The sequence below is a fragment of the Streptomyces sichuanensis genome, assembly GCF_020328095.1.
In the GTDB taxonomy this organism is placed as follows: domain Bacteria; phylum Actinomycetota; class Actinomycetes; order Streptomycetales; family Streptomycetaceae; genus Streptomyces; species Streptomyces cinnamoneus.
This window is the reverse complement of record NZ_JAIXMK010000086.1, coordinates 1-41301: the sequence shown is the minus strand read 5'-3', so window position 1 is coordinate 41301 and position 41301 is coordinate 1. Positions and strand designations below refer to the sequence as shown.

General features: G+C 71.4%; 31 protein-coding genes, 2 tRNA genes and 1 pseudogene. 23 read left to right on the top strand and 11 right to left on the bottom strand.

The features are described from left to right. The 3 genes from LE181_RS22935 to LE181_RS22925 form a co-directional block, all read left to right on the top strand. A partial coding sequence (locus LE181_RS22935) for a MinD/ParA family ATP-binding protein (protein WP_225663378.1) occupies positions 1–1015 on the top strand: 1015 nt, incomplete at its 5' end. Continuing rightward, positions 1012–5004, top strand: a complete 3993-nt coding sequence (gene eccCb / locus LE181_RS22930) for a type VII secretion protein EccCb (protein WP_225663377.1) — start codon at positions 1012–1014, stop codon at positions 5002–5004. The genes LE181_RS22935 and eccCb, both read left to right, overlap by 4 nt. Beyond that, complete coding sequence (locus tag LE181_RS22925; protein ID WP_225663376.1) at positions 5001–6446, top strand: DUF6177 family protein; 1446 nt, start codon at positions 5001–5003, stop codon at positions 6444–6446. Before eccCb ends, LE181_RS22925 begins: the two co-directional genes overlap by 4 nt. Before the next feature lie 59 nt (positions 6447–6505). Here LE181_RS22925 and LE181_RS22920 read toward each other — a convergent pair whose 3' ends face one another. Then, a complete protein-coding gene (locus LE181_RS22920; protein WP_225663375.1) occupies positions 6506–7591 on the bottom strand; it encodes an acyltransferase family protein in 1086 nt (361 codons plus the stop codon). A 256-nt stretch (positions 7592–7847) separates the two neighbouring features. Between LE181_RS22920 and LE181_RS22915 the strand changes: the two genes are divergently transcribed. Continuing rightward, positions 7848–8042 carry a hypothetical protein gene (locus LE181_RS22915; RefSeq protein ID WP_190110119.1) on the top strand — a complete coding sequence of 65 codons (195 nt, stop codon included), beginning with the start codon at positions 7848–7850 and terminating at the stop codon, positions 8040–8042. A gap of 95 nt (positions 8043–8137) precedes the next feature. On the opposite strand, the gene LE181_RS22910 is transcribed toward LE181_RS22915, so the two are convergent. After that, positions 8138–8208 (bottom strand) — tRNA-Gly (locus LE181_RS22910). A gap of 177 nt (positions 8209–8385) precedes the next feature. Between LE181_RS22910 and LE181_RS22905 the strand changes: the two genes are divergently transcribed. The 5 genes from LE181_RS22905 (at position 8386) to clpX (ending at position 13132) form a co-directional block, all read left to right on the top strand. After that, positions 8386–8462, top strand: a tRNA-Pro gene (locus LE181_RS22905). A gap of 144 nt (positions 8463–8606) precedes the next feature. Further along, positions 8607–9965 (top strand): trigger factor, encoded by a 1359-nt coding sequence (gene tig, locus LE181_RS22900; RefSeq protein WP_225663374.1) that lies wholly within the window; start codon positions 8607–8609, stop codon positions 9963–9965. A 333-nt stretch (positions 9966–10298) separates the two neighbouring features. Beyond that, the gene (locus LE181_RS22895) at positions 10299–10904 is read left to right on the top strand and encodes an ATP-dependent Clp protease proteolytic subunit (RefSeq protein WP_190110348.1); all 606 of its coding nucleotides are present in this window, start codon (positions 10299–10301) and stop codon (positions 10902–10904) included. Positions 10905–10957: 53 nt separating this feature from the next. Then, positions 10958–11626 (top strand): ATP-dependent Clp protease proteolytic subunit, encoded by a 669-nt coding sequence (locus LE181_RS22890; protein WP_184347458.1) that lies wholly within the window; start codon positions 10958–10960, stop codon positions 11624–11626. A gap of 219 nt (positions 11627–11845) precedes the next feature. Further along, on the top strand, positions 11846–13132 hold the full coding sequence (gene clpX, locus LE181_RS22885; RefSeq protein WP_086566545.1) for an ATP-dependent Clp protease ATP-binding subunit ClpX: 1287 nt from the start codon (positions 11846–11848) through the stop codon (positions 13130–13132). A gap of 69 nt (positions 13133–13201) precedes the next feature. Here the strand turns inward: clpX and LE181_RS22880 are convergent, their stop codons facing one another. Next, positions 13202–14104 carry a hypothetical protein gene (locus LE181_RS22880; RefSeq protein ID WP_225663373.1) on the bottom strand — a complete coding sequence of 301 codons (903 nt, stop codon included), beginning with the start codon at positions 14102–14104 and terminating at the stop codon, positions 13202–13204. 237 nt (positions 14105–14341) lie between these two features. Here LE181_RS22880 and LE181_RS22875 point away from each other — a divergent pair, with 237 nt between their 5' ends. Then, positions 14342–14926 carry a Uma2 family endonuclease gene (locus tag LE181_RS22875; protein WP_225663372.1) on the top strand — a complete coding sequence of 195 codons (585 nt, stop codon included), beginning with the start codon at positions 14342–14344 and terminating at the stop codon, positions 14924–14926. Positions 14927–14946: 20 nt separating this feature from the next. On the opposite strand, the gene LE181_RS22870 is transcribed toward LE181_RS22875, so the two are convergent. The 3 genes from LE181_RS22870 to LE181_RS22860 all read right to left on the bottom strand — a co-directional run bounded on the left by LE181_RS22870 (position 14947) and on the right by LE181_RS22860 (position 17849). Beyond that, on the bottom strand, positions 14947–15867 hold the full coding sequence (locus LE181_RS22870) for a hypothetical protein (protein WP_225663371.1): 921 nt from the start codon (positions 15865–15867) through the stop codon (positions 14947–14949). Positions 15868–15957: 90 nt separating this feature from the next. Continuing rightward, positions 15958–16887, bottom strand: coding sequence for a hypothetical protein (locus LE181_RS22865; RefSeq protein WP_225663370.1), 930 nt, complete (start codon positions 16885–16887; stop codon positions 15958–15960). A 2-nt stretch (positions 16888–16889) separates the two neighbouring features. Next, complete coding sequence (locus LE181_RS22860; protein ID WP_225663369.1) at positions 16890–17849, bottom strand: hypothetical protein; 960 nt, start codon at positions 17847–17849, stop codon at positions 16890–16892. 199 nt (positions 17850–18048) lie between these two features. Between LE181_RS22860 and LE181_RS22855 the strand changes: the two genes are divergently transcribed. Continuing rightward, a complete protein-coding gene (locus LE181_RS22855) occupies positions 18049–20682 on the top strand; it encodes a valine--tRNA ligase (RefSeq protein ID WP_225663368.1) in 2634 nt (877 codons plus the stop codon). Here LE181_RS22855 and LE181_RS22850 read toward each other — a convergent pair. The 5 genes from LE181_RS22850 to LE181_RS22830 all read right to left on the bottom strand — a co-directional run bounded on the left by LE181_RS22850 (position 20655) and on the right by LE181_RS22830 (position 26885). Next, positions 20655–21842, bottom strand: coding sequence for a hypothetical protein (locus LE181_RS22850; RefSeq protein ID WP_372458463.1), 1188 nt, complete (start codon positions 21840–21842; stop codon positions 20655–20657). The genes LE181_RS22855 and LE181_RS22850 overlap by 28 nt on opposite strands. 179 nt (positions 21843–22021) lie before the next feature. Then, a complete protein-coding gene (locus LE181_RS22845; RefSeq protein WP_225663367.1) occupies positions 22022–23389 on the bottom strand; it encodes an XrtP-associated glycosyltransferase in 1368 nt (455 codons plus the stop codon). Positions 23390–23531: 142 nt separating this feature from the next. Continuing rightward, on the bottom strand, positions 23532–24662 hold the full coding sequence (wecB, locus tag LE181_RS22840; protein ID WP_225663366.1) for a non-hydrolyzing UDP-N-acetylglucosamine 2-epimerase: 1131 nt from the start codon (positions 24660–24662) through the stop codon (positions 23532–23534). A 127-nt stretch (positions 24663–24789) separates the two neighbouring features. Beyond that, on the bottom strand, positions 24790–25566 hold the full coding sequence (locus tag LE181_RS22835; RefSeq protein ID WP_225663365.1) for a response regulator transcription factor: 777 nt from the start codon (positions 25564–25566) through the stop codon (positions 24790–24792). Then, positions 25563–26885, bottom strand: a complete 1323-nt coding sequence (locus LE181_RS22830; RefSeq protein ID WP_225663364.1) for a PAS domain-containing sensor histidine kinase — start codon at positions 26883–26885, stop codon at positions 25563–25565. The genes LE181_RS22835 and LE181_RS22830 overlap by 4 nt, the downstream gene beginning before the upstream one ends. 154 nt (positions 26886–27039) lie before the next feature. On the opposite strand from LE181_RS22830, the gene folC reads away from it, so the two are divergent. The 12 genes and pseudogenes from folC to LE181_RS22770 form a co-directional block, all read left to right on the top strand. Beyond that, positions 27040–28578, top strand: coding sequence for a bifunctional tetrahydrofolate synthase/dihydrofolate synthase (gene folC, locus LE181_RS22825; RefSeq protein WP_225663363.1), 1539 nt, complete (start codon positions 27040–27042; stop codon positions 28576–28578). A gap of 1 nt (position 28579) precedes the next feature. Continuing rightward, positions 28580–28930, top strand: coding sequence for a DUF4233 domain-containing protein (locus tag LE181_RS22820; RefSeq protein ID WP_225663362.1), 351 nt, complete (start codon positions 28580–28582; stop codon positions 28928–28930). A 95-nt stretch (positions 28931–29025) separates the two neighbouring features. Further along, the gene (ndk, locus tag LE181_RS22815; protein WP_225663361.1) at positions 29026–29439 is read left to right on the top strand and encodes a nucleoside-diphosphate kinase; all 414 of its coding nucleotides are present in this window, start codon (positions 29026–29028) and stop codon (positions 29437–29439) included. A 284-nt stretch (positions 29440–29723) separates the two neighbouring features. After that, positions 29724–30743 carry a rod shape-determining protein gene (locus LE181_RS22810; protein ID WP_004950903.1) on the top strand — a complete coding sequence of 340 codons (1020 nt, stop codon included), beginning with the start codon at positions 29724–29726 and terminating at the stop codon, positions 30741–30743. Positions 30744–30887: 144 nt separating this feature from the next. Then, complete coding sequence (gene mreC, locus LE181_RS22805; RefSeq protein WP_225663360.1) at positions 30888–31820, top strand: rod shape-determining protein MreC; 933 nt, start codon at positions 30888–30890, stop codon at positions 31818–31820. A 3-nt stretch (positions 31821–31823) separates the two neighbouring features. Then, a complete protein-coding gene (gene mreD, locus LE181_RS22800) occupies positions 31824–32525 on the top strand; it encodes a rod shape-determining protein MreD (protein ID WP_225663359.1) in 702 nt (233 codons plus the stop codon). Positions 32526–32586: 61 nt separating this feature from the next. Next, on the top strand, positions 32587–34818 hold the full coding sequence (mrdA, locus tag LE181_RS22795) for a penicillin-binding protein 2 (protein ID WP_225663358.1): 2232 nt from the start codon (positions 32587–32589) through the stop codon (positions 34816–34818). Beyond that, positions 34815–36014 (top strand): rod shape-determining protein RodA, encoded by a 1200-nt coding sequence (rodA, locus tag LE181_RS22790; RefSeq protein ID WP_225663357.1) that lies wholly within the window; start codon positions 34815–34817, stop codon positions 36012–36014. Before mrdA ends, rodA begins: the two co-directional genes overlap by 4 nt. Before the next feature lie 51 nt (positions 36015–36065). After that, positions 36066–37601 carry a CYTH and CHAD domain-containing protein gene (locus LE181_RS22785; RefSeq protein WP_225663356.1) on the top strand — a complete coding sequence of 512 codons (1536 nt, stop codon included), beginning with the start codon at positions 36066–36068 and terminating at the stop codon, positions 37599–37601. 71 nt (positions 37602–37672) lie between these two features. Then, positions 37673–39607 carry a TIGR03960 family B12-binding radical SAM protein gene (locus LE181_RS22780; protein ID WP_225663355.1) on the top strand — a complete coding sequence of 645 codons (1935 nt, stop codon included), beginning with the start codon at positions 37673–37675 and terminating at the stop codon, positions 39605–39607. 156 nt (positions 39608–39763) lie between these two features. Continuing rightward, complete coding sequence (locus LE181_RS22775; RefSeq protein ID WP_225663354.1) at positions 39764–40540, top strand: TIGR03936 family radical SAM-associated protein; 777 nt, start codon at positions 39764–39766, stop codon at positions 40538–40540. Positions 40541–40763: 223 nt separating this feature from the next. Then, positions 40764–41301 (top strand): annotated as a pseudogene (locus tag LE181_RS22770) (hypothetical protein); the annotation flags it as partial.

The window sequence follows — 41301 nt, the reverse complement described above, 5'->3', positions numbered from 1 at the left end:
CGCGGCGCCCGCGCACCCCGTCGCCGACGCGCCCCCGCAGCCCGTCGCGGCCACCCGGCCCGCGCCGCCGCCGCGGCCGCTGCCCACGCCCGTCACCATGGAGCTCCCGCTCCCCGACGAGCTGGTCAAGGGCAAGCCGCTGAGCGGTGACACCGCCGCCAAGCGGACCTCCCGCTCGCTGCGCCGCCTCGTCGGCTCCTCGGCCACCCGCGAGGTGGAGGAGGCGACGCGGGTCGCGCAGGCGCTGCAGCAGCCGCTCACCACGGGGCGTCAGATCGTGGTCACCAGCATCCGCGGCGGCGCGGGCAAGACCACCGTCACCGCGCTGCTCGGCCGCACCTACGCGCACTACCGCCAGGACCCCGTGCTGATGCTGGAGGCCGACGCCGCGCTCGGCACGCTCCCGGCCCGGCTCGGCGTCACCAAGGTGCGCTGGACCACGAGCGACCTCGCCCGGCTCCTCGATCCGTCGATGCAGCTCAACGACGTCGTGGGCTACCTCGTCCAGCTGCCCGACCGGGGCTGGCTGCTGCCCGGCAGCCAGGGCCGGGTCGGCAACCGGCTGGAGCTGGACGAGTACCGCTCCGCGATGGTCGCCCTGCGCCGCTACTTCGGCATCACCGTCGTCGACTGCGACACCCTGCCCAGCGAGCTGTCCCGCACCGCCCTGTCGGCGGCGCAGGCCCGGGTGCTGGTCACCCCCGCCACCGCCGAGGGCATCACCAGCACCCGCGCGGTCCTGGACTGGATGGCGTCCCTGTCGAGGCCGCGGATGCTGGAGGGAACCGTGGTGGTCGTCGCCGCGTCGTCCCCCCACATGACGCTGGACGTGACCGCCGCCCGGGAGCACCTGCAGCTCGACGGTGTGAAGGTCCTGATGCTTCCTTACGACCGGCACCTCGCCACCGGCGGCCGGATCCGCACCGACCTGCTCGGCCAGGTCACCCGCGAGGCCGTCACCGAGCTCGCCGCCGACGTCCTCACCCGAGCCATGAGCAGGCGAAGCACCCGATGAGCATCCGCATAGTCCACCGCCCCGCCCGGACCACCCGGCCCCTGGCGGACCCCGAGGCACGCACCATAGAGCCGCCGCCCAACCTGCCCGAGGGCAAGACGGGCGGCGCCCTGCACACCCTCATGCCCATCGCGGGCGTGATGAGCTCCGTCGTGATGATGACGGTCGTGCGCAACAGCCAGTTCGCCGGCCTCGGGGCGATCGTGCTGGTCATCACCGTCATCGGCTCGGTCGGCATGCTGCTGTCCCAGCGCGGCAAGGCCCAGCGCACCCGCCGCCAGCAGCGCGAGCGCTATCTGGAGTACCTGGAGGAGCTCCGCGAGGAGCTCGGCGCCGAGGAGCGCGCGCGCCGCGAGCGCGCCCGGCTGCTCGACCCGCCGCCCGAGGCGCTCTACGACCTCGTGCGCGACCCGGCCCGGCTCTGGGAACGCCGCCGCCTGGACGGCGACTTCCTCCGCGTGCGCGTGGGCACCGGCCGCATGCCCGCCCACCCCCTGACGGTCGGCCAGCAGACCGGCAACGTCCTCACCCCGCCCGACCGCTTCATGCTCAACGAGGCCGGCGCCCTGAAGAATCGGTTCTCCACGGCTGCCGACCTGCCCCTGACCATTCCCCTCGACCGCGCCGGCAACGTCAGCGTCGTCGGCGACCGCGAGGGCGTCCTGCGCGTCGCCCGCGCCCTGCTCACCCAGGCCGCCGTCACCCACGCCCCCGACGACGTCGCCTTCGCCCTCGCCTGCCCCGGCGAGCGCATGGCGGACTGGGGCTGGTTCAAGTGGCTGCCCCACACCCTCGCCCCCGACGAGCACGACGGGCCCGTCAACGCCCGCCGCATCGCCCCCGCCCTCGCCCCGCTCGCCCGGCTCATGAGCCGCGACCTGCGCGCCCGCGCCTCCTACGCCGCCGAGGTCCGCCGCGGCCTGTCCGGCAAGGACGCCCTGGAGATGGCCGGCCGCCTCCTCGTCGTCAGCGACGAATACGGCGAGGACGCCCCCGAACTGCCCCGCCCCGACGAGGCCGTGGGCCTACGGGAGATGGGCGTCACTGTGCTGCACCTGGTCGCCGAGCGCATCCAGGAGCCCGGCCACGTCTCCCTGCGCATCACCGTCGACGGCGACCGCGTCCACATCGAGGACCTGCGCCCTGCCGAACCCCTCACCTCCGAGGGCACCGCCGACCGCGCCACCGCCGCCGGCGCCGAGGGACTCGCCCGCCTCCTGGCCCCGCTGCGCCTGTCCGCCGAGTCCCTCGTCGACGCGCCGCTGTCCGGCCCCGTCGACTTCGCCGAACTCCTCGGCATCGACGACCCGGCCGCCCTCGACGTCGCCTCCCTGTGGCAGCCGCGCGGCGAACGCGCCTTCCTGCGCGTCCCCATCGGCGTCAGCGACAGCCGCGAACCCGTCCTGCTCGACCTCAAGGAGTCCTCCGAGCTCGGCATGGGCCCGCACGGCCTGTGCGTCGGCGCCACCGGCTCCGGCAAGAGCGAACTCCTGCGCACTTTGGTGCTCGCGCTCGTCGCCTCGCACCCGCCGGAGGACCTCGCCATGGTCCTCGTCGACTACAAGGGCGGCGCCACCTTCGCGCCCTTCGCCGACCTCCCGCACGTCGCCGGCGTCATCACCAACCTGGAGAACCAGGCCGGCCTCGTCGAGCGCGTCCACTCCTCCCTCGCCGGCGAGGTCCAGCGCCGCCAGCAGGTCCTCAAGGACGCCGGGAACATCGCCGACATCGGCCACTACGCCGCCCTGCGCGAGAGCCGCCCCGACCTCGACCCGCTGCCGCACCTCTTCGTCGTCATCGACGAGTTCGGCGAGCTGCTCACCGCCAAGCCCGACTTCATCGACCTGTTCCTGTCCATCGGCCGCATCGGCCGCTCCATCGGCGTGCACCTGCTGCTCTCCAGCCAGCGCATCGAGGGCGGCAAGCTCAAGGGCCTGGACACCTACCTCTCCTACCGGCTCGGCCTGCGCACCTTCTCCGCCGACGAGTCCCGCACCGTCCTCGACACCCCCGACGCCTTCCACCTGCCGCCCATCCCCGGCTTCGGCTACCTCAAGGTCGACACCAGCGCCTACGAGCGGTTCAAGGCCAGCTTCGTCTCCGGCCCCTACCGCGGCCCCGCGCTGCCCACCGAGGACGACGGCGGCCCCGTCGTCCTGCCCTACCCCGACTTCAACACCCTCGGCGAGCCCGAGACGGCCGCCGGCGACGCGGAACCGGCCATGCGCCACCGCAACCCCGGCCCCACCACCATGTCCGTCATCGTCGACCAGCTCCGCGACGCGGCCCGGCCCACCCGCGCCATCTGGCTGCCGCCGCTGCCCAGGGCCATCGCGCTGGACGCCTCCGCCGGCCCCGTGCAGGCGGGCGCCCGCGGCATGCAGCTGGCCGTGCGGCCCGGCCTGCTGAAGGTCCCGCTCGGCATCCTCGACGACCCCGCCAAGCAGTGGCAGGGCCAGTGGATCCTCGACCTCACCGTCGCCGGCGGCCACGCCGCCGTCATCGGCGGCCCCCAGTCCGGCAAGACGACCCTGCTGCGCACCCTCGCCCTGTCGCTGGCCATGACCCACACCCCGCGCGAGGTCGGCATCTACGGCCTCGACCTGGTCGGCGGCGGCCTCGCCGCCCTCTCCGGACTCCCGCACGTCGGCGGCATCGCCGGCCGCGCCGACCGCGAGCGCGCGGCCCGCACCGTCGAAGAGGTGCGCGGCATGCTCGCCGAACGCGAGGAACTCTTCCGCGAGCACGGCATCGACTCCGTCGAGCGGCTGCGCGAACTGCGCGCCGAGGGCCGGCTGCCCGAGCTGTCCTCCACCGAGATCGTGCTCGTCATCGACGGCTTCGGCGCCCTGCGCGACGACTTCGAGGACATCGAGGACGCCGTCACCGACCTCCTCAAGCGCGGCGGCGGCTACGGCATCCACGTCGTGGCGTCGATGCTGCGCTGGAACGACGTCCGCATCGCCACCCAGGCCACCTTCGGCACGCGCGTCGAACTGCGCCTGAACGACCCCGGCGACAGCAGCATCGACCGCAAGCTGGCCGAGACCCTCGCCCCCGACGAGCCGGGCCGCGCCCTGACCGACGGCAAGCTGTTCGCCCAGACCGCACTGCCGCGCATCGACTCCCTGGCCTCCACCTCCGAGCTCGGCCCGGCCGTCGAACAGGCGATCACCGTCATCCGCTCCTGCTGGTCGGGCGACGGCGCCCAGCGCGTCCGCGTCCTGCCCGCCCGCATCCCGGCCGCCTCCCTCGCCTCGCCGACCGCCGAACCCAACCGGGTGCCCATCGGCCTGGACCAGACGGCGCTCGCGCCCGTCCTGCTCGACCTGTTCAAGCGCGACCAGCACCTGATCATCCTGGGCGACAGCGAGTGCGGGAAGACCAACCTGCTGCGCCTGGTCACCCAGGGGCTCATGGACCGCTACTCGGACGAGGAGATCGTCTTCGCGGTCATGGACCCCCGCCGCGGCCTGCGCAAGCTGGTGCCCGAGGAGTACCGCGGCGGCTACGCGCACAACTCCAAGCTCTGCGGCGCCCTGGCCGCCGGCATCGCCACCGAGCTGGAGAAGCGCATGCCCGACGACCTCGCCGCCCAGGACGCCCTCGCGTCGGGCACCTGGTACTCCGGGCCGCGCATCGTCATCCTGATCGACGACTACGACATCCTCACCACCGCCGGCCAGCAGCCGCTCGCGCCCTTCCTGCCCTACATCCCCTCCGCCCAGGACATCGGCCTGCACTTCGTCGTCACCCGCCGGGTCGCCGGATCCTCGCGAGCGCTGTACGAGCCGTTCCTGATGACGCTGCGGGAGAGCGGCACCACCGCGGTCGTCATGACCGGCGACCGGCAGGAGGGCCAGCTCTTCCCGGGCGTCTACGCGGCCGCCCAGCCGCCCGGCCGCGGCACGCTCGTCCGCCGGGGCGAGGCGACACGGCTGATCCAGACGGCTCTGGCCGAGGACGAGGGGGACAAGGACACCCGATGACCAAAGACGTGATCGCGCTCACCGAGCGCATTCCCGACACGGCGGCCATGCTGGCCGGCCTGCTGGCCGGCGGCCCCGACCTGCACGTGCAGACCATCGGCGAGGGGGCCGTGGTCCAGCTGTGCGACGCGCAGGGACGGCCGCTCGTCTCGATCGAGGCACCGCTGCTGCTCCAGGTGCCCGGCGAGGCCGCCCGCCTCCTCGGGCCGGAGGCCGAGCCGCCCTCCGGCGCGGCATGGTGGATCGAGGCCCGCGCCGCCACGTCCGTACCCGAGGCCGAGGCGCTCGCCGGCCTCTTCGCGGCCCGCATGGCCATGATGCTGGGCGGCAGCGTCTGGCCGCCCGACGCCCCGGGCACCGACGACCCCGCCCAGCCGCTCGACACCTCCGGCATCACGGCCGTCCCGGCCCCCGCGGCCGCCCAGCCCGCCGTCGACATGCTCACCGAGCGCGCCGCGATCGTCCTCCAGGACCGCCCGCTCATCGCCCTGACCAGCTGGCTGTCCGAGGCGCTGCGCGCCTGCCTGGAGAGCGACCGCGGCCTGCAGATCGTCACCCCCGGCCACTGCCGCATCTCCCCGGCCCTGCGCTCGGTGCTCGACGCGCCCACGCGCTGGGTCGTCCAGGACGAACGGTGCGGCTACTACGACGGGACGTCCGGCGCGGTGCTGCGCTGGGAGGACGGCGCGTTCGTACCCGACCGCGACGAGAGCGGCGAGACCCCGGTCGCCGAGGCGTTCGCCGACCTGCGGCCCACCGACGACCGCCGGCTCATCGTCTCCTTCCGCACCGTCCACGCGCCCGAGGCCGACCTGGTCCTCGGCGGGGCGCTGGAGACCGCCTGGCAGAAGCTGACCGGCGCCCCGCCGGCCGGCTGGAGCACGGCGGAGCCGGTGAACGTGCCGTGGTCGCGGCGGCAGCTGACCGACCTGGCCTACGAGCGCGCGCCCCGGCCCACCTGGACGGTCGTCGTCGGCACCCCCGACCGCCCGGCCCTGGCCACACTGCGCGTCCTGCGCACGCCCCGCGGCGTCGAGGAGGACGTCACGCTCACCCTGGGCTACGGCCCCGGCGAGGAGCCGCCCCTGGAGGCCCTGCCCGCGCTGGCGGACGAGCTCGTCACCCGGTACGGCCTGAGCACGCTGATGTGCCAGCTGCGCGAGGCCGGCCGGGACCTGAGCGTTCCGCCCCGGCTGGAGCAGCCGCCGGTGCCCGTCGGCTTCGCCCTGGGCGCCGAGGAGGTGCGGGAGACGGGCCGGGCCCACGCGGCCCGTACGCCGCTGCCCCAGGCCCCCGTACGGCTCGGCCCGGCCGCCCGTCCCGGCTACTACTACGCGCTCGGCGACGGGCAGGACGCGCAGGGCGGCTGGGAGGCCCTGCAGACGCTCACCCACTACCTGCGCTCGGGCGGGGAGGACACCGCCGCCGCACCGGCGGGCTGACGACGTACGGGGCGGGGCCGCGACCGGATCACCGGTCGCGGCCCCGCTCCCGTCGGGCCTCACTTCGCGGGGGAGCGGAACGCCCAGTCCATCCGCGGCTCCACGACGCAGCGGAACACCCGCCGCACCGGCGGCGTGCACAGCGCGGTCATCACCGCGATGGCCAGCACCGTCACCAGGACCTCGCCCACCGGGCGGCGGATCCACTCGGCGGCGTCGTACCACTCCCACCAGCGCGAGAGCTTGATCAGGAAGCCGTGCAGCAGGAACCCGTAGAGGGTTCCGCCGCCCAGCGCGGTGAACCACACCGTCCGGCCCGGCACCCAGGCGAAGAAACAGGCGGTGAGCACCGCCGCGAGGGCGAAGAGGGCGAAGGTCATCACGGGTGCGGCCCAGACGGGCTCGTGCAGGTTCTGGACGCTGTCGTTGTGGAAGACCCACTCGTCCCCGTTCTCCAGCCGCGGCGCCAGCCAGTAGACGCCCGCGACGGTGGCCGCGAACACCGGTACGGCCGCGATCCGCACCCAGCGCCGCCGCACCAGCTCGAAGTGCGAGCGCTTCATGTGCAGCCCGATGACGAAGTACGGCAGGAACTGCAGGACGCGCTGGAGGTCGAAGTCGCTGCCGATGTCGGGGGAGCAGGCGGCCAGGACCGCGATCGCGAAGGCGACGGGCACGGGCCGGCGCAGGGACTTCCAGAGCGGAGTGGTCAGCCGCCAGACGAACAGCGCGGCCAGGAACCAGTTCAGGTACCAGGGGTTGGTCAGCGAGATCGGCTCCGGGGGTTCGTCCTCCGCCCAGTGCTGGAAGTAGGTGTAGGCGACTTCGAAAACCACGTACGGCACGGCGACGCCCGTCACGAGCCGTTTGACCTTGGCCGGGCTCATGTCGAAGCCGCGCGAGAAGTAGCCGGATATGAGGATGAAGGCCGGCATGTGGAAGGCGTACACGGTGAGGTAGAGCGCCGTCGCCGCGCGGCTGGTGTAGGTGAGCGGCTGCCACGCGTGGCCGAGGGCGACCAGGACGATCGCCAAGTACTTGGCGTTGTCGAAGAAGGGGTCGCGCCCCGTGGGGGCGGGAGCGCCGGCTGGTGCTGCGGGGCCGGGCGCGGTGACCACCGTGGCAGGGGTGGCGGTGGGGGACATTCGAGGCACCCTAGCGGCGGACGGCGGGGCGTGAAAGCCCTCCCCAAAGGCTGCTTCCGCAGTCCGATTACTGCTCCGTCCGCATGGAATCCGTCCGGAACCCGACGGGAAGAACCCCTGGTAATACCCCGATGAATCGTCACAGCACCTTCCACGGCGCCGAGTTGGTGGCACGATGGGTGCGAGTGGGGGGTGTGCGGAAGGGCACGGCTCCCGGGGCCCGGCCAGGCGTCGTCGAGCGAAGGTGTGATCAGTCGTGGTCGTTTCTCTGTCCGTGGTGCTGCTTCTGGCCATCGTTCTGGTGGTGATGATCCGGAGTAACAACATCAAGACGGGGCCCGCGATCGTTGCCGCCCTCTTCGGCTTCTTCCTCGCGTCCACGGGCATGGCGCCCTCGATCACGAGGTTCCTGAACTCGCTGGCCGAGACGATAAGCAACATCAAGATCTAGCCGGGCCCCCGGCGGCAGAGCCCCGTGACCCGCGGCACCGCAAGGCCCCGGGAACGCAGCGACGCCCCCGGCACGGGGCCGGAGGCGTCGGACGGAGCGGGCGACGGGAATCGAACCCGCGTAGCCAGTTTGGAAGACTGGGGCTCTACCATTGAGCTACGCCCGCGCGCGCCACGGACCGCCCCTCGGGCGACGTGGCACGGTGTGCATCGTAGCGGGTCGAAGCGGTGCGTCGCACATCACCCCGGCGCACGGGCCGGCCCACGGTGATCCGGGGACGGGTTTCCCCTTCGATAGCGGCCTGCAGGACCCTCGCGGCCATGTACCCTACGTCTCGCACCGACGGGGTGTGGCGCAGCTTGGTAGCGCGTCCGCTTTGGGAGCGGAAGGTCGTCGGTTCGAATCCGGCCACCCCGACCAGCAAGATCACATTGTGGGGCCCATCCTGCTTGCGGTTACTATGCAAGCTGCGCGTCTGTGTGTCTCTCTACCGGGCGCGGTCCGCTGAGATCAGCATCCGCTGAACAGCAGAAACCCAGAAGTCAGCCCCAAGGAGACCGAACCGTGAAGAGCGCCGTGGAGACCCTGAACCCGACTCGGGTTCGGCTCACTGTCGAGGTGCCCTTCGAGGAGCTCAAGGCCAGCCTCGACGCGGCGTACAAGAAGATCAACCAGCAGGTCACGGTGAAGGGCTTCCGCGCGGGCAAGATCCCGGCGCGCGTCATCGACCAGCGCTTCGGCCGCGGTGCCGTGCTGGAGGAGGCCGTCAACGACGCGCTTCCGAAGTTCTACACCGAGGCGGTCAACGAGGCCGACCTGAACCCGCTGGGCCAGCCCGAGGTCGACATCACGGAGCTGAAGGACGGCGAGCTGCTGGCCTTCACCGCCGAGGTCGACGTCCGCCCGACCCTGGAGATCCCGGACTACTCCGGCATCGAGGTCACCGTCGACGCCGTCGCCGTCAGCGACGAGGACGTCGAGAAGTCGGTCGAGCAGCTCCGCGAGCGCTTCGCCACGACCTCCCCGGTCGAGCGCGCCGCCGCCGAGGGTGACATCGTCACCGTCGACCTGGAGGCCAAGGTCGACGGCGAGGTGCTGGAGGACGGCGTCGCCGCCGACGTCGACTACACCATCGGCTCCGGCCAGCTGCTGGACGGCATCGACGACGCCGTGAAGGGCCTGGAGGCCGGTGCCTCCGCCACCTTCACCTCCCAGCTCAAGGGCGGCAGCGCCGAGGGCAAGGACGCCGAGATCAAGGTCGACGTCAAGGCCGTCAAGGCCCGCGAACTGCCGGAGCTGGACGACGACTTCGCCCAGATGGCCAGCGAGTTCGACACGCTGGAGGAGCTCAAGGCCGACAGCCGCAAGCGCCTTGAGCGGATGAAGAAGTTCGACCAGGCCACCCAGGCCCAGGAGAAGGTCCTCGACGAGCTCATCAAGCTGGTCGAGGTCCCGATGCCCGAGAAGCTGCTCGCGGACGAGGTCAACACCCGCAAGCACAACCTGGAGCACCACCAGCTCGGCCAGATCGGCATGACGCTCGACAAGTACCTGGAGATGCAGGGCAAGTCGGCCGAGGAGTTCGACGCCGAGCTCAAGGAGCAGGCCGAGAAGGGCATCAAGACCCAGTTCATCCTCGACGAGATCGTCAACAAGGAGAAGGTCTCCGTCGGCCAGGAGGAGCTCACCGAGCACCTCATGCGCCGTGCGCAGTCCTCGGGCATGAGCCCCGACCAGTTCGCGCAGGCCGTCGTCGAGCAGGGCCAGGTCCCGATGCTCGTCGGTGAGGTCGCCCGCGGCAAGGCCCTCGCGACCGTCGTCGAGGCCGCCACGGTCAAGGACTCCGAGGGCCAGGTCGTCGACCTGGAGGACGACGAGGACGAGGCCACCGAGGCCGCCGCCGAGGAGCAGAACGAGGGCTGAGCCCCGCCCCTCTCCTGAGGCACGCCTCATCCGAGGTTCCACGGACGGGCCCGGACACCGAGCCCCCCGCCATCCGGCGGAGGGGCCGGGGTCCGGGCCCGTCCGCGCACCCGGGACCGCTGCGCGGCGGGGCCGAACCTGCGCTCAGAGCGAACAGTTACGGATGCGGGATGGCGGCTGCCGACCAGCGCGTTAGGGTCCGTAGATACGAGGGCAGGGGAGACATGGCAGCACGCCGGAGCAGTGCCGGCGCGCCACCCCCCGGTCCCCAGAGAAGACGCGGAGACGGCCCGTTGCCGTCAGAGACGAGCAGGTGGATACGTGACGAATCTGATGCCTTCCGCCGCCGGTGAGATCGCCATCGGTGGTGGCCTCGGCGACCAGGTCTACAACCGGCTGCTCGGGGAGCGGATCATCTTCCTGGGTCAGCAGGTCGACGACGACATCGCCAACAAGATCACCGCGCAGATGCTCCTCCTGGCCGCGGACCCGACCAAGGACATCTACCTCTACATCAACAGCCCCGGTGGCTCGGTCACGGCCGGCATGGCCGTCTACGACACCATGCAGTACATCCCGAACGACGTGGTCACCATCGGTATGGGCCTCGCCGCCTCCATGGGCCAGTTCCTGCTGACCGGTGGCACCCCCGGCAAGCGCTTCGCGCTGCCCAACACCGACATCCTCATGCACCAGGGCTCCGCGGGCCTGGGCGGTACCGCCTCCGACATCAAGATCCAGGCCGAGCAGCTGCTCCGCACCAAGGACCGCATGGCGAAGATCACCGCCCTGCACACCGGCCAGACCGTCGAGACGATCATCCGCGACGGCGACCGCGACCGCTGGTTCACCGCGGAGGAGGCCAAGGAGTACGGGATCATCGACGAGATCATCACGCACGCCTCCGGCGTTCCGGGCGGCGGCGGCACCGGGGCCTGACCCCCGGCAGCACCCGTCAGCAGCCGTATCCCAGCCCACCGACCGCCATCAGGATGGTGAACACCCGCATGAACATCTCGTCCCCCAGCGGCCTCTACACCGGCCCGCAGGCCGAGGCTCGTTACGTCGTCCCGCGCTTCGTCGAGCGCACGTCGCAGGGCGTCCGTGAGTACGACCCGTACGCGAAGCTCTTCGAAGAGCGCGTGATCTTCCTCGGCGTGCAGATCGACGACGCCTCGGCCAACGACGTCATGGCGCAGCTGCTGTGCCTGGAGTCGATGGACCCCGACCGCGACATCTCGATCTACATCAACAGCCCCGGCGGTTCCTTCACGGCGCTGACGGCCATCTACGACACGATGCAGTTCGTGAAGCCGGACATCCAGACGGTCTGCATGGGCCAGGCCGCCTCCGCCGCCGCGATCCTCCTCGCCGCCGGTACCCCGGGCAAGCGCATGGCGCTGCCCAACGCCCGCGTGCTGATCCACCAGCCCTCCAGCCAGACGGGCCGCGAGCAGCTCTCCGACCTGGAGATCGCCGCCAAGGAGATCATGCGGATGCGCACCCAGCTGGAGGAGATGCTGGCCAAGCACTCCACCCAGCCGATCGAGAAGATCCGCGACGACATCGAGCGCGACAAGATCCTCACTGCCGAGGACGCGCTCGCATACGGCCTGGTCGACCAGATCGTCTCGACGCGCAAGTCGTCCGTGGCGGTCTGACCGGTCCCATCCACCGGTCGGCCGGCTCCGTCCGGCCCACCGCGCCGGCCGGCCCGTCCGGCCGGTCCGGTCCCGGCCACCGTGCCGCCGACGACGGGCCCTCCCTTGGCCGAGTAGGGCCAAGGGGGGCCCGCACGGGGGGCCCGGCAAGGTACCGTCGATAGGCAAGCACCCGGGTCCGCAGAGCAAGGCGGATCCCAGGCGAAGGGGAAGCACCTCGTGGCACGCATCGGTGACGGCGGCGACCTGCTCAAGTGCTCGTTCTGCGGCAAGAGCCAGAAGCAGGTGAAGAAGCTCATCGCGGGTCCTGGTGTGTACATCTGCGACGAGTGCATCGACCTCTGCAACGAGATCATCGAGGAGGAGCTCGCGGAGACCTCCGAGGTGCGCTGGGAAGAGCTTCCCAAGCCCCGGGAGATCTACGAGTTCCTGGAGGGCTACGTCGTCGGCCAGGAGGCCGCGAAGAAGGCCCTCTCCGTCGCCGTCTACAACCACTACAAGCGTGTCCAGGCCGGCGAGAACGGCGGCCACAACCGCGACGACGGCATCGAGCTGGCCAAGTCCAACATCCTGCTGCTCGGCCCCACGGGATCCGGTAAGACGCTGCTCGCCCAGACCCTGGCCCGCATGCTGAACGTCCCGTTCGCCATCGCCGACGCCACGGCGCTGACGGAGGCCGGCTACGTCGGCGAGGACGTCGAGAACATCCTCCTGAAGCTGATCCAGGCCGCTGACTACGACGTCAAGAAGGCCGAGACCGGCATCATCTACATCGATGAGATCGACAAGGTCGCCCGAAAGAGCGAAAATCCGTCGATCACACGGGACGTGTCGGGCGAGGGCGTCCAGCAGGCCCTGCTCAAGATCCTCGAAGGCACCACGGCCTCCGTCCCGCCCCAGGGCGGCCGCAAGCACCCGCACCAGGAATTCATCCAGATCGACACGACGAACGTCCTGTTCATCGTGGGCGGCGCCTTCTCCGGCCTGGAGAAGATCATCGAGTCGCGGGCGGGCGCGAAGGGCATCGGCTTCGGCGCCACGATCCGCTCCAAGCGCGAGATCGAGGCGAGCGACCAGTTCCAGGAGGTCATGCCCGAGGACTTGGTGAAGTTCGGCATGATCCCCGAGTTCATCGGCCGCCTTCCGGTGATCACGAGCGTCCACAACCTCGACCGCGAGGCCCTGCTCCAGATCCTCGTCGAGCCGCGCAACGCCCTGGTGAAGCAGTACCAACGCCTCTTCGAACTCGACGGCGTGGAGCTGGACTTCGACCGCCCGGCCCTGGAGGCCATCGCCGACCAGGCCATCCTGCGCGGCACGGGTGCGCGCGGCCTGCGCGCCATCATGGAAGAGGTCCTGATGTCGGTGATGTACGAGGTCCCGTCCCGCAAGGACGTGGCCCGTGTCGTCATCACGGCGGACGTCGTCCAGTCGAACGTCAACCCGACGCTCGTTCCGCGCACGCGCGGCAACGAGCCGGGGGAGCGGCACGAGAAGAGCGCGTAGCGCGTCCGGGGTTTTACGGAGAGGGGCGGTCCGGCTTGATGCCGGGCCGCCCCTGGCGTCTGCCCGGGCTCAGATCTCGTCGTCGAAGATGTCTTCGGCCTTGGAAACGGTGCAGGCGCGGTCCAGCCAGTCCGCCAGGATGTCCATGTAGGTGCAGGACATGACGCGTTCGCTGACCTCGGGCGTGATGGGGATTCCTCGGGTCTCCAGTACGCGCAGCACCGACTGCGCACGTTCCTCCACCCGCCCCTCTGCCCGTCCCTTGGCTTCGCCTTCCAGGAACGTCTTCTCGATGAGGGTTCCACGTCCGGGGAAGTAGGTGCGGGGCATGAGGTTCCTCCAGATGTCTCCTGCCGGGGTTTCCCCCAGGCCGATTTCCAACAGTTCCGAGTAGTACGCGACGGAATCCTCGTCGGCCGTTGCCAGGGCACGTGCCAGCGCCTCCAGTATGGCTGGAGCTTCGTTACCGCGGGCGTGAGTCATGGCCGAGAACGTCGCCAGCGCCAGGTTCCGGGCGGCCCGGTCCGGATCGGTGATGACCGGAACGTTTCCGGGCCCGAGGACCAAAGGGTGCACGGACAGCGAGGTCCAGCCCTCGGGGCCGAGCCGGAAGGGACCGGCTGCCCATTTGGCCGTCGCCTTCTCGTGGCAGACCACGAGAAGGAGAGCGGGGCAGCCGTACTTCGCCGTCAGAAAAGACAGGTAGTACGCCCAGCTGACCGCCTTGACCGGGTCGCGGCGTCCTTGCGCCTCGATCGCGAGGAGAAAGCCGTTGCTGCCGTCGGGTGGCTCGATGCGCAGCACGCTGTCCACGCGCCGCTCCAGCGGTCTGATCTCGGTGGCATCCCCCGTGAGTACCTCCACGGATGCCTTCGCCGGAAACGGCACGTCCAGGAGCCGGAACACCGGTGCGAGCAGCTCCGGGCAGTCCTGGAAGATCCTGTGTGCCGCCTCATGATGTGAAGTGACCATGGTCCGAAGTTAGGAGCGCGGGCAGGGGTGCGTCCGTTGATCGGTGGCCGATCACTCGTTCGAGCGCCTGAATCGTTCGCCAGTTCCATGGGGCTGGAGTTCATCGCCCACTAGCGCACGGCCTCGGTGGCGAAACGGTTCACTCTGCGTGAGAACACCTGATCGTGGCTATCGTGGGTGCAGGAGCGGCCGCCGACCATGACTCTGGTCCTGGAAGGAGGCGCTGTGATGACTCTGATGGATCACGACATTGCCGAGGACATCATGAGGGGCAAGCCCGATCACGATCTGCTGCGCTTTCTGGACAAGATCCCCGAGCTCGACGAACTCAAGATCGAGCTCATTGACGGAAAGATCGTTATGCAGGCTTCGGCAGCACCGCTTCACAATCTCATCGTCGGCGATCTGGCTTTCCAGTTCAGAAGCAACGACTGGGTGGCACTTCCCGAGCAGGCCCTCATCTCGGAGCGATCGGGCTTCGAGCCGAAGCCCGATCTCACCATCACCACCGCCGATGAGGTGGCGGACAACCGCAACCCGTTCCCCACCGACCGGACACCGCTCGTGATCGAGGTCGTGTCCTCGGACAGGACCAGCGACTACCTCAAGAAGCGCCTCTGGTACGCCATCAGCAGGATCCCGCAGTACCTCCTCATCGACCCCTACGACGGCATCTGCACGCTGCACTCCCGGCCGCAGGGGGCGGACTACCGCGTGTTGGAGATGCACGAGTTCGGCGAGCCGATCAAGCTGGCCGAGCCGTTCTCCTTCGCGCTGGACACCACGAAGTTCAGGCTGTACCCGCCCAAGCTGCTGCCTTAGCGGCAGGGCGGGGCCGGGGCCTACTTCGGGATCTCGACGCGCGTCTCCGTGCGGACCTTGGCGGTGAGGTCGGCGGCGATGTTCAGCGGGACGTCCTTGCCGGCGACGGCCGCCGAGGCGTCGGTGAGGATGATGACGCCGACGGTGCTGCGGTCGGCCCAGAAGCAGATCGGCATGGTGACGCCGGTCGGGAACTTGCTGTTCGTGTACTTGGCCTGCTGGCACTTCATCACCGCGCCGTCCAGCCCCGCCGGGGAGACCTTCTCCGGGCTGCCCACGAGCTCGACGGTGCCGCCGCCCTGGGCGGCCTGCTTCTTCTTGCTCGCCGCGAAGAAACCGTCCACCACCCGCTCGGGATTCGAGACCTTGCCCCACGCGCCGCTGAACTGCAGGTACCGGCCGCTCTCGCCGTCGCCGGCCTGGTAATCGGCACCGGTGGTCTCCGCATCGGCGACCCCGAGCATCCGCAGCTCGCTCATGTCGTTGGAGTCGAAGCCGTCGCCGGGGTCCTTGAGGTCCTTCTTGAACTCGCCGGCCACCGTGTCGGGCGTCGTCAGCTTGTACCGCTTGCCGCCGTCCGGTACGGGGCTCTGACGGCTACTGCTGCTACTGCTGCCGTGACCACCGTCCCGGCCCGCGAGCAGCAGGAAGCCGCCGCCCGCAATGGCACCCACCAGCACGAGCACGCCGATCGCGACGGCTATCGCCTTGCCCGGGCCACCGCCCTGCGGCGGCACCGGCGGCGGGTACGGCCCGGGCATCCCCGGCTGCTGCCCCCACCCGTACGGCTGCGGCTGGGGCTGCGGCTGCCCGTACGGACCGGGCTGCTGCGGGTACCCGTAGCCGGGCTGGCCCTGCTGCGCCGGCGGCTGCCCCCAGGGGTTCGGCTGCTGGGGCGGCATCGGCGGCTGGCCGTACGGGCCCGGCTGGTGGTGGCTCATTCTGGTTCCCCTGAGGCTTCGGACGACGGACTGACCGGTGCAGGTCAACCCGCGAATCCTGCCACGCCGCCCCAGGGGCCCTCGTACCGGCTACTTCGCCTTGCGCACCTCGTTGCGGACCTTGACCGTGGTCTCGGACAGCTCCTTGGCGGACAGGACGGTGCCGGTGCCGGCTGCGGCGGTCGTGACACCGGTCATGCCGCCGGACGTGCCGCCGGACGTGCCGCCGGACGTGCCGCCGGTCGAGACCTCCGCGGACTTCACCACCCGGTGCTCGACGACGCCCACCGCACTGCCGTCGCCCCAGATGCAGGTGCTGATGTCACTGAAGGACGAGCTGCTGAGCGTGCTCTTGACCCGCTGCGTCTTGCACTTGAGGGAGACGCCGTCGAAGCCGGCCGGACGGTACGCCGTGGTCTCCGTGACCGTCTCGATGCGGTCCTTGTACTTCGCCTGGGCCCGCTCCATGTCGGCGAACAGCGCGTCCACGGTCTTCGCCGGGTCGGCCAGCTCTCCGTAGATCGCCGTCACCTTCAGCCGCTGCTTCTCGGCGTTCTCGTAGGACGCCTTCTTGCCCGTCCCGTTGAGGATGCCGAATTCCTTGGCCTTCGGGTCGTTGCTGAGGTCTTCCGTGTCCTTGCTCGACGACAGGCTGGTGTTCTTGGTGTACTTCCCGCCCAGCAGCGTCTGCGGCATCTCGATCGTGTAGGCCGCCATCTTGGCGGGGACGCCGCCGCCACCGTTGTCCCCGCCGCCGTTGCCGCCGCTGTCACCGGCACCGGTGAAGAAGAGGACCCCGCCCACGATGGCGCCCACGACCAGCAGGGCGCCGATCGTGATCGCGACGGCCTTGCCCTTGCCGCCCCCGCCCTGGGGCGGGTAGGGGCCGTACGGCCCGGGGGCCTGGGGCGGGCCCCAACCGCCGGCAGCCGGCTGCTGGGGGTAGCCCTGGGCGTAGGGGTTCGGCTGCTGGGGCGGTATCGGCGGCGGTCCGTACGGGCCCGGCTGGGGGTGGCTCATCCCTACTTCTCCTTGCGGACCTCGTTGCGGACCTTGACGGTGGCTTCTGAGAGGTCCTTGGCCGACATGACGGTGCCGGTGGCCGCGCCGGCGGCGGCGCCGTACGGGCTGTTGCTCTTCGAGATCTGGTGCGAGACGGAACCGATCGCGCTGGTGTCGGACCAGGCGCAGGTCGTGGTCTCCGTCTCGGAAGAGATGTTGCCGAAGGAACTGATGATCTTCTGAGTCCTGCACTTCATCACTGCGCCGTCGAAGCCGCTCGGTGAGAACTCGGCCCAGGGAGCGATGGTCTCGACCTTCGCGTTCATCGATCCGAGAAGCTTCTTCTGCTGCTCGTCGCCCAGGGAGATCACAGTGTCGAGGGACTTCTCCGGGTCGGCGATCGTGCCGTACGTGCCGCCGACGGACAGGACCTGCTTCTCGGCATTGGTGTAGCTCTGGTTCACCGACGTGCCGTTCTCGATGCCGGCGGCCTTGGCCTTCTCGTTGTCGGCAAGGCTCTGCGGCTTGTTCTGGGTGCCGGCGGGCGTCGGGGTCTTCGTGAACTTCCCCTCCAGCAGCGTCTCCGGCATCACCATCGTGTAGGGCTTCACATCCCCGTCACTCCCGCCGTTCAGGAAGAACATCGCCCCGCCCACCAGCGCACCCACGACCACCAGCGCGCCGATCGTGATCCCGATGGCCTTGCCCTTGCCGCCGCCCTGGGGCGGCACCGGCGGGGGGTACTGGCCCGGCACGCCCGGCTGCTGGCCCCAGGCTCCGGGGGTCGGCTGGGGCTGGCCCCAGCCGCCGGGGGCCGGCTGCTGCGGGGCGCCGTACGGCGGGGGCGGGGGCTGCTGGCCGTACGCCGGGGCCGGGGCCGGGGGCTGCTGGGGGTAGCCGTAGCCGGGCTGACCGTAGGGGTTGGGACCCTGCGGGGGCTGAGGGGGCTGGCCGTAGGGGCCCGGCTGGTTGAAGCTCATCGGGGGGTTCCTCTTCGCTGGGACGTCTCGCAATGGTTTCGCGCCATCCTTCCCGATGGCTTACTCCGGCTTTACCTCGGGTACGCAACGGTTTCGGAACAGTGGTAGTGGGGCCGCAGGCACCCGCCGGGCGCATCGGGGTGCAACCGGGCGGAAACGGATTCGTGAGCTGTCAGCCCCGCCCCGTAGAATTCCGCCCGTGACCGAGAACACTCAGCGCCCCGACAGCGGGCCGAACGACAGCGCCCCCGAACTGCCGACCCAGTACGCGCCGGCCGAGGTAGAGGGGCCGCTGTACGAGCGCTGGGTAGAGCGGGGCTACTTCGAGGCCGACGCGAAGAGCGACAAAGAGCCGTACACCATCGTCATCCCCCCGCCGAACGTCACCGGCTCGCTCCACCTGGGCCACGCCTTCGAGCACACGCTGATCGACGCCCTCACCCGCCGCAAGCGCATGCAGGGCTTCGAGGTGCTGTGGCAGCCCGGCATGGACCACGCCGGCATCGCCACGCAGAACGTCGTCGAGCGCGAGCTGGCCAAGGAGGGCAAGTCCCGCCACGACCTCGGCCGTGAGGCGTTCGTCGAGCGCGTGTGGCAGTGGAAGGCCGAGTCCGGCGGTCAGATCTCCGGGCAGATGCGTCGTCTGGGTGACGGCGTCGCGTGGTCGCGTGAGCGCTTCACCATGGACGAGGGCCTGTCCAAGGCCGTCCAGACGATCTTCAAGAAGCTCTACGACGACGAGCTGATCTACCGCGCCGAGCGCATCATCAACTGGTGCCCGCGCTGCCTGACCGCCATCTCCGACATCGAGGTGGAGTACCAGGACGACGACGGCGAGCTCGTCTCCATCCGCTACGGCGAGGGTGACGCCTCCATCGTCGTCGCCACGACCCGTGCCGAGACGATGCTCGGCGACACCGCCGTGGCCGTCCACCCCGAGGACGAGCGCTACAAGCACCTCGTCGGCACCGAGATCGAGCTGCCGCTGACCGGCCGCCGCATCCCGGTCGTCGCCGACGAGCACGTCGACCCCGAGTTCGGCACGGGTGCCGTCAAGGTCACCCCGGCCCACGACCCCAACGACTTCGAGATCGGCCGCCGGCACGACCTGCCGTCGCTCACCGTTCTCGACGAGCACGGCGTCATCACCGTCCACGGCCCCTTCCTCGGCCTGGACCGCTTCGAGGCCCGTTCCACGATCGTCGGCGCCCTGCGCGCCGAGGGCCGGATCGTCGCCGAGAAGCGCCCGTACACCCACTCCGTCGGCCACTGCTCGCGCTGCAAGACGACGCTGGAGCCGCGTCAGTCCATGCAGTGGTGGGTGAAGACCGCCCCGCTGGCCAAGGCCGCCGCCGACGCCGTCCGCGACGGCCAGGTCAAGATCCATCCGCAGGAGATGGAGAAGCGGTACTTCGACTGGGTCGACAACCTGCACGACTGGTGCATCTCGCGTCAGCTGTGGTGGGGTCACCGCATCCCGGTCTGGTACGGCCCCGACGGCGAGATGGTCTGCGTCGGCCCGGATGAGCAGCCGCCGGCCGGCGAGGGCTGGCACCAGGAGACCGACGTCCTGGACACCTGGTTCTCCTCCGGCCTGTGGCCCTTCTCCACCCTCGGCTGGCCCGAGAAGACCGACAGCGTCGCGAAGTTCTACCCGAACTCCGTCCTCGTCACCGGCTACGACATCCTCTTCTTCTGGGTCGTCCGGATGATGATGTTCGGCCTGTACGCGATGGACGGCACCCCGCCGTTCCACACCATCGCCCTGCACGGCATGGTCCGCGACCAGTTCGGCAAGAAGATGTCGAAGTCCTTCGGCAACGCCGTCAACCCGCTGGACTGGATGGACAAGTACGGCTCCGACGCCGTCCGCTTCACCCTCGCCCGCGGCGCCAACCCCGGCGTGGACGTGCCGATCGGCGAGGACTGGGTCCAGGGCTCGCGCAACTTCGCCAACAAGATCTGGAACGCCACCCGCTTCGCGCTGATGAACGGCGCGACGGTCGACGGCGAGCTGCCGCCCGCCGAGCAGCTGTCCGCCACCGACCGGTGGATCCTCTCCCGCCTCAACTCGGTCGTCGCCGAGGTGGACGCGCTCTACGACGACTACCAGTTCGCGAAGCTCTCCGACACGCTCTTCCACTTCGCGTGGGACGAGGTCTTCGACTGGTACGTCGAGCTGTCCAAGTCCACCTTCGCCAAGGGCGGCCCCGAGGCCGAGGCGTCGCGCCGCGTCCTGGGCGAGGTCCTCGACGTCACGCTGCGCCTGCTGCACCCGGTCGTCCCGTTCGTCACCGAGACGCTGTGGACCGCCCTGACCGGCCGCGAGTCCGTGGTCATCGCCGACTGGCCGGCCGACAGCGGCTTCCGCGACGCCGCCGCCGAGCAGGAGATCGCGACGGTCCAGCAGGTCGTCACCGAGGTCCGCCGCTTCCGCTCCGACCAGGGCCTGCAGCCGGGCCAGCGGGTCCCGGCCCGCCTGGAGCTGGCCGGCACGGCGCTGGCACCGCACGAGGACGCGATGCGTCTGCTGCTGCGCCTCCAGCCGGCCGGTGACGGCTTCGCCGCCACCGCGTCGCTCCCGGTCGCCGGCGCGACCGTGGCGCTCGACCTCTCCGGCACGATCGACGTCGAGGCCGAGCGCAAGCGGCTGACCAAGGCGCTGGCCGCGGCCGAGAAGGACAAGACGCAGTCCACGGCCAAGCTGGGCAACGAGGCGTTCCTCGCCAAGGCCGCCGAGGCGGCCGTGGAGAAGATCCGCACGCGGCTCGCCACGGCCGAGGCCGACATCGAGCGGATCAGCGCTCAGCTGGCCGCCCTGCCCGAGAAGTAAGAGGCCCACGGTCTCGTCCGGCCCGGGTCCCACATGGGGCCCCACGGCCCCTCCACAGGCTCCTCTTCCACCCGGTCGAGGGGCCTGTGCTGGTTCCGGTCCCGGCGGTCGCGTACGGGCGCGAAGAGCACGTACGCGGTCGAGACGGCCACGAAGCCGAGCCGGATCAGGCCCTTGGCCGATTCGTCGGGGACGAGGAAGACGCTGCCGTACAGGACGATCAGCGCGATCCAGCTCCACCACGGCACCAGACGCCGCTGGCCGCACACGTCCCACAGCAGGGTGCCCAGCAGCACGGAGGCCGTGTAGTACGTGTAGACGCTGGGGTCGAGGACGATCCGGGCGTTGGCGCCCAGCAGCACGACCGCCGCCCACCGCCCCCGCCAGACCGCGATCGCGCCGAGCACGAGGCCGAGCGCGGCCTGTGCGGGCCGGGCCCAGTCGGGGGTCACGGGGGTGTTGCCGCCCAGCCAGCGCAGCGCGGAGGCCGGGTTGTTGGGGATGGTGAACTTCGCCGCGGCGAAGGAGTCCGGCGCGACGACGAAGAACGGCAGCCAGGCCACCGCCACCAGGCCCGCGCACCACAGGCCCGCGCGCAGCCACCGCTCCTTCGGCAGGGCCAGCAGCAGCGGCAGGAAGGCCAGCGCGGTGGGCTTGGAGTCCAGGGCGAGGGCCATGCAGATGCCGGTCGCCGCCGCGTTGCAGCGCGTCAGGTAGTACACGGCCAGGGCCGTGAAGAAGAGCGCGAGGACGTCGTCCAGATGCGCGAAGCGGACCGACACCTCGATCCACATGGGGATGAAGGCCAGGCCCGCCACGAGGACGCGCTGCCGCAGCCGCTGGTGGTTGGTGCCCGTGCCCAGGAAGTGCCGGGCGGCGCTACGGCCGGCGAGGACCAGGATCACCAGGCCGAGGAGCGACATGAACGCCTCGGCCAGCACCTGCCCGACCTCGGCGGGGAAGGGGTTGAACAGGCCCGCCACGAGGAAGCTGATGGGGCCCATCTGCAGCTCCGGGTGGTGGGCGTAGAGGTTGAGCCCGCCGTCGCCCGAGGAGCCGTAGATGAGCTCACCGCCGGTGCGCAGGTAGTGCCACGAGAAGCCGCCACTGGGCGCGACGATCGCGAACCAGAGCGCGGCCCACCCGGTGAGCAGCAGCAAATGCGTCCGATTGCTCAGTTGTGGTATTCGCACAACGCTCCGTTCCGCCACCCGGAACCGTTCCGGGCATAGATATCACCGGCGGTCAGATGGCGGAAGCGAACGGAAAGTTGCCCCGGCGGTCACTTCTGTGACCGAACTCATCGGGCGGACGTCCGGACAGGTGGCCGGGCCCGTGGTCAGACCTCGATGGCCACCGGGCCGGACTCGACGTGCTCGGCGTTGCGCCGCGTCTTCGCCCAGCCGTTGCGGCCGCGCAGCATCCGGACGAACCCCCGGGCCGAGGCGGGGAAGAGGTGGTACGCGTACAGCCACAGAGCCAGGCCCCACAGCAGGGCCGTCAGCATAGAGCGGTCGGACGCCCGGTCCCGGCGGTAGACCGGGCCCCACAGCACGAACGGCAGGACGGAGACGACGGCCAGCGCCAGCACGAGCGGCCACAGGGCCAGCATGCCGCCGAACGCCTCGTCCACGCCGTCCTGAGCGGCCGTCAGGCCGAGGAGGGCGAACATCACCGCGCACAGTGCGAGCGTGACCAGGTGGGCGACGGGCTGCAGGAAGGTGTAGAGCGTCTCCAGGACGCCCTTGCCGCCGTAGTGGCGGGAGGAGACGATGCGCGGTGCGTAGCGCACGCACTGCAGGTTGCCCTGGGCCCAGCGGGTGCGCTGGGTGAGGAAGCGGCGGCCGTGCGGCAGCCCCTCCTGGGAGACCCAGGTGTCGGCTATGTGGGCTATCCGGTCGCCGCTGAGGATCATGTGCAGGCCCAGCTCGTAGTCCTCCAGCAGCGCCCCTCGCTGCCAGGGCCGGCGCTCGGCGGCGGCGATGCGGTCCAGCGAGGCGAGCCGGGTGAACTGGCCGTTGCCGCCCAGGCCGACGGAGCCGGTGCGGCCGCGCAGCAGCTGCATGCCGGCGTTGGAGACGGAGAACTCCATGTCCTGCATGCGCACGAGGAGGCGGGCGACGGCGTTGCGGACGCGGCCGCGGTCCTCGCCGAGCGGGCGGGGGTCGTCGGTGTTGCGCATCCGGACGCTGACCTGGACGCCGCCGGTCTCCGGGTCGCCGAAGCCCTGCGGGCCGCTGACGCGGGCCAGGGCGTCCGGGGCGAGCTGGCCGTCGGCGTCGACGACGCACACCACGACGCGCTCGCGGTCGGTGTCCTTGGACAGGAACTGGTTCAGCTCGTCGTACGCGGCGTTGAGCGCGGCCCCCTTGCCCTGGCGGGCGTTGGGGCGCTGCCGGCTGACGAGGTGGACGCGCCGGTCCTCGTCGGCGAGGGCGGCGACGATGGCGCCGGTGCGGTCGTCGCTGTCGTCGTCGATGACCCACACGTGCGCGCCCGGGTGGTCGGCCCGCAGCCGCGTCACGGTCGTGCCGACGACGGCCTCCTCGTCACGGCAGGGGACGAAGAAGTGCCAGTCGAAGGCGTCGGGACGGCCGTTCTCGACGGCGGGGCGGCGGGTGTACGCGTGGCGGGCGCCGGCCCAGTAGAGGAGGAAGCAGAGGAGGAGGAAGAAGGGGAAGGCGAGGAGGAGGGGGCTGGAGAACATGCGGAAGCTCCGTGGGGGGGGTGGGGGGAGGAGCCCCGGTCCCGCCCTTTCACCGTTTGTTGTCCTCAAGCGCCGGACGGGCTGGAATGTGCAGCCGTCCGTCGTGTGAGGACCGGGGTCCGGGGGCGGTGTGGGGGGAGGATCAGGCGGCAGCAACCAGGCGCTGCGGCGCGCCGATGGCCGTCAGGAGCGCCACGATGCGGTCCGATGCCAGCCCGTCCCCGAAGGGGCTCGGCAGGGCGGCCAGGCGGGCCAGGCCGTCCGGGCCCTCCGCCAGGCGGCGGCGCGCGGCCGCGCCGATCTCCGTGCCCGGCTCCACCAGGTCCGCGAAGTCCGCCATGGCCTCCGGCCTCTCCGTGGAGCGTCGTACGACCACCAGCGGGCGGCCGAGGACCGTGCACTCCTCCTGGATGCCGCCCGAGTCGGAGACCAGCAGGGCCGCGTGGCGGGCCAGGGCCAGGAACTCGGAGTAGCCGAGCGGGGCGGTCACCGTCAGCGGGGCGAGCAGGTCCGTGAGGCCGGCGGCCTCGATCCGTGCCCGCGTGCGCGGGTGCAGCGGCAGTACGACCGGGCGGTCGGCCGTGGCGAGGGCGGCCAGCTCGGTGAGGATCGCCCGCAGGGCGTCCGCCGAGTCGGTGTTCTCGGGCCGGTGCACGGTGGCCAGGACGTAGCCGTCGGCGGCCAGCCCGTGGCCGGCCAGCAGTGCCGCGCGCTCACCGGCGGCGGGGAGCTGGTTGCGGACGGCCTCGACGACGGTGTTGCCGGTGACGGCGATCCGGGAGTCCTCGACGCCCTCGGCGAGCAGGTTGGCGCGGTTGTCCTCGGTGGCGGCGCACAGCACGTCGGCGATGCGGTCGATGAGGACGCGGTTGTGCTCCTCGGGCATGTTGCGGTCGTGGCTGCGCAGGCCGGCCTCGACGTGGAGCAGGGGGATGCCCCGGGCGTTGGCGGCGAGGGCGCCGGCGAGGGCGGCGTTGGTGTCGCCCTGGACGACGACCGCCAGCGGCGGCTCGGCGGTGAACAGCTCGTCGAGCTGGGCGAGGGCGGCGGAGATCTGCACGGCGCGCGGCTGCCCGCCCACACCGGTCAGGAAGGTCGGCTCGGGCAGGCCCAGCTCGGTCAGGAAGCGGCCGGAGAGCTCCTCGTCGTAGTGCTGCCCGGTGTGCACCAGGTGGGCGGCGGGGCCCAGGAGACGCACGAGGTCCGTGAGCTTGACCAGCTCGGGGCGGGTACCGAGAACGATGGCGACGCTACGCGGGGGCAGGGAGAGCACGAGGGGACTCCTGAGGCTGGTGGCGGGGACAGCTCACGAGCCTGGGGTGCGTCGGTTGCGCGTCAGGAGGGTCTTCGGTTGCCGGACGGTTGCGAAGGGGGAATCGGGGACCTTGGTCCCGGTGGGGTCAGGGACCTTGGTCCTCCCTGTGGCCGGGGCCGTCGCCTCCCGGCCCACCGCCGAAGACGCCGCCCTCGAAGCCGTCGTCCGCGGGGGTGCCCTCGGCCCGGTAGCGGTAGCCCAGGCCCCGTACGGCCTCCAGGGGGTCGGCCGCCTCGTCCCCGGCGGCCTGGCGCAGTTTGCGTCGCAGGCGCAGGACCGCGAACTTCACCCGCTCGCGGCCGGTGCCCTCGGGGTCGTCCCAGACGCGGTCGAGCAGCTGGTCGGTGGTGATGACCCGGCCGCGGTTGCGGACCAGCACCTGCAGGAGCCGGTACTCGATGTCGCTGAGCCGCGCCTCGTGGCCCTGCCAGACGGCCGAGCGCCGCTCGGGCACCAGGCGCAGCCCGTCCCCGCCGTAGGAGTCGCCCGCCCAGCGGGTCGGTGCGCTCCGGCGCAGCAGTGCCTCGACGCGGGCGAGCAGCTCGTCGTTGCCGAAGGGCTTGGACAGGTAGTCGTCGGCTCCGGCGCGCAGGCCGCGCACCCGGTCGGTCTCGGCACCGCGGGCGGTGAGGAGCAGCACGGGCAGGTCGCTCATGTCGCGGGTGCGTTCGAGGACCTCCCAGCCGTCGAGGCCGGGCAGGCCGATGTCGAGGAGCATCAGGCCGGGCCGTTCGGCGAACAGCAGCCGCAGGGCGTCGCGGCCGTTGTCGGCGTGCACGGTGTGGTAGCCGGCGCGGGTGAGCAGGACGCGCAGGGCGAGCGCGAGGTCGGGGTCGTCCTCGACGAGCAGAATCCGCGTCACGCCGCCCCCTCCCCGCCCGGCCCCGCGGCCCCCGGACTGCCCGGCGTACGGTCCGGCCCCGTGGCCTCCGGCCCCGCGGCGGTTCCCAGGCCGCCGGCCGTCTCCGCGGCTCCCTCAGCTCCGCCGGCCTCGGCCGCCCCGCCTCCGCTCCCGGCAGCGTCCCCGCCCTCGTCCCCCACGACCAGCCGTCCTCCCGACGGCACCGGTGGTGGCCCCGCGATCGGGAGGCGGATGCGGAAGACGGCACCCTCGCCCTCCCTGCCGCCCACCGTGATCGTGCCGCCGTGCTGTTCGACGACGGTCCGGGCGATGGCCAGGCCCAGGCCCGTGCCGGGGTAGCGGCCGGTGCGGGCGTTGGGGGCGCGGACGAAGCCGGTGAAGATCTCGTGGCGGGAGTGTTCGGGGACGCCGATGCCGGTGTCGGCGACCTCGATGTCCCAGTGGACGCCCCGGGGCGCGGCCGTCACGGTGATCCGCCCGCCGGGCGGGGTGAACTTCGCGGCGTTCTCCAGCAGGTTGCCCAGGACGTGCTGGAGCCGGTGGCGGTCGCCGCGCAGGGCGGGACCGGGCGCGCAGTCGAGGACGGTGAACAGCCCCGCCCGCCCGATGGCGTCGATCTGGTCCATGACGGCGTCCTCCAGCATCCGGGGCACGTCCACGGGGGCGAACTCCAGCTCCGGGCCGGCGGCCCGCATCCGGGTGGTGAGCAGCAGGTCGGAGATCACCCGCTGCATCCGTTCGGCGTTGCGCCGGATGGCGTCGAGGAAGGACGCCTGCTCCGTGGTGAGGCTGCCGAAGGCCGGGTCGGCCAGGAGCTCGCCGAAGCTGCTGATCGAGGTGAGGGGGGTGCGCAGCTCGTGGGAGGCGGCGGCGGTGAAGGCGTTGCGCTGGCGGGCCAGCTCGGTGAGGGTGCGGTTGTCGCGCTCCAGGTCGCGCTCGCGCCGCTTGGCGTCGCTGATGTCGGCGAAGACCCACAGGGAGCCCAGGTAGGCGCCGCCGTCGCGGAGCGGCTCGACCTGGCGGCGGATGACGCGGCCGTCGGTGAGCGGGATCTCGGCCACCCGGTGGACGTGGCGGCCGGAGAGGATCCCGCCGGGGGTGCCGGGGCCGGCGTGGCCGGCGGCGAAGAAGGCCCGTACGAGCGGGGCCACCGGCTCCATGGGGGCGCCGGGGGAGAGGTCGACCCGCCCCTCCAGGTCGAACATGCGGACGAACTCGCGGTTGACGGCCAGCACCTCGTCGGCCGGGCTCTGCAGGAGGGCGCCCGCGGGCAGCGCCTCCAGGACCGCCCGGAGCCGGTCCCGGTCCTCGGACCCCATGGCTCTCACCCGGCTCTCACCCGCCGAAACCTCGCGCAACGGACCTTCAATGGATCTTCCGGAAAAACCGTATGCCAAAGCGGCCGGGCCCGCTCTCCGTGTCGCCGGAGGTGCCCCCGCCCCGCCGGTGCCCCCGGTCCGTAGACTGGGCGGCGTGAGCGAGCGCCCCCTGAACGACGAGCACGGTGACAACGAATCCGGCGAACCCGGTGATAACGACCGGTTCGAGGAGATCGTCGAAGCCGAGACCGACCGCGACCCCGACCTGGCCGTGATCGAGGCCGGCAGCCGTACCCTGCGCGCCCAGGCCGGGCCCCCGCAGGGGGACGGCGTGCCCGCCCGCCCGGAGGACCCCGAGGTGGACCGGGCGCTGCGCGAGGTGGAGGCGGAGCTCGCGGGCCGCTGGGGCGAGACCAAGCTCGACCCGTCGCTGGTCCGCATGGAAGCCCTGATGGACATCCTGGGCCAGCCGCAGCGCGCCTACCCCGCCATCCACATCACCGGCACCAACGGCAAGACCAGCACCGCCCGCATGATCGAGGCCCTGCTGGCCGCCTTCGACCTGCGCACCGGCCGCTACACCAGCCCGCACGTGCAGTCCGTGACCGAGCGGATCAGCCTGGACGGCGCCCCGATCTCCGCCGAGCGCTTCATCGAGACGTACCAGGACATCAAGCCCTACGTCGAGATGGTCGACGAGCGCGAGCACCACCGGCTGTCCTTCTTCGAGGTCCTCACCGGCATGGCCTTCGCCGCCTTCGCGGACGCCCCCGTGGACGTGGCCGTCGTCGAGGTCGGCATGGGCGGCACGTGGGACGCGACGAACGTCGTCGACGGCACGGTCGCCGTGGTCACCCCCATCGCGCTCGACCACACCGACCGGCTCGGCTCCACGCCCGGCGACATCGCCGGCGAGAAGGCCGGGATCATCAAGTCCGACGCCACCGTCGTGCTGGCCCAGCAGCCGGTGGACGCGGCGCAGGTGCTGCTCAAGCACTCGGTCGGGGTGGACGCCACGGTCGCCCGCGAGGGCATGGAGTTCGGCGTCGTCTCCCGCGAGGTCGCCGTCGGCGGCCAGCTGCTGACGCTGCGCGGTCTCGGTGGTGAGTACGAGGAGGTCTTCCTCCCGCTGTACGGCGCCCACCAGGCGCACAACGCCGCCGTCGCGCTGGCCGCGGTCGAGGCGTTCTTCGGCATCGGCTCCCAGCACGCCCGCCCGCTCGATGTCGACGTCGTCCGCCGCGCCTTCGCCTCGGTCACCTCGCCGGGCCGCCTGGAGGTCGTGCGCCGCAGCCCCACCGTGGTGCTCGACGCCGCCCACAACCCGGCCGGCGCCCGCGTCACCGCCGACGGCATCACCGAGGCGTTCGGCTTCAGCCGCCTCATCGGCGTCGTGGGCACCAGCGCCGACAAGGACGTGCGCGGCCTGCTGGAGGCGTTCGAGCCGATCTTCGCCGAGATCGTCGTCACCCGGAACTCCACCCCGCGCGCCATGGACGTCGACGAGCTCGCCGCCCTGGCCGTCGAGGTCTTCGGCAGCGAGCGGGTGCAGGTCGAGCCGCGTCTGGACGACGCCATCGAGGCCGCGATCACGCTCGCGGAGGAGGAGAGCGAGTACGCCGGTGCGGGCGTCCTCGTGACCGGTTCGGTGATCACGGTCGGCGAGGCCCGGCTGCTGCTGGGGAGGGGCTGACGTGCGGACGCTGTGCGCAAGCACTCTGATCGGTGAATTCTTCGTCATCGGCTTCGCGGGTCTGGTCGCCATGCAGACCTCCGACCTGTCCACGGGCACGGTCTGGGCCGTCAGCGGCAGCGCCATGGTGCTGAGCGTGCTGCTGTGCGGCATGCTCACCCGGCCCGGCGGCGTCCAGCTGGGCTGGCTGCTGCAGCTCGGCCTGATCGCCAGCGGCCTGGTCGTGCCGATGATGTTCATCCTGGGCGTGGTCTTCGCCGGCCTGTGGTGGGCCTCGGTCCACTTCGGCCGCAAGGTCGACGAGGCCAAGGCCCGCTTCGCCGCGGCGGCCGCCGCGGCCGACGCCCCGTAGCCCAGTAGCCCGGTGGTCCGGTTGCCGGTGGGCGGGGGCGTCCCTGTACCCTTCGCCCCACCGCAATCGTTCGCCTGCCTGCAAGGAGCCGCAGTATGAGCCAGCGCACCCTCGTCCTTCTCAAGCCGGACGCGGTCCGCCGTCAGCTGACCGGCGAGATCATCGCCCGCATCGAGCGGAAGGCCGGCTGGACGATCAGCGCGCTGGAGCTGCGCACCCTGGACCGCGCGACGCTGGAGCAGCACTACGCCGAGCACGTCGGCCGCGACTTCTACGAGCCGCTCATGGGCTTCATGGCCTCGGGCCCGGTCGTTGCCATGGTCGTCGAGGGCGAGCGCGTCATCGAGGGCGTCCGCGCGCTGGCCGGCCCGACCGACCCGATCGCGGCCGCTCCCGGCTCCATCCGCGGGGACTTCGGGACCATCACGCGCGAGAACCTCATCCACGCCTCGGACTCCCCGGAGTCCGCAGAGCGGGAAATCAAGATTTTCTTTCCCGGCCTCGCCTGATACCTCATCAGGCGAACGCCCATTCTGATCAAGGGCGACCGATTTCTTTTCGGTCGCCCTTGGCATATGCGTGCCGAACGAGGGAACCTCTCACTCCGACACGACGTCACCATTACTGGGGCCAGCTCGTGTTCCGCCCACAATGGCGGAGGAACCCTCGCGCCGCGTTCGAGTGGGCGAGACTACGATGAAGCCTCGGCGCCCCGCAGCGCACCACACCTGCCGACCTCAAGTAAGCGATCGCTCAACCTGGGAAGGCCAGACGTATCCTCATGGGGAACAACATGTCGTTCATCGGCCGTGACATGGCAGTCGACCTCGGGACCGCCAACACGCTGGTTTACGTCAGAGGCCGCGGGATCGTCCTCAACGAGCCGTCAGTCGTCGCGATCAATACCAACACCGGTGGGATCCTCGCGGTCGGTGCCGAGGCCAAGAAGATGATCGGCCGAACCCCCGGGAACATCGTCGCGGTCCGTCCGCTCAAGGACGGCGTGATCGCCGACTTCGAGATCACGGAGCGCATGCTCCGTTACTTCATCCTCAAAATCCACAAGCGCCGCTGGATGGCCCGTCCGCGCGTCGTGGTCTGCGTGCCCTCCGGCATCACCGGCGTCGAGCGCCGTGCCGTCATCGAGGCGTCCACCCAGGCCGGCGCCCGCCAGGTGCACATCATCGAGGAGCCCATGGCCGCCGCCATCGGCTCGGGCCTGCCCGTCCACGAGGCCACCGGCAACATGGTCGTCGACATCGGCGGCGGCACCACCGAGGTCGCCGTGATCTCCCTCGGCGGCATCGTCACCGCCCAGTCCATCCGGGTCGCCGGCGACGAGCTGGACAACGCGATCATCCAGCACATCAAGAAGGAGTACAGCCTCCTGCTGGGCGAGCGCACCGCCGAGCAGATCAAGATCACCATCGGTTCGGCGTACGACCTGGAGCAGGACGAGCACACCGAGATCCGCGGCCGGGACCTCGTCAGCGGCCTGCCCAAGACCGTCGTCATCTCCGCCGCCGAGGTCCGCAAGGCCATCGAGGAGCCCGTCAACTCCATCGTCGACGCCGTCAAGACGACCCTGGACAAGTGCCCGCCCGAGCTGTCGGGTGACGTCATGGACCGCGGCATCGTTCTCACCGGAGGCGGCGCCCTGCTGCGCGGCCTCGACGAGCGGCTGCGCCGCGAGACGGGCATGCCCATCCACATCGCCGAGGATCCGCTGGACTCCGTCGCCCTCGGCTCCGGCAAGTGCGTCGAGGAGTTCGAGGCCCTCCAGCAGGTCCTCGACGCCCAGCCGCGCCGGTGACGGCACGGCGCCGCCCACCCCGTGGCGCCCCGGCCACCCGGCGCGCCGAAGCCGCCGAAACAACCTGATATACAGGCAGAACGCTCCCGATGACCGTCCGGACCCGCAACCCGGCGGTCCGACGAGAAGGGCACGCCGCCGCACGTGAGGGACACACGAGAGAGCCGGCTGCTGCTGGTGCTGTTGATCGCGATCGCGTTCGCGTTGATCACGGTCGACATCCGCGGTGGTGAGCAGTCCCCGCTCGACGGCGTGCGGCACGCCGCCGCCTCGGCCTTCGGTCCGGTGGAGGAGGGCGTGGCCTCGGCCGTCGACCCCGTCGGCGACGCCATCGCCGCCGTCCGCGACTCCGGCGACCGCAGCGACCGCATCAGCCGCCTGGAGCGCGAGAACACCGTGCTCAAGCAGAAGCTGGGCAGCAGCGACCGCAACCGCGGCCGGCTCCGCGAGCTCGACGCGATGCTCAAGACCGCCGGCCGCGGTCAGTACGGCATCAAGGGCGCCCAGGTCATCGCCATAGGAGCCGCGCAGGGCTTCTCCTGGACCGTCACCATCGACATCGGCAGCAACGACGGCATCAAGCGCGACATGACCGTGCTCAACGGCGACGGCCTCGTCGGCCGCGTCACCACCGTCGGCCCCAGCACCTCCACCGTCCTGCTCGCCAGCGACCCCAAGTTCACCGTCGGCACCCGCATGGAGAAGACCGGCGAGATCGGCTTCGCCGGCGGCCAGGGCGACCGCTCGCTGCGCGTGGAACTGCTCAACGGCAAGGCCACCGTCCACGAGGGCGACCGCCTCGTCACCTTCGGCTCCAGCAAGGACAAGCCCTTCGTCCCTGGCGTCCCCGTCGGCGAGGTCACCCGCGTCGAGCCCTCCGGCGGCGGCCTGACCCGCACCCTGCAGGTCCGCCCCTTCGTCGGCTTCAGCAAGCTCGACCTGGTCGGCGTCGTCGTCGACGCGCCCCGCGAGGACCCCCGCGACAGCGTCCTGCCGCCCAAGCCCGAGGCCCCCAAGCCGGCCCCCACCGTGACCGTGACCGTCACCCCCTCCCCGAGCGCCAAGCCCCAGGACTGACCGATGCGCCTCAACCGGATCCTGCTCTCGACCGCGTTCGTGGTGGTGGCCCTCGTCGTACAGGTGAGCGTCTTCGCCCGGCTCCACCTCCCCGGCGCCGTCCCCGACCTCCTCCTGCTCGTCGTCGTCGGCCTCGCCCTCGTCCACGGGCACACCGCCGGCGCCCTCATCGGCTTCGGCGCCGGCCTGCTCGCCGACATCGCGCCGCCGGCCGACCACGCCACCGGCCGCTACGCGCTCGTGCTGTGCCTGATCGGCTACCTCGTCGGCCTCGCCCGGCCCGACAACGGCCAACTCCGCTCGGCGACCGTGCCCATGGTCGCCGTCGTCGGCGCGGCCATCGCCTCCACCCTGCTCTACGCGGGCGTCGGCGCCCTCGTCGGCGACACCGCCGCACGGCACGTGGGCCTCAGCGGCCTCGTCTTCACCGCCGCCCTCTACGACCTGCTGCTCGCCCCCTTCACCGTGCCGCTGATCATGGCCGCGGCCCGGCGCACCACCGGCGACCCGCTCACCGGGGACGGCACCCCCACCGCCGGCGGCGAGGGCGCCTACCGGCGGACGACCGGCGGCAGCTTCCGGACGGGCCGGATGAAGCGCAAGGGCCGGCTCGGCGGACGCAAGGGCCGCATCGGCGTCCAGAGCACCAGCCTGCTCGCCCGGCCCGGCAGGAAGCAGCGCATCAAGGGGGTCAAGCGGCTTTGAGGACGGCACTCTTCCGAGGGGCGGCCGCCGCCCCCGCACCCGGCCGCGCAGGGAGCACCGCGTGAGCAACCTCCCCGAGACCGGGCGCACCTCGCGCATCACGATCCGGCTGGTCGTCATCCAGATCCTGGTCTTCTCGCTGCTGCTCACCCTGGGCGGCCGCCTGTGGTACCTGCAGATCCGCAACGGCGACCAGTACACCGCCGAGGCCGCCGACAACCACATCCAGCAGGTCGTCGCCCCCGCCACCCGCGGCTCGATCCTCGACGCCCGCGGGGTGCCGCTCGCGGACAACGAGACCCGGCTCGTCGTCTCCGCCAGCCGCACGGACCTGATGAAGATAAAGGACAGGGGCAAGGCCGTCCTGACCCGTCTCGCCGGCGTCCTGGGCCTCAAGCCGGAGGACGTCGCCGCCAAGGTCCGGCTGTGCGACGCCAAGACCCCCAAGCCCTGCTGGGCCGGTTCGCCGTACCAGCCCATCCCCATCACCGACGAGGCCACCACCCAGCAGGCCCTGCAGATCCGCGAGCGGCAGGAGGACTTCCCCGGCATCACCGCCGAACCCACCGCCGTGCGCCGCTACCCCGGGCCGGGCGGCTCGAACACCGCCCAGGTCCTCGGCTACCTCTCGCCCGTCAGCGACGAGGAGATCGCCAAGGCCAAGAACGGCCGCTCCCCCCTGCTGCGCTCCGACCAGGTCGGCCGCTCCGGCCTGGAACGGCAGTACGACACCGAGCTGCGCGGCAAGGCGGGCGTGACCCGCTACGAGGTCGACAACCTCGGCCGCGTCATCGGCAAGGCCAAGAGCGACAAGGCCGAGCCCGGCGCCAACGTCGTCACCAGCATCGACGCCCGCGTGCAGGCCATAGCGGAACGGGAACTGGACCAGGCGATGAAGGACGCCCGCAAGGAGATCGACCGCAACACCGGCGTCCCCTACAAGGCCGACGCCGGCGCCGTCGTGGTGATGGAGTCCAGGACCGGCCGGGTGGTCGCCATGGCCTCCAACCCCACCTACGACCCCAACGCCTGGGTCGGCGGCATCTCCGGCAAGGACTACAAGGAGCTCACGGGCAAGGACTCCAACTACCCGCTGCTCAACCGCGCCATCCAGGGCCAGGCCGCCCCCGGCTCCATCTTCAAGGTCATCACCACCACGGCCGCCGTCAACGCCGGGTACGCCTTCGACGACGGCTACAACTGTTCGAGCTCGTACAGCATCGGCGGCCAGGTCTTCAAGAACTTCGAGTCCCAGAGCCACGGCTCCATCAACCTCGGCCGGGCACTGGAGGTCTCCTGCGACACCGTCTTCTACGACCTGGCCTACCGGCAGTGGCAGAAGGACGGCGGCAACAAGCCCAAGAACCCCGCCGACTGGTTCTACAAGACCGCCCACCAGTTCGGCCTCGCCAAGGAGACCGGCATCGACCTCCCCAACGAGGTCCGCGGCCGCGTCCCCGACCGCGAGTGGAAGAAGAAGTACTGGGAGGCCAACAAGGACACCTGGTGCAAGCAGGGGGACAAGGACGACAGCTACGCCGGCAAGATCGCCAAGGAGAACTGCGAGTCCGGCATGCGCATGCGCGCCGGTGACTCCGTCAACTACTCCATCGGCCAGGGCGACACCCTCGTCACCCCCATCCAGATGGCCACCATCTACGCCGCCATCAGCAACGGCGGCACCCTCTGGAACCCCACCGTCGGCAAGGCCGTCATCAGCGGCGACGGCAAGGAGATCCGCGAGATCAAGCCGGCCTCCCACGGCAGGCTGCCCTTCACCGGCAAGACGCGCGACCAGATCGACGCGGCCCTCGCCGGCGTCGCCACCCGCGGCACCGCCGCCTGGCGGTTCAAGGAATGGCCGCAGAACGAGATCCCCATGCACGCCAAGACCGGCACCGCCGAGGTCTACGGCAAGCAGACCACGTCCTGGTTCGCCACCTACACCGCCGACTACACGATCGTCATGACGATCTCCCAGGGCGGCACCGGCTCCGGCGCCTCCGGCCCCGCCGTGCGCAAGATCTACAACGGCCTCTACGGCGTCGACGACAAGGGCAAGATCGACGAGAAGAGGGCCCTCCTGCCGCACCCCCAGACCGGGCTGCCGAAGATCGAGAAGGACGGCACCATCGAGGCCCAGCCCATCGCCTCGCCCCCGCCCCCCAGCCCCTCGGGCTCCGCGTCCGACAGCCCCTCGGCGTCCCCCTCGGACGGCTCCTCGGCTCCGCCCTCGGAGGGACCGCCCTCACCGGAGCAGTCCCCGTCCCGGAAGGAGGACGAGACCCGGTGAGCGCCGCCAGCGGCTACCGCGTCCGCCGATTCACCCCCGAGCGCGGCACCTGGTCCCGGCTCACCGCCCGTGACTCCGTGCTGCGCCGCCTCGACTGGGTCATGCTGCTCGCGGCCCTGGCCCTGTCCGGCATCGGCACCCTGCTCGTCTACTCCGCCACCCGCAACCGCACCGAGCTCAACCAGGGCGACCCGTACTACTTCCTGCTCCGCAACATCCTCAACACCGGCATCGGCCTCGCCCTCGCGCTCGGCGCGGTCTGGGTGGGCCACCGGGCCCTGCGCGGCGCCGTGCCGATCCTCTACGGCATCTCCGTGCTCTTCATCCTCGCCGTGCTCACCCCGCTCGGCGCCACCATCAACGGCGCCCGCTCCTGGATCCAGCTCGGCGGCGGCTTCTCCATCCAGCCGTCCGAGTTCACGAAGATCACCATCATCCTGGGCATGGCCATGCTGCTGGCCGGCAAGGTCGACGCCGGCGACCGGCGCCAGCCCGATCACCGCACCGTCGTGGAGGCCCTCGGCCTCGCCGCCCTGCCCATCGCGATCATCCTGCTGATGCCCGACCTCGGCTCGGTCATGGTCCTGGTGATCATCGTGCTCGCCGTGCTGCTGGCCTCCGGCGCCTCCAACCGCTGGATCGTCGGCCTCATCGGCACGGGCGTCCTCGGCTGCGTCCTCGTCTGGCAGCTCGGCGTCCTCGACGAGTACCAGATCAACCGCTTCGCCGCCTTCGCCAACCCCGCCCTCGACCCCGCCGGCGTCGGCTACAACACCAACCAGGCCCGCATCGCCATCGGTTCCGGCGGCCTCACGGGCTCCGGCCTCTTCCACGGCTCCCAGACCACCGGCCAGTTCGTCCCCGAACAGCAGACCGACTTCATCTTCACCGTGGCCGGCGAGGAACTCGGCTTCGTCGGCGCCGGGGCCATCATCTTCCTGCTCGGCGTCGTCCTCTGGCGCGCCTGCCGCATCGCCCGCGAGACCACCGAGCTCTACGGAACGATCGTGGCGGCCGGCATCATCTCCTGGTTCGCGTTCCAGAGCTTCGAGAACATCGGCATGACGCTCGGCATCATGCCCGTCACCGGGCTCCCGCTGCCGTTCGTCTCCTACGGAGGCTCGTCGATGTTCGCGGCGTGGATGGCGGTGGGCCTCCTCCAGTCGATCAAGGCACAGCGCCCGATGTCCGCCTAGGACGCGAAATCGCCCTGGTCGGCCCGGCGGCCGCGCACTAGATTCGGGCTCATGGCGGACACCGTGCGGGAGATCGAGCGGAAGTACGAAGCCGGCGGGGATACCGGTGGCGCGGCCGGGCTCCCCGACCTCAGCGGGGCCCCGCCCGTCGCCCGCGTCGCCGACCGCGGCACGGTCGAGCTGGACGCCGTCTACTACGACACCGCCGACCACCGCCTCGCCGCCGCCGGCATCACCCTCCGCCGCCGCACCGGCGGCAGCGACGCCGGCTGGCACGTCAAGCTGCCCGTCGCCCCGGGCGTGCGGGACGAGTTCCGCGCCCCGCTGAGCGCCGGCGTCCCCCGCGCGCTGGCGTCCCTCGTCCGCTCCCGGACCCGCCGCGCCCCGCTGGTGCCGCTGATCCGCCTCGTCTCCCGCCGGGACGTGCGGCACCTGTTCGACGAGCAGGGCACGCTGCTGGCCGAGGCCAGCACCGACGAGGTCACGGCCACCCGGCTCACCGGCGGCGAGGGGAGCACCGCCTGGACCGAGGTCGAGGTCGAACTCGCCCAGGGCGGCGACCCCGCCCTCCTCGACGCCCTCGAACCGCACCTGCGCGCGGCCGGGCTGCGTCCGTCGAAGGCCCCGAGCAAGCTGGCGCGCGCCCTCGCCGAGACGGGCACGCACCTTCCGGAACGCAGCACCGAGGCGCCCTCGTCCAAGGACGACGCCGGCGCGCACGTCCTGGCCTACGTGCGCGAACAGATCGAGGCCATCGCCGACCTCGACCCCGGCGCCCGCCGCGGCACCGAGGACGCCGTCCACCAGATGCGCGTCGCCACCCGGCGGCTGCGCAGCGCCTTCCGCACCTTCGGCAAGGTCCTCGACCGCCGCGTCACCGACCCGCTCGGCGAGGAACTGAAATGGCTCGCCGGCGAGCTCGGCGTCGACCGCGACCGCGAGGTCCTCGCCGAGCGCCTGCGCGACCGCCTCGACGAACTGCCCCGCACCCTGGTCCGTGGCCCCGTCCGCGCCCGCCTGCGCATCTGGTCCGGCCGCCGCCGCATCGAGACGCGCCGCCGGCTGACCGCGGTCCTCGACGGCGAGCGCTACCTCGCCCTCCTCGACGGCCTCGACGCCCTCCTCGCCGACCCGCCCCTGCGCCCCGCCGCCGCGCGGCCGCCGGCCCCCGTCCTCGCCAAGGCCGTCCTCGGCGACTACGCCCGTCTGGCCGCCCGCGTCGAGCACGCCCTCGCCACCGACCCCGGGCCCCGGCGGGACACCGCCCTGCACGACGCCCGCAAGGCCGCCAAGCGCGTCCGCTACGCGGCGGAGGCGGCGGCGCCGGCCCTGGGCAAGCCGGCGAAGAAGTTCGCCCGCGAGATGAAGGCCGTCCAGAGCCTGCTCGGCGACCACCAGGACAGCATCATGACCCGCACCGCCCTCAGCGCGATCGCCGCCCAGGCGGCGCTGGCGGGGGAGTCCGCCTTCACCTTCGGCCTGCTCTACGGCCGGGAGGAACGGCAGGCGGAACGGGACGAGCGGGAGCTGCCGCAGGTGTGGGCGCGGGCGTCGCAGGAGCGCTGGCGGGAGGCGCTGGCAAGCTGAGTCGTCGGGGTCCCCCGGCGGGCACGTTACTCTTGAGGGTCACCCCTGCCCGCTCACGAGAGACATTCCGAATGCCTGTCGAGTCGGTCGAGTCGGTCTTTCCGCGTCTCGAAGCCCTCCTTCCGCATGTACAGAAGCCCATCCAGTACGTCGGCGGAGAGCTGAACTCCACCGTCAAGCCCTGGGATGAGTGCGACGTCCGCTGGGCCCTCATGTACCCGGACGCCTACGAGGTCGGTCTGCCCAACCAGGGCGTCATGATCCTCTACGAGGTCCTCAACGAGCGCGAGGGCGTCCTCGCCGAGCGCACCTACAGCGTGTGGCCGGACCTCGAAGAGCTCATGCGCGAGCACAAGGTGCCGCAGTTCACCGTGGACAGCCACCGGCCGGTCGGCGCGTTCGACGTCTTCGGCCTGAGCTTCTCCACCGAGCTGGGCTACACCAACATGCTCACCGCCCTGGACCTCGCCGGCATCCCGATGGAGTCCAAGGACCGCGGCATCGACGACCCCGTCGTCCTGGCCGGCGGCCACGCCGCGTTCAACCCCGAGCCCATCGCGGACTTCATCGACTGCGCGGTGATCGGCGACGGCGAGCAGGCGGTCCTGGAGATCACCGAGATCATCCGGGCCTGGAAGGCCGAGGGCCGCCCCGGCGGCCGTGACGAGCTGCTGCTGCGCCTGGCGAAGACCGGCGGCGTGTACGTCCCGCGCTTCTACGACGTCGAGTACCTGCCCGACGGCCGCATCGCCCGCGTCGTCCCCAACCGCTCCGGCGTGCCGTGGCGCGTGTCCAAGCACACCGTCATGGACCTCGACGAGTGGCCCTACCCGAAGCAGCCGCTGGTCCCGCTCGCGGAGACCGTGCACGAGCGGATGTCGGTGGAGATCTTCCGCGGCTGCACCCGCGGCTGCCGTTTCTGCCAGGCCGGCATGATCACGCGCCCCGTGCGGGAGCGAAGCATCACCGGCATCGGCGAGATGGTGGACAAGGGCCTCAAGGCCACCGGCTTCGAGGAGGTCGGCCTGCTGTCGCTGTCCTCCGCCGACCACACCGAGATCGGTGACATCGCCAAGGGCCTGGCCGACCGGTACGAAGAGGACAAGATCGGCCTCTCCCTGCCGTCGACCCGCGTGGACGCGTTCAACGTGGACCTGGCGAACGAGCTGACCCGCAACGGCCGCCGTTCCGGTCTGACCTTCGCCCCCGAGGGCGGCTCCGAGCGCATGCGCAAGGTCATCAACAAGATGGTCTCGGAAGAGGACCTCATCCGGACCGTCGCCACGGCCTACGGCAACGGCTGGCGCCAGGTGAAGCTGTACTTCATGTGCGGCCTGCCCACCGAGACCGACGAGGACGTGCTGCAGATCGGCGACATGGCGGTCAACGTGATCGCCAAGGGCCGCGAGGTGTCGAAGTCCAACGACATCCGCTGCACCGTCTCCATCGGCGGCTTCGTGCCCAAGCCGCACACCCCCTTCCAGTGGGCGCCGCAGCTCTCCGCCGAGGAGACCGACGCCCGCCTGGAGAAGCTGCGCGACAAGATCCGCGGCGACAAGAAGTACGGCCGGTCCATCGGCTTCCGCTACCACGACGGCAAGCCCGGCATCATCGAGGGCCTGCTCTCGCGCGGTGACCGCCGCGTGGGCGCCGTCATCCGTGCGGTCTACGAGGACGGCGGCCGCTTCGACGGCTGGCGCGAGCACTTCAGCTACGACCGCTGGATGAAGTGCGCCGAGCAGACGCTGCCGGAGCAGGGCGTGGACGTCCCCTGGTACACGACGCGCGAGCGCACGTACGAGGAGGTCCTGCCCTGGGACCACCTGGACTCCGGTCTGGACAAGGACTGGCTCTGGGAGGACTGGCAGGACGCCCTCGACGAGACCGAGGTCGAGGACTGCCGCTGGACGCCGTGCTTCGACTGTGGCGTGTGCCCGCAGATGGACACCTCCATCCAGATCGGCCCGACGGGCAAGAAGCTGCTGCCCTTGTCGGTCGTCAAGTAGGACACGTGTGAAGTAGTACGCACGTGCGAACGAGGGCCCTGCCGGATCGGCAGGGCCCTCGTTGCACGTACTCTAGGTAGCAGAACGACCGCACTCACGAGGGACTGAGACAAACTGGGCAAGCGACAGCCCGAAGGCCCGCCGCCCGCACCCGCGGTGCAGCGCATTCGCCTGCGCTACACCAAGCGCGGCCGCCTCCGGTTCACCAGCCACCGCGATTTCCAGCGCGCCTTCGAGCGGGCGCTGCGGCGCGCCGAGGTGCCCATGGCGTACTCGGCGGGCTTCACCCCGCACCCCAAGGTCTCCTACGCCAATGCCGCCCCCACCGGCACGGGCAGTGAGGCCGAGTACCTGGAGATCCAGCTCGCCGAGGCCCGCGACCCCGCCGTGCTGCGGGCGCTGCTCGACGAGTCGCTGCCGGACGGGCTCGACATCACCGACGCCGTCGAGGCGCACACCTCGTCCTTCGCCGACCGGCTGCAGGCATCCGTGTGGGAGCTGCGGCTGGAGGGCGTCGAGCTCGCGGACGCCGAGAAGGCCGTCGCGGCCTTCATGGCGGCCGAGCAGGTCGAGGTCCAGCGCCGCACGAAGAACGGCATGCGCACCTTCGACGCCCGCGGAGCGGTGACCCGACTGGAGGCGCTCCCGGCTCCGGCCGATAGGCCCGGCGACGGTGCCTGTGCGATACTGCGGCTGGTTGTTCGGCATTTGACACCTGCCGTGCGACCCGACGACGTCCTGTCCGGTCTCCGCGCTACGGCCGACCTGGCGCCGCCGGTCCCCGCTGCGGTGACCAGGCTGGCGCAGGGGCTGCTCGATGAGGAGTCCGGCACGGTGACCGACCCGCTCGCGCCCGACCGCGACGCCGCCCCGGCCCCTCCAACGGCCGCCGGGCCGAGTGCCGCGCAGCAGGTGCCGGAAGGTTCCGCGTAAGGACGGCCGTCGAAGCGCCGCCGGTCCACCAGGGAGCCACCCGGTGCGGCAGGCGCACTGACCAGGAGACTTTCGCCGGTGCCGATGAGCTTCGGAGCCGGCGAGCGAGACGACAGCTCCCGTGCGGCGACCGCGCCCCGGACGGCGGTACCGCGCTCATCACGCGGACCGGCGGGTCGGATCACGACGCGGCGCCCGGGAGCGTGACGGGAGAACCGCCCGCATGCTCGAATCCATTGAGCCCACCGAGGCCGGGTCTGCGCAGAGCGCAGCCGGCAACAACACCGACGCTTCGCCCAGCGACACGCTGCCCCCGCGGCGTCGTCGCCGGGCCGCGTCCCGTCCGGCGGGTCCGCCCGCCGGGGAAGCGGCCGTGACGGCCGCCGAGGCGTCCTCCGAGGGCGCCGCCGAGGCTCCGGCCGCGCCGGAGACCCCGGCCCGTCCGCGCCGCCGGACCACCCGCAAGACGGCGGCCGCGCCGGTCGCCGCCGAGACCACCGAAGCGGTGGCCGAGCCCGCCGCCGAGACGGCCGAGGCCGAGAAGCCCGCCCGTACCCGCCGCCGCGCCACGCGCAAGGCCGCCGCCCCCGAGCCCGAGGCCGCCCCGGCCGCCGTCGAGGCCGTCGCCGAGGAGCCGGTTGCCGAGGAGGCGCCCGCGGCCCGTCCGCGTCGTCGTGCCACCCGTAAGGCGTCCGCCCCCGCCGGTGCTCCGCAGGCTGCCGAGGCCCCGGAGGCCGCTGCGGCCGTCGTGGAGCCGGTTG

Excerpts from the sequence above, each read along its gene's own strand:
- eccCb (WP_225663377.1), top strand. The coding sequence starts at position 1,012 with ATGAGCATCCGCATAGTCCACCGCCCCGCCCGGACCACCCGGCCCCTG.
- LE181_RS22925 (WP_225663376.1), top strand. The coding sequence starts at position 5,001 with ATGACCAAAGACGTGATCGCGCTCACCGAGCGCATTCCCGACACGGCG.
- LE181_RS22920 (WP_225663375.1), bottom strand. The coding sequence starts at position 7,591 with ATGTCCCCCACCGCCACCCCTGCCACGGTGGTCACCGCGCCCGGCCCC.
- LE181_RS22895 (WP_190110348.1), top strand. The coding sequence starts at position 10,299 with ATGCCTTCCGCCGCCGGTGAGATCGCCATCGGTGGTGGCCTCGGCGAC.
- LE181_RS22890 (WP_184347458.1), top strand. The coding sequence starts at position 10,958 with ATGGTGAACACCCGCATGAACATCTCGTCCCCCAGCGGCCTCTACACC.
- LE181_RS22880 (WP_225663373.1), bottom strand. The coding sequence starts at position 14,104 with ATGGTCACTTCACATCATGAGGCGGCACACAGGATCTTCCAGGACTGC.
- LE181_RS22875 (WP_225663372.1), top strand. The coding sequence starts at position 14,342 with ATGGATCACGACATTGCCGAGGACATCATGAGGGGCAAGCCCGATCAC.
- LE181_RS22870 (WP_225663371.1), bottom strand. The coding sequence starts at position 15,867 with ATGAGCCACCACCAGCCGGGCCCGTACGGCCAGCCGCCGATGCCGCCC.
- LE181_RS22865 (WP_225663370.1), bottom strand. The coding sequence starts at position 16,887 with ATGAGCCACCCCCAGCCGGGCCCGTACGGACCGCCGCCGATACCGCCC.
- LE181_RS22860 (WP_225663369.1), bottom strand. The coding sequence starts at position 17,849 with ATGAGCTTCAACCAGCCGGGCCCCTACGGCCAGCCCCCTCAGCCCCCG.
- LE181_RS22845 (WP_225663367.1), bottom strand. The coding sequence starts at position 23,389 with ATGTTCTCCAGCCCCCTCCTCCTCGCCTTCCCCTTCTTCCTCCTCCTC.
- LE181_RS22830 (WP_225663364.1), bottom strand. The coding sequence starts at position 26,885 with ATGGGGTCCGAGGACCGGGACCGGCTCCGGGCGGTCCTGGAGGCGCTG.
- ndk (WP_225663361.1), top strand. The coding sequence starts at position 29,026 with ATGAGCCAGCGCACCCTCGTCCTTCTCAAGCCGGACGCGGTCCGCCGT.
- LE181_RS22810 (WP_004950903.1), top strand. The coding sequence starts at position 29,724 with ATGTCGTTCATCGGCCGTGACATGGCAGTCGACCTCGGGACCGCCAAC.
- mreD (WP_225663359.1), top strand. The coding sequence starts at position 31,824 with ATGCGCCTCAACCGGATCCTGCTCTCGACCGCGTTCGTGGTGGTGGCC.
- LE181_RS22785 (WP_225663356.1), top strand. The coding sequence starts at position 36,066 with ATGGCGGACACCGTGCGGGAGATCGAGCGGAAGTACGAAGCCGGCGGG.
- LE181_RS22780 (WP_225663355.1), top strand. The coding sequence starts at position 37,673 with ATGCCTGTCGAGTCGGTCGAGTCGGTCTTTCCGCGTCTCGAAGCCCTC.